Genomic DNA, 51,179 nt, shown 5'->3' with positions numbered 1-51,179 from the left:
AGCGCGGCCGGCAGGCCGGCTTCCACGACTATGTCGCCAAGTTTGATCGTCCCGGGCTGATCGCGGCGCTGAAAGAGCAGACCGCCGAACTGCGCCGGGCCGCTTAAGGGAAGCGAGCATGATCCGGAAAAGTGGGATCCGGTTTTCCGATCCGATCATGCTCAAACAAAAGGTTGATCGATGACCAGCAAGACCGAGACCAGTGAAGGCGCGATGGCCGAATACGTCACCGCCGTGATCGGTGGGCAGCTGTTCGGCCTGCCGATCTCGCGGGTGCAGGACGTGTTCATGCCGGAGCGGCTGACGCGGGTGCCGCTGGCCTCCAGCGAGATCGCCGGCGTGCTCAATCTGCGCGGCCGCATCGTCACCGTGGTCGACATGCGCGCCCGGCTCGGCCTGCCGAAGGCCGACGACGGCAAGCCGCCGATGGCGGTCGGCGTCGACCAGCGCGGCGAATCCTATGGCCTGCTGATCGACCAGATCGGCGAGGTGCTGCGGCTGCCCAACGACGGCCGCGAGGACAATCCGGTCAACCTCGACCCCCGCATGGCCAAGCTCGCCGGCGGCGTCCACCGCCTCGACGGCCAGCTCATGGTCGTCCTCGATATCGATCGCGTGCTCGAACTGGTGCCTGATGCCAAAGCGGCCTGAGACGGGCCGACAGAATTGAACTGAAACATCCCACCGGGGATGAGGAAGTAGAGGTCGCAGATGAGAACGTGTCTTGTTGTCGATGACTCAAGCGTCATTCGCAAGGTTGCCCGCCGTATCCTGGAAGGGCTCGATTTCCAGATCGTCGAGGCCGAGGACGGCGCCAAGGCGCTCGAGGCTTGCAAGCGCGCGATGCCCGAGGCTGTGCTGCTCGACTGGAACATGCCTGTGATGGACGGCTACGAGTTCCTCGGCAATCTCCGCCGCATGCCCGGCGGCGATCAGCCCAAGGTCGTGTTCTGCACCACCGAGAATGACGTCGCGCATATCGCGCGCGCGCTGCATGCCGGTGCCAACGAATACATCATGAAACCGTTCGACCGGGACATCGTCACCGCGAAGTTCCAGGAAGTCGGGCTCATTTAAGTCTACGTTCGATCCGGCGGCAGAAGCCTTCGGCTCAACGGTTGTTGTGCGTCGTGTTGCGTCGCTGGTGAAGTCATGAGTGTTGCGTTGACAAGTACTGCGGTCCCGACATCGTCCCGTTCCGACAAGGTGCGGGTGATGGTCGTCGACGATTCCGTGGTCATCCGAGGGATGATCTCGCGCTGGATCGGCGCCGAGCCCGACATGGAGGTCGTGGCCTCGCTGCGCACCGGCCTCGATGCCGTCAACCAGCTCGAGCGCTTCAACCCCGACGTTGCGGTGCTCGATATCGAGATGCCCGACCTCGACGGCATCTCGGCGCTGCCGCAGCTGCTGGCGAAGAAGCGCGACCTCGTCATCATCATGGCCTCGACGCTGACCCGCCGCAATGCGGAGATCAGCCTGAAGGCGTTGTCGCTCGGCGCGTCCGACTACATTCCGAAGCCGGAGAGCACGCGCGAGGCGACCGCCGCGGAGACTTTCCGTCACGACCTGATCCAGAAGATCCGTCATCTCGGCGCCAAGGCGCGGCGCAGCCCGGTGCATACGACGGCGAGCCCGCCGCTCGCGCCCGGGCACGACAAGCCGCGCACGGGGCTGGCCCCCGCCGCAGCACCCGCTCAGGTCGCGCGCCGTTCGTTCGGCTTGCTGCAGCCCAAGGTGCTGCTGATCGGCTCCTCCACCGGCGGCCCGCAGGCGCTGATGTCGCTGGTCGCAGAGATCGGCCCTGTGATCGATCGCGTCCCGGTGCTGATCACCCAGCACATGCCACCGACCTTCACCACCATTCTCGCCGAGCATCTGGCGCGCACCAGCAAGCGGCCGGCGCATGAGGGGGTCGACGGCGAGAGCATCAGGCCGGGTCAGATCTATCTGGCGCCGGGCGGACGCCATATGCGGATCGCCCGTCACGGCATCGATGCCACGATCGCGCTCGACGACGGGCCGCCGGTCAATTTCTGCAAGCCCGCGGTGGATCCGATGTTCACCTCCGCGATCGATGTCTGGCAGGGCAGCATCATGTCGGTGATCCTGACCGGCATGGGCTCCGACGGCATGCGCGGCGGCAAGGACATCGTCGCCGCCGGCGGCAGCGTGATCGCCCAGGACGAAGCGAGCAGCGTGGTGTGGGGCATGCCCGGTGCTGCGGTCAATGCTGGCATCTGCGCGGCCGTGCTGCCGCTCAATCAGATCGCATCGAAGCTTGTTCGCGTGTTTGCGGGAGACCGTTCGTGACGCCGCTGGACTATGAGTATCTGCGTAAGCTGCTGAAAGAACGTTCCGGCCTCGATCTGTCGGCCGACAAGCAATATCTCGTCGAGAGCCGCCTGCTGCCCTTGGCGCGCCGGTCCAACCTCGCCGGCATTCCGGAGCTCGTCCAGAAGATGAAGGGCGGCGCGGAGATGCTGACGTCGGAGGTGGTCGAGGCGATGACCACCAACGAGACCTTCTTCTTTCGTGACAAGCTTCCGTTCGATCATCTGAAGGACGCGGTGCTGCCGGCGCTGGCACAGGCCCGTGCCGCGCGCCGCAGCTTGCGCGTCTGGTGCGCGGCCTCGTCGACCGGGCAGGAGCCCTATTCGATCGCGATGCTGCTGAAGGAAATGACTGCGTTGTTCTCCGGCTGGCGCATCGAGATCATCGCCACCGATCTGTCGCAGGCGGTGCTGGAAAAGTCCAAGGCCGGCCTGTTCAGCCAGTTCGAGGTGCAGCGCGGCCTGCCGATCCAGCTGCTGGTCAAGCACTTCGTGCAGAAGGGCGAGCTCTGGCAGCTCAACGCCGATATCCGCGGCATGGTGCAGCACCGCCAGCTCAATCTGCTGCAGGACATTTCGCATCTCGGCACCTTCGACGTGATCTTCTGCCGCAACGTGCTGATCTATTTCGATCAGCAGACCAAGGCAGGCATCTTCGGCAAGATCTCCCGGATGCTCGAACCCGACGGCGTGCTGGCGCTTGGCGCGGCGGAATCCGTGGTCGGCATCACCAACCTGTTCAGGCCCTATCCCGACCGCCGCGGGCTCTATCAGCCCAGCAACGCTCCAGTCGCGCGCGCCGGCGCTCAGCATGTGCTGAAGGCGGTCGCGTCCGCTGCGCGTTGAGCAGAATGCACTGAAGCGGCCTCCGCTTTCTCCACGTCATTGCGAGCGAAGCGAAGCAATCCATCCCGCCGCGAGCGGAGAAATGGATTGCTTCGTCGCTATCGCTCCTCGCAATGACGGCGATGCAAAGTCGCATCCTCCCGGGATGACGGAGATGAAGACGCGCTTGCGTCGACGCCTTCACAAAATCGCGTGCGGCAGGAAGCGCGATGTGTTGCCGGTGATCGGGTTCTCGTCCTCGCGGATCGAGAGCCCGCAGGGCGTGTGGTCGACCAGCCAGCTGCCGAGCACGGGGTATTGCCCGGAGAAATTCGGCAGCGGCGCAAGGGCCTGCCGGATGAAGCCCTCGGCGCCGTAGGGGCCTTCCTCCGCGACCAGCGTGATGCCGGCGCTGACCAGTTCGACATTGGCGCCCTCACGCGAATAGATCGGCTTGCGCACGAACGAGGTGCCGAGCTGCGCAGCCTGCGGGTCGTCCTCGAAATAGGCCGGCAGCAGGTTGGGGTGATTTGGGAACATCTCCCACAACAGCGGCAGGATCCCCTTGTTGGACAGCATCGCCTTCCATGGCGGCTCGATCCATTGCGTCGGCGCCGAGCTGAGGTTCTTGCCGAACGCGTCGTGGAACATCCACTCCCATGGATAGAGCTTGAAGGCGAGCGCGATCGGGCGTTCGTCGAGGTCGACGAACTGGCCGTCATTGCGCAGCCCGATCTGTTCGATGTCGAGCAGCGTGGTCTTCAGCCCGGCCTGCGCCGCGGTGTCCTCGAGATAGGCGAGTGTGCCGGCGTCCTCGGCATTGCCGGTTAGCCCGGTGAGGTGCAGCGCGTGGGTCGCGCCGATCGTCTTCCAGGCCTCGATCAGCGCCTCGTGGATCGAGTTGAACTGGTCGGCGCGCTTCGGGATGATGTTGCGTTCGATCGCCTGTTCGAGCCAGGTCCATTGAAACACCGCGGCCTCGAAGATCGAAGTCGGCGTGTCGGCATTGTATTCGAGCAGCTTGGCCGGCCCGCTGCCGCTGAATTTGAGGTCGAGCCGGCCGTAGAGGCTCGGTTCCTTGCGGCGCCAGCTTGCCGCGATCAGGTCCCAGAACGCTTCCGGTATCTTCAGCCGGCGCAGATATTGTTCATCCTTGACCGCGCGCCCGGCGAGCTCGAGGCACATCGCGTCGATCTCGCCGGTCGGCGCCTCGATATCGCGCTCGATCTCGTCGAGCGTGAAGGCGTAATAGGCGCGCTCGTCCCAGTAGCGTTCGCCGTCGATGGTGTGGAAGGTGAAGCCGGCGCTTTCGGCGGTCGCCTGCCAATCCTCGCGCTCGGAACATGCGATGCGTTGCATGAAGGGGACCGTGATCTTCAGACGATGCGTGTCAGCTCGGTGTCAGCCGCCGCCATGCGCGGGACCGTTGTCGTAGCGGGCGATGGTTCGTGGCGCGTCGCCGAAGCCACCGGAGGGTGATATCTGCTCGGGCTTCCGTTTCGTCGTGTGCCCCGCATGGCGGTGGTGACTGCGGGCATGGCCTGGCGTCAGGCTCATCGAGGCTGCGCCGACCGCGATGCTTCCCATCAATTTCAGCCAGACACGTCGCGAGCGTTTCATGGACGCGATCCCCGCCTTTTGCCTTGCCTTCTGCCCTGCCAGACGCGGAGCCGCGCGAGTTTCCATCAGCTCCGATCGCCGGGCAAGCGAAAGCGCATGACGAGACGGCAAAGTGCTTGTCAGCCACCGCCGAAGCCGAACGCATGTGCGAACGAGCCGAAGCCGCCGCGGCTCACCGACGAGCTTGACGACGAACCCGACGAGGATGAAGAGCCGCCCGATGAGGAGCTGCCGCTGTAGAAGCTGCTGTGCGACGAGCCGCCGCTGCCGCCCGACCCGGACGACGAACTGCGAGGCGCGCAATCGGCGCCGGGTTGCAGGAGGCCCGGTGCGGTGACACCCGGTGGCGTCGGCTGGATGGGCTGGCAATTCTGCCGCGGCATCAGCGCGTAGGCGCCGCCGCCGACCGCGAGTGTGCCCATCATCAACAGCGCGACATGGTTGGAGCGCTTGGAAGGCGGATCCGTCCGCGGCGGCACCGCCGGCACGATTGGTCGCCGCTTGCCGAATTCCGGGTTGGGTTTGCGCGCCATGGTTTGGCTCAATGGCTCAGTAGATCATGCAGGCCGCGTTCAGCGCGCCTGCGGCCAGCGAGGACAGCCCGAGCCAGATCGCCGCCGCCATCTCGCCGGAGGCGATCCGCGCCGACAGGTTCGGCACCGGGATTTTCACGATGTAATAGACGATGATCTGCACGATCAGTGCGATGATGCTCCAGATCAGGCAGTCGATCACATTGGCGGAATGGGCGATGGCGCTGACAACAGGCAGCGCGAAGCCCAGCAGGCTTAAGCCAAGCGCGATCGCCGCCGCCGGATCGTTGTCGCGGATCAGCTGGAATTCGTCGTGCGGGGTGACGCGCGTGTAGACGAAGAGATAGGCGACCACGGCGATCAGCGCCGTGCAGAAATAGACCAGGAACGCCGGCAGGCCGGCGAGAGATTGCAGGATCATGTGATGCGCCCGGACAGCCCTAGATGGTCATCCTATAGCTGATTGGTCGCGGTTCGCGAAGCTTCGGTTCGATCTGACCTGTGGGCTCCGGTGGCCGCGGACCGCCGCCGGAAAATTGCGGCGCGGGGATGTGAGCCGCTTCACAGGCCCTCGCGATAGCCGTCTATACGATATACAACCAGAAGTGCATGTCGCGAATGGGCTCGGTGATCCCCATGACGACCAGTTTTGGCAACGACGTCCTGCCGATGTTTCGAGCGGGCGACATCGCCTGCATGACGGCGAAGGGCGTTCGGCTCGGCGACGCCGGCTGGATCTGCGACCTGGCCGGCAATGATGACTTTGCCGATCACGCCAACGCACGCCGCGTCTTCGCTGCGCTGTCATCCGGCTTCATGCCACCCGGTCACCGATGGTCGCGGGACTCGCTCGATATCTATGCGAGCTGGATGGGGACGGATTCCAACCTTGAACCGATGTGGAGCGCAAAATGCGAAGGTCGATCGACACGCTGCTCGTCTGTGGTCTGCTTGCGCTTCCCGCCCTTCCGGCCGCGGCGCAGTCGCCGCCGAATCCCGCGATGACCGCGCCGGATCAGGTCGCCTGGCAGCTCTTCATCCAGGCCAACACCCGCGCCGGCGGCAGCAATTCGACGTTCGAGACCTGGGCGAGCGATACCGATCTGTTCCAGCCCAATCCGCAGTTTCCGGCGGCCCCGACGCCGCCGTCGCTGCGCCCGCCGATCCTGCCGCAGGTGGCGCGCGAAGGCGTGCAGGAGAGCGGTGGATTGCTGCCGGCGCTGCCGCCGGGCGCCGCGCAGGGGCAGATGGAGGAAACGCGTCACAACAAGCCGACGTTCGACTTCATCGTCCAGAACAACCTCTACAAACTGTCGGGTGTGAAAGCCGCATTCGGCAAGGCGCTGTCGTTTCCGGTCGATTCCGTCGAAGTGAAGGGGAATTGGCTGGCGGTCAGCGACATTCCGCAATTCACGAATAACAAGGTGACGCTGGCGCAGGTGCCGCAACTCTATCACGTCAACAGCGCGGCCGGCGTGCAGTACGCCCTGGTTTCGATGCATGTGATCAGCAAGCAGGTGCCGAACTGGACTTGGGCGACATTCGAGCACCGGTTCAATCCGGGCCGCTGCGACATCATCGGCTGCCGCGACAATTTCGGCGCGCAGACCGCGTTCGTGCCGTCGAACCGGACCGCCGGCCAAGGCTATCCGGATTGCGTGAAGACGACCGCGCTGACGGCGATGCTGTCGAGCGCGGACATCGATCCGGTCTACAACAACTACTGCCTGAAGGGCTCCCAGGTGGATTTCGTCGACAATGTCGGGCTCGACATCAGGGTCGGCAATTCCGTCACCGAGGACGGCTTCGTCGCGACGTCATCCTGCATCACCTGCCACGGCCGCGCGGCCTTCAAGGCGGACGGCACGCCGTCGTCGCAGGCGGGATTCCTGTCGTTTGGTCCGAATGGCCCGGTCGCTCCGCTCGGGCCGCTGCTGCCGGAATGGTACTGGAAGTTCTCGGGCCAGCCGCCGATCTTCGAAGGCAAGCCCGGTCTCACCCGCATCGCGACCGCAGCGGACTTCGTGTGGTCGATCCCGTTCTGCGCCTACGACGATACGCAAACACCGGCGCAGCCAAGCCCATGCGCCGGAAAGTGAGACCGCACTGATGGCCGGCGCGCGCGAGAGCAGGATTCCGCTTGCCGGCAGCAACCGCGCCGCGCCTGTCGGTGCAACGCTGGTCGGCGATGTCGATCCCGACGAGCGGATCCCCATCGTGGTCTATGTGAAGCGACGCACCCCCGACAAGTTTCCGCCGGGCAGCGCCGGGGATCTCGCCCGGCTCGCCAGGCCGATCACGCGGCACCAGCTCGCGACGCAGCGCCATCGCAGCCATGCCCGCGCCATCGCCCGCGTGGTGCGGCTGGCGGCGAAGCGCGGCTTGACCGTCGGCCGCAGCGATCCTGTCGCGCGCACGGTCGAGCTGGAAGGCACCGCGCGGCAGATGGCCGAGATCTTCGGCGCGACGCTTCGCACTTACCGCGACGGCGAGCGCGCGTTTCGCGCGCGCGTCGGCGGCCTGACGGTGCCGGCCGAGATCGCGCCATGGACCCGCGCCATTCTCGGCTTCGATCAGCGGCCGCTACGGACCAGAACGCCGCTGGTGCAGGCCCAGGCCGACACGGGCGGCGGCAGCGGGCTGTGGCCGACCGACATTGCGGCCCTCTACGGCATTCCGCTGGATCGCGACGTGTCGTCGATCTGCGTCGGCATCATTGCTCTCGGCGGCGGCTATCTCGCCAGCGATCTCGCCATGGCCGTGGCCGGCATGAACCGGCCGCCGCCGGTTGTCGTCAATGTGCCGCCGACCGGCAATGATGGCAGCTTCGGCAGCAACGATGTCGCCGACCAGGAAATCGCGCTCGATCTCCAGGTGCTCGCCGGCCTGCTGCCGAAGAGCAAGATCGTGGTCTACTTTGCCGAGAACTCCGCCGCCGGTCTCACGGACGCGATCCATCAGGCGGTGTTCGATGAACAGCATGCGCCTCAGGTGGTCTCCGTCAGCTGGGGCAGTGCCGAGAAATACTGGACCGAGCCGGGGCGCGACGCGATGCAGGCGGTCCTGGCCGATGCCGCGCGGCTGCGCGTCAGCGTGCTGTTCGCCTCTGGCGATCAGCTCGCGACGAGCGGCCTGACCGACGGCAAGGTCCACGTCTGGTTTCCCGCCTCGAGCCCCTATGCGACGAGCTGCGGCGGCACGCAGCCCGTGCTTGCGGCAGGCAATGGGGCAGCCGCAGCGGAGGCGGTCTGGAACGCCGGCGCGGTCGGCACCGGCGGCGGCATCAGTGACGCGTTTCCCGTCCCCGATTATCAGTCGCATTTGACGCTGCCGAAATCCCAGAACGACGGCGCCATCAGGCGCGGCGTCCCTGATGTCGCCTGCGCGGCTGCGGCGAGCCCGGGCTACCGCATTATCGTCAACGGACAAGCGATGGCGATGAGCGGGACCAGCGCGGCGACACCGCTATGGGCCGCTCTGGTCGCAATAGCTGTCGCCGCGCGCGGCGAGCAGATCGGCTTTCTCAACGCTGCGCTTTATTCCAACCCCGGCGCATTCCGTGTGGTCGAGCAGGGCAACAACCGCGTCGGCGGCAAAGGCTACGATGCCGGCCCTGGCTGGAGCGCCTGCACCGGGCTTGGTGTTCCGAAGGGCGCGGATCTGCTCGCCGCTTTGACCGCGATCCCGGTGGCATAACCTCCCAAAAACAAAAACCCCGCCATTTGCGGCGGGGTCCAAGTCGAAAGCGAAGTCGGAACGCTGCGGGCCAGAAGGTCAGGCGGGAATGCGCTCGTCGGCCTCGTGCGGCTCGCGCAGCACATAGCCGCGGCCCCATACGGTCTCGATGAAATTGCGGCCCTCGGAGGCGTTGGCGAGCTTCTTGCGGAGCTTGCAGATGAAGACGTCGATGATCTTCAGCTCCGGCTCATCCATGCCGCCGTAGAGATGGTTGAGGAACATTTCCTTGGTGAGCGTGGTACCCTTGCGGAGCGAGAGCAGCTCCAGCATCTGGTATTCCTTGCCGGTGAGGTGCACGCGCTGACCGCCGACCTCGACCGTCTTGGTGTCCAGATTGACCACGAGATCGCCGGTCTGGATGACCGACTGGGCGTGACCCTTGGAGCGGCGCACGATCGCGTGGATGCGGGCGACCAGCTCGTCCTTGTGGAAGGGTTTGGTCATGTAGTCGTCGGCGCCGACGCCGAGACCCTTGACCTTGTCCTCGATGCCGGCGAGGCCGGAGAGGATCAGAATGGGAGTTTTGATCTTCGAAACCCGGAGCTGCTTGAGCACGTCGTAGCCGGACATGTCGGGCAGGTTGAGGTCGAGCAGGATGATGTCGTAGTCGTAAAGCTTGCCGAGATCGACGCCTTCTTCACCGAGATCCGTCGTGTAGACGTTGAAACTCTCGGATTTGAGCATCAATTCGATCGACTGCGCGACGGCGCTATCATCTTCAATCAGCAAAACGCGCATGCCAGTCCCCTATAGTCGCCGCTCCGGGCGTCAGGTCGGCCGCACTTGCGGCACTCACAAAACGCCTTTGAACAACTGATTCGGATCCTGACGAGATATGGTTAACAAAAACTGATTCCTCGACGCAAGCTCTAACCGTGCAATTTTTGTCGAATCGCCCTAAGATATTGCGTAGAAGAAGCTTTTCCTAACCGCGCTCGTTCAGTTTCCACATTAAGAGCCGGGCCTAACCGACTCTCGCGACTCGCCCTTCTTCTGATGGGCGAGCGACCTCAGTCACCAAAGACAGTGACGCAATGATTAATGATGCGGGTAAACACGAAGTTAAGCGGCCGGAGCAAAATTGCGGAAACTTAAGGTTTTCGCAATGAAGGCACTCGCGGAGCAGATCGGCGACATCGACGGCGTCAATATTTATGGCCGTGTGGTCGGCGTCCGCGGGCTCATGGTCGAGATCGCCGGCCCCATTCACGCGATGTCGGTCGGCGCCCGCATCGTGATCGACGTCGGTGCCGGCCGCTTCATCCCGGCCGAGGTGATCGGCTTCTCCGGCGACAACGCCGTGGTGATGCCGTTCGGCGGGCTCGAGGGCGTCAGGCGCGGTTGCCGCGCCGTGATCGCCAACGCGGCGAGCCAGGTGCGGCCGTCGCCGGCCTGGCTTGGCCGCGTCGTCAACGCGATGGGCGAACCGATTGACGGCAAGGGGCCACTGCTCCAGGGCGCTTCGCCGATGTCCTACCGCAACTCGCCGCCGCCGGCGCATTCGCGCAAGCGGGTCGGTGCGCCGCTCGACCTCGGTGTGCGCGGGCTCAATACTTTCCTGACCTGCTGCCGCGGCCAGCGGCTCGGTATCTTCGCGGGCTCCGGCGTCGGCAAGTCGGTGCTGCTGTCGATGCTGGCGCGCAATGTCGATGCCGCGATCTCGGTGATCGGGCTGATCGGCGAACGCGGCCGCGAGGTGCAGGAATTTCTCCAGGAGGATCTCGGCGAGGAGGGGCTGGCGCGCTCGGTCGTGGTGGTCGCCACATCGGACGAGCCGGCGCTGATGCGGCGCCAGGCGGCGTATCTGACGCTCGCCATCGCGGAGTATTTCCGGGACGAGGACCAGGACGTGCTGTGCCTGATGGACTCGGTGACGCGCTTTGCGATGGCCCAGCGCGAAATCGGCCTCTCGGCGGGTGAGCCGCCAACCGCCAAGGGCTACACGCCGACCGTGTTCACCGAATTGCCGAAGCTATTGGAGCGGGCAGGGCCGGGCACCGGCCTCGGCACCATCACCGCGATCTTCACCGTGCTGGTCGACGGCGACGATCACAATGAGCCGATCGCGGACGCGGTGCGCGGCATCCTCGACGGCCATATTGTGATGCAGCGGGCGATCGCCGAGCGCGGCCGCTATCCCGCGGTCAACATCCTCAAGTCGGTCTCGCGCACCATGCCGCGGTCCGCCGACCCCGACTTCCTGCCCTTCATCAACAAGGCGCGGCAGGTGATGGCGACCTATGCCGACATGGAGGAACTGATCCGGCTCGGCGCCTACCGGCCCGGTTCCAGCCCCGAGGTCGACGAGGCGATCCGGCTGCACGAGCCGCTGGAAAGCTTCCTGCGCCAGGCCAAGGACGAGGCCACCAGCCTTCCCGACGGCTACCGGCAACTCGCTCAAATCCTGTCGGGTTTGGAAACGGAACGCTAACTTTGTCAGGCCATCATCCCCGGCACACCATAGCTATGCCGGCGGGGCCCAGGGGGGAGCCGGTTCTGTCCCGCGTTCAGAATTGGGACTTCTGGGGAGTATGAGTCGATGAAGTCACGTGAAACGCTGATCCGCCTGAAGAAGTTTCAGGTCGATGAAAAGCGCCGTCGGGTTACCCAGATCGAAGGCATGATCGCCGACTTCCAGCGCATGTCCGTCGAGCTGGAGCGCGAGATCCAGACTGAGCAGGAGCGCGCCGGGATCAACGACCCCACGCACTTCGCCTATCCCACCTACGCCAAGGCCGCGATCCAGCGCCGCGAGAACCTGACCCGTTCGGCCGACGAACTGCGAGCCCAGCTCGACGACGCCAAGGCGCTGCTGTCGGAAGCGTTCGAGGAGCTGAAGAAGGTCGAGCTGCTCGACGAGCGCGACCAGGCGCGCGAACGCGCGGAGGAGAGCGCCCGCGAGCAAGCCGACATGGATTCGATCGGCCTGATGCGGGCCCGGCTCGGCGTCATCGCCTGAACCCTCGCTCCTTCCGCTGACCAGATTGAGAGCCCGGGCCGATCGCCCGGGCTTTTTGTTGGGCGCTGTCCACAAGCCGGCCTCTTGTCGGCCACTTGGCGGGTCGTGCTGTCCCAAACTATGCTACCACCTGTCCAGACCAGATGATGATCGGCAGCGCGGTGGCAATCGGGGCGATGGGGGATGCAGGCTTGGAGGGCGCTGAATGCTGACGCCGGCTGAGCTCGTCTGGCTGATCGCCGCCGTCGCGAAGGGGGATCAGGCCGCCTTTGAGCGGCTGTACGCCGCGACCCGCTCGAAACTCTTTGGCGTCGTGCTCCGTATCTTGCGGCGTCAGGACCTCGCGGAGGAGGTCATTCAGGAGGCTTACGTCAAGATCTGGAACAGCGCCGGGCAGTTCAATCCGGCCCTGTCGTCCCCGATCACGTGGATGGCGTCGATCGCGCGCAACCGCGCCATCGATGTCGTGCGTAAGCGAGGCGAGTCCTCGCTGGAAGATGAGCCTGCGGCGATGGAAGTCGCCGCCGACTCGCCCGATCCGCTGGCGCGACGGGAAATGACGGAAGAGTTGAAGCGGTTGCTGGAGTGCGTCGGTCGTCTGGAGCCCGATCGTCAGAAGCTCGTGCTGCTCGCCTATTACAACGGCTGGAGCCGCGAGCAGCTCGCCGCAAAGTTCGAGACACCGGTGAACACGGTGAAGACCTGGCTGCGCCGCAGCCTGATGGATATCCGGGAGTGTCTTGGACTCTGATTGATGGCCTATAGCGAAGACCATATCGCGCTCGCCGCGGAATATGCGCTCGGTACGCTCGATGCCGACGAGCGCACGCAGGTCGAGACCATGATGGCCGTCGACACCGAGTTCGCCGCGCTCGTGCAAGCCTGGGAGTTCAGGCTCGGGCCGCTGAACCAGATGGTCGGCCTGGTCGAGCCGCGCCCGGTGGTCTGGGAAAACATCAAGGCGGCGATCGGCCATGCCGGCGCGCCGCAGGCGCCGCTGGTGCTGCCCGAGACGCCAGCCGCGACCGTGACACCGCCGCCGCCGATAACCGACGATCCTCAATTCGGCTCGGCGTTCGATCCGGAGCCCCCGCAGTCACCCGAGATCCGGCGGCCGGCCGAAATCCGGCGGCCTCCGGTCCAACCACCGATTGGCGCCGGCGACAGCAACGTCGTTGCGCTCGTGAGCCGCGTGAAACGCTGGCGCGGCATCGCCTCAGTCGCGACGGCGATCGCAGCCGCGCTGCTCGTCACGCTCGGCTTGCAGATCTACCGGCCCGACGCCTTGCCGAATGCGATCCGTCCGAAGCCGCGCATCCAGACCGTCGAAGTGAAGACACCGGCGCCGGCGCTCGCGCCTTCGGCGCAATATGTCGCGCTGTTGCAGGGACAGAATGGCGGGCCGGCCTTCATCATGACCATCGACGGCGCGACCAAGAATTTCACCGTGCGCAAGGTCGGCGCCGCGTCGGAGCCCGGCAAGAGCTTTGAGCTCTGGCTGATCTCCGACAAGTTGCCACAGCCGCGCTCGCTCGGCGTGATCGGCGCCGATGATTTCACCGCGCGCCCGGTGTTGTCGGGCTACGATCCCGACGTGATCAACGGCGCCACCTACGCGGTGACCGTCGAGCAGGCCGGCGGTTCGCCGAATGGCCAGCCGACTTCGGCGCCGATCTTCACCGGCAAGCTGATCGAGACCGTGCCGCCTGCGTCGGGTTCGACGCGATAGGCGGTGTTTCCTCATTCTACTCTGCGCGAGGGCTGAAAATCGTTGGAGACCCGTCATTGCGAGGAGCGTTAGCGACGAAGCAATCCATCATTCCGCATGCTCAGTGACAATGGATTGCTTCGCTTCGCTCGCAATGACGTGGACACATCGATGTCGTCCACCATCCGCACAAAAAGAAAACGCCCGTGGGGAGCGGGCGTTTTCGATAGTCAACTTGGGGGTAGTTGGGGGTCTTAAATATCCACGCAGCGACTTTGGGGGGCTGTAAAGAACACTACGTGAATTCGTGAAACTCTCCTGTTAGCGGACCAGCGAGTTGCTCGAGCTCGTGATCGCGACCGGCTTGCCGGCCTTCATGACGCGCGCCGTCTGCGTGTAACCCTCGTCCGACGAATTGTGTGCCGCGATGCCGAAGCCCGCGACCAGGATACCGGCGAACAACGCCACAACCACAATCTTCAGGTGCGTCATACGATCGGCGCTGTAGATCGAGTGGTTCATGGAAGTCTCCTGCCGCCTTCCTGCTCTCAGTAAATCTGTCGGTTTGGTCTGCTGCCCGGTTCAACGTCTCGTGCCCCACCAACGTAGGATTTGCCGATTCCGTTCCCTAGGGGTCATCACAAGGGCGTGATAAGACGTGATCGGACGCGATCAAAAGCCGTCCATGGCTCCCGAAATGCACATTAACTGGATGTAATATCAGTAGCTTGCCTGGAGGCCGGATCATGTTACCCCAGATAGGGCCGTTCCGGACTGTTCCACATAAATCAGTTGCCTGTGGCGAGAAAGCACAGGCGAAAACGCAAGTGATTTGCGGTCGCTACACGCTGCCGACGGTCTTCAGCCGAGCCCGGGGATGGATCTCGGCCTGCGACAAAACGGTGGTTTGCGAGCGGAACCGTTCCACCAGCGAGCGAACGAACGGCCGGATCGCGGCCGACGTCACCAGCACCGGCGCCTCGCCTTCACGCGCCGCCTGCTCGAAGGCGTTGCGCACGGCGGTCATGAATTCCGACAGCTTGGAGGGCTGCATTGCCAGGCTGCGATCGTCGCCGGTGCCGACGATCGACTCGGCGAAGGCCTGCTCCCAGCGCGCCGACAGCGCGATCAGCGGCAGATAGCCGTTCGGCGAGGTGTTCTGGGCGCAGATCTGCCGTGCCAGCCGGGCGCGGACATGCTCGACCATGGTGGCCGGGTTGCGCGAGAACGCCAGCGCGTCGGCGATGCCCTCGAGGATGGTCGAGAGATCGCGGATCGAGATCCGCTCGGCGAGCAGCAATTGCAGCACGCGCTGGATGCCCGACACCGTGACCTGGCTCGGCACGATGTCCTTGATCAGCTCGCCCTGCTCCTTCGGCAGGTCCTTCAGCAGCTTCTGCACCTCGCCGTAGGACAGCAGGTCGGACATGTTGGTCTTGAGCAGCTCGGTCAGGTGCGTCGACAGCACGGTCGCGGCGTCGACCACGGTGTAACCCTTCAGCGCGGCCTCTTCCTTCAGGCCGGCATCGACCCAGGTCGCCGGCAGGCCGAAGGTCGGTTCGATGGTGTGGATGCCGGGCAGCTGCACCTGGTTGCCGCCGGGGTCCATGACCATGAACTGGCTCGGCCAGATCTTGCCGGTGCCGGCGTCGACTTCCTTGATCTTGATGACGTAGCTGTTGGCCTCAAGCTGCACATTGTCGAGGATGCGAACCGCCGGCATCACGAAGCCCATCTCGATCGCGAGCGAACGGCGCAGCGCCTTGATCTGCTCGGTGAGGCGGTCGGTACCGTCGGGGCCGTTGACCAGTGGCAGCAGCGCGTAGCCGAGCTCGATCTTGAGGTCGTCGATCTTCAGCGCAGCGGCGATCGGCTCCTCTGCGGCGGCAGCGGCGGCGGCCGCGGCTGCAGCGGGGGCGGCAGCTGCGGCGGCCTCGGCGGCGTTGGCGACCCGCTTCTTCTTGCGCGCGTTCCAGGCCAGCGCCGCGGCGCCGGAACCCAGTGCCAGGAACGGCAGCGTCGGAATGCCGGGCAGCAGCGCCAGCACCAGCATGACGCCGGCCGACATGCCGAGCGCCTGCGGATAGCCGGAGAGCTGGCGCATCAGCGCCTTGTCGGCGGCGCCGGTGATGCCGGCCTTGGAGACCAGGAGGCCGGCTGCGGTCGAGACGATCAGCGCCGGCACCTGGGTGACGAGGCCGTCGCCGACCGTCAGCACGGTGTAGGTGCGGGCGGCTTCACCGAAGGAGAGGCCCTGCTGGGCGACGCCGATGATGATGCCGCCGACGATGTTGATGCCGACGATCAACAGCCCGGCGATGGCATCGCCACGGACGAATTTCGAGGCACCGTCCATGGCGCCGAAGAAGCCGCTCTCGTCTTCCAGCGCCTTGCGGCGCTCCTTGGCGGCCTTCTCGTCGATCAGGCCGGCGGACAGGTCGGCGTCGATCGCCATCTGCTTGCCGGGCATCGAGTCCAGTTGGAAGCGCGCCGCGACTTCGGCGATGCGGCCCGAACCCTTGGTGATGACCACGAAGTTCACGATCACCAGGATCGCGAACACGATGATTCCGATCACGAAGTTGCCGCCCATCACGAAGTTGCCGAACGCCTCGATGACGTGGCCGGCGGCCGCCGTGCCCTCGTGGCCGTGGCTCAGGATCAGCCGGGTCGAGGCCATGTTCAGCGACAGCCGCATCATGGTCGAGATCAGCAGGATGGTCGGAAACGACGAGAATTCCAGCGGCGCCTGGATGAACAGCGAGGTCATCAGGATCAGGATCGAGATCGTGATCGAGACCGCCAGAAAGAGGTCGAGCACGATCGAGGGCAGCGGCAGGATCAGCACCACCAGGATGGTGAGGACGCCGAGCGCCAGCGCGAGGTCGCCGCGCTTGAGGATGTCGCCGATCTCGCCGAGGCTCGGCAATCCGCCCTTGCCTGCCGTGCCCTGACCCGCCGTGACGTCGACCATGGTAGCCGCTCTCCCCCGCGACTGGCGGCTACGTCCGCCAAGCGTCTGCGCGACGGCCGCAGGGCCGCCGTTCCGAAAGTGAGGCACCGCGCTGGCGTCCACGGGGATCTCCACCCGTCATACGCGTTCGACGACACTCGACTTCACTCGGCAATTCTTGCCGGGTGTATGGTTAGCAAAGGGTTAATAAGTGCCGTCTGGGGCCCGCACGGGACGTCGCAGGCACGGGGCATGCGGGATTCCCGACCGGGGGTGGGCGGCGACCGTCCGGCCGGTCCGGGGGGAAGGGGCGCGGCCTATCTCAGTGCGCCGAGCACGACGCCCGATGCGGCGATGAGGCCGAGCGTGATGACGCTGGCGCGCCACAGGAATTGCTGCCGGGCGGCGCGCTGGTCATGAAAAGCCAGCCAGTCGCGAACGAAGCCCGCGGGAATGTCGAACACCACGGCAAGTTCGTCGCGATGGTGCGTCTCATGCTCGCAGTACATCACGCGAACCGTGGGCACGCCCAGCCGCTCGAGCTCGCAATGCCACTCCCAGGCATGCTTGCCGTTGGTCCAGCGATTTTCGAAAGGGATCACGTGTGATTCCATGACGAGCCTCCTGGCCCACCCTCGAACCTCACGCGACAAGTCTAGCTGATTTTATGTGCTGGGGCGAGATGGCACCGCCTCGGGCTCGCGCCCCTGCGGCGCGATGGCGGCAACTCGTCCCGGACGCCATGGAGCGCCCCCGGCGGGTCCGCTCGGCGGCGCCGGCCGGCTCTAAGCGGGCTCAGTCCAACGGCGCCAATGCGTCGGTTGAACGTGGACGTGGTCATTTGAACCATCGACCCAGTCAGCGCCGTCCTTGTGACAAGGGAACACGAGCGCATGGACCAGTCCATCATAGTCCAGGACACAGACTTCGAGATCTCGGTCTGCTGGCGCAATTGAAACGGGTAGCCATTCTGCGGGCAAGGTATGCATGATGTACCCTCCGATGAAATGCCTGCGGTTTGCTCGGCGCGACGCCCGGGGCGTGAGGCATCAGGCTTGACGCCAGCACGCGAGCGTCTGTCGCTCGTCAGTTCCGTCACAAGCAGCGCTGCGGGCCTGCGACGCACAATCCACCGTCCGAACGATCTTGGCACGGATGACGAATGGCAAGTGTGAACCAGCTCGCACTGCTTTCAATCTTCTTCGACAGGATGATCGCCGTCGCGCGATCGATATTCCTGCACGTCCGGACACTTTCTCAAGTCGTATGCACGAGCACGATCAGTCCCGCCACAATCAACGCGGCGCCGGCGGAATAGCTGAGGCGGTGGCCGACCGGGAGCAGCTTCTCGCAGGCGACATAGAGGGTAATGCCGACGATCCAGAGCAGGTTCATCGCGCCGCCGACGAACAGCAGCGCCATCAGGAACCAGCAGCAGCCGAGGCAGTAAAGGCCGTGCCGCAGCCCCATGCGCAGCGCACCGGCCGTGCCCGGACGCCAATGCCGGCTCAGGAACAGCACCGGGCTCTGGCAGAAACGCAGGCAGGCGCGCTTGAGCGGCGTGAACTGGTAGAGTCCGGCCAGTAGCAGGACGCCGCCGGCGAGCGTCGTGCTGGTAGCAGCCATCGCCATCGACAAGAGGCCGGCGCGGTCGAGTTGCCATTGCGCCAGCGTCGCGGCGAGGCTGAAGCCGGCCCAGATCACGAGATAGCCGCACAGGAAGATCCAGGCCTCAGCGAGGGGAGAGGGCGTTGCCGATTGCTTGCGCTTCAGGGCGGCGAACAGCAACACCATCGGCGCCGCGCTCGAGATCATCATGGCGACCATCATCGTCAACCACATGACGAAGACCAGCACGGCGTAGGAAGGCGTCCATGGCATCGGATCCATAGGCATGTCAGCCATGCTCATGTCGATGCCGGCGCCGGCCAGGAGATAGGCCCAGGCCAGCGCCATCACCGCGGCGATGCCGCCTGCAAAGATCAGGCGGTCATGCCGCAGGACGTGCTCGAGCGCCGATGTCTCGCTCATGGTGGGATCCCAGAAGCCGAACGAGCGAACTGCGCTTGTCCGCAGTTACGCCGCGACCCCGTCCGGCGTCTGCACGACGTTGGCGAGCGAACTGTGTGAGCCCTTGGTCTCGTACTTGATCGCCCCGGTCGAGCGGATGTTGGCCGAGGCCACCTCCGCCGCCTTGTGCTCGAAGCCTTCCGGCATCACCACCTGGATGCGATGCGGCGCACCGGTCACCGGGTTCTTGATCGGCTCGACCTCCGTCTCCAGCACGCCCTTGGCGACGAGCTTGGCGACGCGCCCGTTTTTGTCGAAGGAGAACTCGAACGGCACGAACACCGGATCATGGATCTTGGTCACGATCAGGCTGAGGATGTGGAACAGCGTGCCTTCGGCTGAATTCTTGCCGGAGAAGATGTTGAACAGGGCTTCGCGCTGTTCCGCCGTGGCGCGTTCGTCGATGATCGGCTGCATCTGCCCGTTGCCCTCGTGGAGCGCGCCGGGAAAATCAACCGTTGCCGCGAACACCAGGCCGTCGAGCTTGGTGCTGCCGAAATGTCCCTTGGTGATCCGCATGCCGACCATGCCCTTGCAGGAGCCATGGGTCGGCAGTGCATTGAAATCGCACGGGCAGCCAAATGCACAATTGCAGTTCTTGATCCATTCGCCTTCGAGACGCCAGTCAGAAGCCATGGCAAACCTCCATATGACCGTCGGTGAACAATGCAGGCGCTTCAGAATGCCTTCTGCTTCAAAAAAAATTCCGGATCAATGCGAGCAGGCCGGGATCATAGCAGCGACCGGCCCGGCGGTACAGGAAGTGCTGACGCCCGATCGCCGAAACATGAGGCGCACGGAGGCGCCGATCGGGGAGGAAGGACGGACGGGGATTGAACGTCCAAGCCTCGACGTCAGACGAAATACAGAGCAAGTCGCTTCGTGTCGGGGGATTCCATGACAAGCCAAGGAGACCGTGCGGCGGCAACGACCGGCAAACCCTGGATTGGTGGTTTCGGTGCTGTCGCGGCTGTCACCCTTTCCCTCGCGACGGGCGCTGCCGCAAATCCTCCGGGCCAGGACGCCGCCATGATGCGCATGCTGGCGTGCGCCGGCGAAGGCGTCAGGATGGAAGTCTATTTGCCGCTGTCGGTCGCGTTCCCGCCGCACGGCCTGCGCGCCGGCCAGACGGTGATCGGCTACTACGCGCTCAATCTGACCGAGGCCAACAAGGGCAAGTCGCTTGAACCGGTTCGCGTCACGATGAGCGCGGACAAGAAGACGGTGACCGTCGACCAGTACACAAGGGGACTGCCGCCGACACAGATTCCGGTCGGCGGGGGCACGGTCGATTTCGACCAGCGGTTTGCAAAACGCGCCAAATGCGGCCCGTTTCAGTCGCAGGATCCGAATTTCGGGAATTGATCCGACACCGGCTGCGCCGAAATCCGGCGCCGACGCCTGCCGTTTCAAGAGCGGCGTCCCCTTGCATCTGCATGCCTAATCTCTCGGCAATGTGGCTTGACCCGAAGGCAAATGCCGACGAAGTTCCGCGTGCCGTGGTAATTTCTTCTGAATTTTCCCCTGAAGCCGCAATGTTCATTCCCGACTCGCGCCGGGCATGGCTGCGTCTTGCCATAGCCGTGGTGATCGGCTCGCTCGGCAGCGTCGGCATGTGGTCGGTCGTGGTGGCGTTGCCGGCGGTGCAGACCGACTTCGGCGCGACCCGCGGAACCGCGTCGCTTGCCTTCACGATGGTGATGCTCGGCTTTGGCCTCGGCCAGGTCGTGACCGGCAAGATCAGCGACCGCTATGGCATCGTCGCGGCGATCGGTGCCGGGATCGGCATTCTCGGCCTCGGCTATATCTGCGCCGGCTACGCACCGTCGATCTGGGCTTTCATCCTGCTGCATTTCGCCATCGGCCTGTCGTCGGCCGCGACCTTCGGTCCCCTGATGGCGGAGGCCTCGCACTGGTTCGAGCGCTACCGCGGCCTCGCGGTCGCGATCGCCGCCAGCGGCAACTATGTCGGCGGCACGGTGTGGCCGCCGCTGGTCAATTTCGGGATGCAGGGCGTCGGCTGGCGCACCACCCATATCGCGATCGGCATCTTCACCGCGATCGCGATGGCGCTTGCGCTTGTGGTGCTGCGCTTGCTGATGGGGGCGGCGACCCGGCGCAGCCATGTCAACGCCGCGCCGCCGCGGGTCGACATGCGGCTCTCCACCAACGCGCTGACCGCGATCCTGTCGCTCGCGTCGATCTCCTGCTGCGTGGCGATGTCGATGCCGCAGGTTCACATCGTCGCCTATTGCGGCGATCTCGGTTACGGCGTGGCGCGCGGCGCCGAGATGCTCTCGCTGATGCTGGGCTTCGGCATCATCAGCCGGATCGGCTCCGGCTTCCTCGCCGACAGGATCGGCGGCATCCGCACCCTCTTGATCGGCGCGATCGCGCAGGGAGCGGCGCTGCTGTTCTACCTATTCTTCGACAGCCTGACCTCGCTCTACATCATCTCGGCGATGTTCGGCCTGTTCCAGGGCGGCATCGTGCCGAGCTACGCCATCATCGTGCGCGAGGCGATGCCGGCCTCCGAGGCCGCGACCCGAATCGGCATCGTGATCTTCGCCTCGGTGTTCGGCATGTCCTTTGGCGGCTGGATCTCGGGCGTGATCTTCGACGCCACCGGTTCTTATGCCGCGGCCTTCGCCAATGGCCTGGCCTGGAACCTGCTCAATGTCAGCATCATCTTGCTGCTCATGATGCGGTCGCAGCAGCGGCTGGCAATCGCATGATCCGGACCGGAACGGCCGCGTAAGCGCAAAGTGCGAAGCGGTTTTCCACGCGACAAACGCGAAGAGCGTTTGCGCTGGGATCATGCGCGGGTAGGCGCCTGATCCGGACTGCGGGTTCAGCGACTTGCTAAAGATCGACCGAGATCTTCGCGATCGCCTTTTCCAGGCGGCTCTTGATGGAATCCATCTTGCCGGTCAGTTGCTGCATCTCCCGCAGATCGATGTCGGCATAGACGAACTCGTTGAGCTCTTTGCGTTGCGCGGACAGGTTCGCCATCTGCTTCTTGGCGTGCTCGGTCAGCGACAGGTTCACGACCCGGGCATCCTCGGTCGAACTCTTGCGGCGCACGAGGTTCTTCTTTTCGAGCAGCTTCGACTGCGTCACGACAAACGACTGATCGACGCGCAGGGCCCGCGAAACCGCGCCGACGGGCAGGCCGACGCTGCGGTCCTCGGCATTCGCCAGCACCGTCATGATCATCCATTGCGGACCGGTGATTCCGATCATCTTGGCCCAGATGCTGCGCAACTCGTCCAAGCGAACGCTGGTCGATACGATCTCCCACGCCAATCGCTCAGCGGCGTCCTGTAGTTTGTCGGTCGATTTGCGCTCAGTCATGACGTACCTTAACAAAAATTCATCTTCACGGATATCGACCAATTTTTGAAGCGGGCGTCCTGACGAAAATGTTCGTCGCTGCGTTGCCTGAATGACACATGGCTGCGCAAACATAGAATGACTAACTAATATAAGTTGAATATGTGACTACCCAATTGCATTGTTCCCCCGTCGTAGATGGGGGGCATCCACCATCTCACGCCTGCAGTGGCCGAGTTGACCACGAGCATCTTGAAAATGGCTGCGCCGCAGCGGTTTTCGGGAGGGGAACGTTTGTCGCTTTGCCAGCAGTGCAAGGCATCATTTGGAGGATAGCATGAAGATCGTAAAGGGCCTCTTGTTGGGCTCGGTGGCAACTCTCGCCGCGAGCAGTGGCGCTATGGCGGCCGACCTTCCGGTCAAGGCCAAGGCGGTCGAGTACGTCAAAGTCTGCTCGCTGTATGGTCCGGGCTTCTACTTTATTCCGGGCACCGACACCTGCATCAAGCTGGGCGGCTACCTGCGTGTCGACGTTCTGGCGAACACCAACTCGGACCACACCGGCAACTACGCCGGCGCGGGCGGCGCACAGAACCGCTTCACCAACGGCTACACCTGGCGCTCGCGCGAAGACCTGAACGTCGACACCCGCACCGCGACCGAATACGGCGTGGTTCGTACCTTCTTCGATGCGACCTTCAGCTGGACTTCGGACAGCTATGGGGGGGGCGCCGCGGCAGGCTCGACGGTCTACTCGCCGATCGGAACGTCTGCCGCCCCGAACAACGCAAGTTCGGGCGGTGTCGCCGCCGGCACGGTCGGCGTCTACTACGCCTTCATCCAGTTCGCCGGCTTCACCATGGGTAAGGCGGTCTCGCAGTTCTCGGCGCCGTGGGCCAACTATCCGGGCAACAACTTCGACGGTCTCGTCGGCGGCGGCGGCACGATCACCGGTGTGAACCAGTTCACCTACACCGCGCAGTTCGGCAACGGCGTGTCGCTGGCCCTGTCGGCCCAGGATCAGTCGGCCTACTATCAGGCCGGTGTGCAGAATCTCGGTGTGGTCGGTACCGGCGCTCTCGGTCCCTACGGCGCGAGCGACTATGCCGGCACGATTGCTCCGGATCTGGTCGCGTCACTCCGCGTCGACCAGGCCTGGGGTCTGTTCCAGGCGTCGTTCGCGGCGCATGACAATCACGCGGCCTACTACGGCGCCACCGAGTTGACCGGTCATCCCGACGACAAGTGGGGCTGGGCGGGTCAGTTGGCCCTGTCGATCAAGAACATCCCGACCGGACCTGGCGATACCATCAACGTCCAGGGCGTCTATACCAACGGCGCAACGCGCTACAACATCCAGGATCTCTCGGGTGCTGGTGCCTTCACTTCCTTCGGCAACACCAGCGTTCCCGGTGCTTACCAGAGCATCGGCTTCGGCATTGCGCCGGACAGCGTGTTCGTCAGCGGCGGCTCGCAGCAGCTGATCACGACCTACGGCGTGCGCGGTGCATACGTCCACAACTGGAATCCCTATTGGAACACCAGTGTCTACGGTGCGTGGGCCCAGGTTAACTACAACAGCACCGCCAAAGGCTACATCTGCGGCCCGGGCGGGACTGGCGTGGGCGGATCGTTCGGCGTCCTGATCGGCGCCACGTCGAATCTGACCTCGTGCAACCCCGATTACAGCGTTGCCCAGATCGGTACGCAGACCCAGTGGACTCCGGTGAAGAACCTGACCTTCTCGGCTGACTTCACCTACACCCATCTGGATCAGAACTACGCTGGCACGATCACCTACCCGGGTAGCGCTGCGATCGGCAAGCCGGCCGCTGTCTACTCTCTCAGCAACCAGGACACCTACATGTTGCTGCTGCGCGCGCAGCGCAACTGGTAAAGCCCGGTTGATCCGGAACTTGATCGCTACCCAAAGCCTCGACGGGAAACTGTCGAGGCTTTGATTTTGAAAGAAGAGTCTGTTGTATGATTTACTAACATTAGTCTATCATGTACAAACTTGATGTCGGTTGCTCTGCCGACCATGACGAGGAGATATCAGACTTCTTCATGAACTAACCTCCAGAACCTCCGGCAATGCCCTGCCGGAGGTTTTTCATTTGAAGCGGTGACGGCGCATCTGCTTAGCGGTACCGCGATATGCCTGCGCGCGCTCAAGCGGTCTCTCCTCACGAAGTCACGGCCGAGTGAGTAGCTGCATGCGGGTTCTCGCGATTCCGTGAGTGCGCTGGCGGCAAGTTCGCCAAGCGAGACAAGCAAGTTGGCGGCATCCAGAACATTTCCGAGCATTTGCTCGGCAACGATTGCTGCAGCAACATTCGGCCCTCAGGCATAAGCGCAACGCATTCCTGCGCCGCCATATCAACATTTGCCGCCGCCGAATTACTTCAATTATATGAAGCCGAATTGGAATATTTTCTTGGGAGAGCCGCGTGATTGGCGTTTGCGATTTCGGCGCCAATTTTTTCGCGGCGACCGAAGCGGCGGCTCGGCGACCCCAACGGGCGGACTCGTACCTTTCACGCGCACCGGCAACGGAGCCGGCTGCGAACGAGTTGACGAAACATGCATGAGCACTGTGGGGCGCGTGGAGCCTCGTCAAGCAGCGTCGAGTTCGATGACAAGGGCTGGCCTGCCTGGCCGGATCGCGAGGATCTGTCGGCGGAGTTCATCAAGCTTCTGGCCGCCGCACAGGAAGGCGGTTCGACGGTTTCCGAATGCTGGCTGACTTTGAGCAAGATAAACCTCGCATCGGAGAGCTCGTGGTCGGAAGAGTGGATCAAGACCGCGGAACTGAACGAGGCGAGAGCTGAGCTTTCGTTGCTGAACAACAATCTGGTAACCGCCCGTCGCAACTGGCTTCGGGCCACCACCTACTTTCACGCCGCCGTAAGGCCTCCCGGATACGCCAACGATTTGCTGAACTATGCCGTCGCCGGCATGCGGCGATGCGCGACCAGCTTTTTGAAGACCCGCCTTCCGGCCGGCCAGGTGTTCTCGATTCCCTGGACGGAGGACCTGTCGCTGCAGGCCTACTACCTGCCGTCAGCCTTCCGCGACGATGGACCCGTCATCGTGTGCATTGGCGAGCCAGGTTCCTACAAGGAAGAATTGATCACCAAATACGCGGGTCATGCCAACGAGCGCGGATTCTCGCTTCTCGCCGTGGACCTGCTGGGGACTCAGACGGCCTTGTCGCCGGAACGGCTCGAGGGCCACAAGTTCGAAGCGGCTATGAGCCGCGTCCTCGACTTTCTTTCGGGGATGCCCGGTGTCGACAGCACGCGGATCGCCATCGTGGCGGACGCCTGCAACTCGTCCCTGGTCGCCCGGGCAGCCGCAAGTGATGCCCGGTTTGCCGCGGCCGTTTGCGACGCCGGAATCTGGGACTCGCACGAGAAGAGTTTCTTCTATCGGCAGGCCGGCGAGGGTGAGCAGGCCGGATGGCTTGAAGAAGCCAATGCGATCTCGCGGAGCATCGATTGTCCGCTCCTCGTCACCGCGGGCGAGGGCGGCTGGCTTCTTCCAGGCGCCTTGATTGAATTTGGCAACCAATTGAGCAGCATTCATCGCGACGCCAGCCTGATCCTGTTCCGGCGTGCCGAAACCGCCGCCATGCAGGGGCATATCGACAACCCTACATTGGCGAATGAAGTCATATTCGACTGGCTTGAGGACAGGCTCCGGCTGAGAAAGGGCTTGTCCTGAAGCGACTGTCTTCAGGTGACCGTTGCGGATCCGATCCGCGCGATCACACCGATTGACCGGCCTTCAGCAATGAACAGCCGGTGATCTTCAAACTGCCGTCGGACTGCCGCTCCAGCGTATAGAGCGCCTCCCACGCCTCGCCATTGGCGTCGATGATCTGAACGCGTTGCGCGATCCGGTCGCCTGCGGTCTGCGCCGCGCCGAACTCGAAGCTCCTGTGGCGATAGACCGGCGCATATTGGTTCTGCACCATCGACATGAAGATATCGGCCTGCGGAAAGATCTGCCGGATCGCGGGCGCGGCATAGGAATAGGCCGCCGTGGCGTCATCGCGGCCGAACGCCTGCTCCTGGGCGCGGATCACGCCTTGCGCCGTGGCGACGTCGTCGGCCATGGCCGGCGAGGCGATGGCGAACAGAATGGCGGCAATGAGGGCGATCGCGCGCATTGGAAGGCTCCCTGGTCGATCCTTGAGCTTACGCGGCAAATCCGGCGTGGTTTCACGCGCGATCGATTCCCGTCGAAAAATTGATCTGCCGCAAGGCTTCCTCCGGCCGGCGCACTAACCTTGTTTTGCCAATCTTGGAGGACCGTCATGACCCTAGATACCATTCTCGTCGTCATCGCCGCGACCATGATGTTCGCGACGGTTGCGTTTGTGATCGCCTATGGCGACCACCAGACCCGCAACTTGTGATGGCGCAGCCGGCCGGCCGCGCAGCTATCTGATCGAGCCCTTGAAATTGTCGATGTCGGGCGAGGGGCGGGCGGGAAACAGCCGCGCGGTCGAGGAGTTGTCGAGCCGGCGCTTGCATTTTGCCTCGTCGGCGCTGTCTTCGGTGCCGTCCTTCCCGGCGCGCTTTTTAGCGAAGACATCGTCCCGTCGGTTGACGATCAGCATCGCGTGGTCGCGCTCGAGCGTATCCGGATTCTTGCGCTGCGCATCGGAGCGGAACGCGCCGCCGACCACCTTGCCCGTCATCTCGTAGTCGCAGCCGGCCTTCCAGTCGCCCTGCTCCCACTTCCATCCGACAGCCTTCAGCGTGCCGTCCTTCTCGGCGGTGACCTTGATGATGGCGTCATAGGCCAGCCAGGTGCCGGCAAGTCCACTGCGTTTGTCGTCAAAGCCCTCGAGCAGCGCCAGGCGTTCGCGCTGCAAGCCGTTGACGTGATCGCGCGCATCGACGGTGAAGTGGACCTGCGAGCTCTGCTTGTTCCACGCAGGGTGCAGGAATTCGGGGAATTGTTCGGTCTGGCTTTTCACCCAGTTGCGCTGGTCGTCGATCAGCGCGCGCCGCGTCGCCTCGTCGAGCCGCGGCTGTAGCGCCTTCCAGGCCCGGTTGAGCCGCTGGTCGTTGTCGGCGAGATCGGGATCGGCGCAGATTTCCTCGTCGGTCGCGGTCTCGGGCCTGGTGCAGTCGAAGGTCGGCGCGACGAACGCGGTGTCGGCCTTATCGGATGCCGCATCCTTGCCGGCGGCAAAGTAGCTGCCGGTGACCTGCCACATCGACGAGCAGTCGTTGAGCCCGTCCCACTCTTCGTCATCGATGGTGCCGACGATCCGCAACGTCTCGCCCTGGCGGCGGAGTTTGATTGACGGTGGCTTGCTTGGGGCGGCCCTGGCTTCGGTCTTGGGCTTGTCGGTGGATGCGTCCATCTCGATCACCACCGGGCCGGAGAACCAGCCAGTCCTGGAAGGCTTCAAATCGGCGCTCAGCTTGCAGGTTCGCCGGCGGTCGCCGCCATAGTCGCCGCGCAGATCGGCGGCGAGGTGGTAGGCGCCGCCCTCGGTCGGCGTCAGCGTGATACTGCCGAAGGCATTGACCCAGTTGCCTGATATGCCCGGGCGGCCGGATGCCAGCCCGCCAAGCGCCGCCGTGCGGCGGCGCAGGGCCGCGGCAAAACCAGCTTTCAGCTCGTCCTCGTCGGTATCGGCGAGCACGTCCGCGGCGTCGATGATCATCTCGTTGAACCAGGCCTGGTCGCGCTTCAACAGCGGCCTGACGTTCGCCGGCAGCTTGGGAAGCGCCGCGTCGAACGCCTTGTCGATCTGCGCCACTAGCTTGTCGGTGCCGGCCTTCTTGCAGTCGGCGGTCTTGATCCGGTTATCGCCGCCATCGCCGCACAGGCTGATCGCGGTCGGCGCGCTGCTCGATGCGCGCAGGAAATCGTCCATCGCAGCCGACGCGCCGGGCGCAAGGACCGCGATGGCCGCGACGGCGGCTGCAAGCCGTGGGGAGCAATGCATGGACGTCACCCCGCAAGGCCGCGACATGCGGCCCTTGCGGCTTGGGTCGCGCAGCGCCTGCGCCGGGTTCAAAATGTCGGCGGCGTGCAGGCCGAAATCACCTCGCACGGCTTGGCGCCGATGCAGCGGAAGCGGTGCGGGCGGCGGCTTTCGAAGTAATAGGCGTCGCCGGCGTTGAGCACCCGCCGCTCGTCGTCGACCGTGACCTCGAGCCGGCCCGAGACCACGATGCCGCCTTCCTCGCCTTCGTGCACCAGCGGCACCCGGCCGGTGTCGCTGCCGGGTTCGTAGCGCTCCTTCAGGATCTGCAACGCACGTCCGAACAGGCTGTCGCCGATCTGGAGGTAGGAGATCGGCTTCTTGCCGATCTCGGTCAGCTCGTCGGCGCGGTAGAACGCCTTGCGCGGCCGCTCCGGCTCGATCGCGAAGAATTCCGCAAGCCCCATCGGAATGCCGTCGAGAATCCGCTTCAGCGCGCCGACCGATGGGTTCATCTGGTTGGATTCGATCAGCGAAATCGTCGAATTGGTGACGCCGGAGCGCTTGGCGAGTTCGCGCTGCGACAGCTTGTGCCGCGCGCGGATGAATCGAAGCCGACCGCCGATGTCGACGCTCATGACAGATCCCTGTTGCAGGTGTTGCGGATCGAACAAATCTTGGCAGACCGCCCCAGCAAGATCAATGGCTTGCGCTGCGACAGAAAAGGACTTGTTGAGTGCCCCGAAGAGTGGTCCGACTACGCATCCCCAGCCATGGAGTGCGCCGTGACCGTTCATCAGATTCCGAACACCATCAAGACCGATTCGTTCTGGATGCCCTTCACGGCCAACCGGCAGTTCAAGAAAGCGCCGCGGCTGTTCTCCTCTGCCAAGGGCATGTACTACACCTCGGTCGACGGCCGTCAGGTGATCGACGGCTCCGCCGGTCTCTGGTGCGTCAACGCCGGCCACGGCCGCCCGCAGATCGCGGCCGCCGTCGAGCGCCAGCTGTCCACGCTGGACTTCGCACCCTCCTTCAACATGGGCCATCCGCTGGCGTTCGATTTCGCCGAGCGCCTCGCCGAGATCGCCCCGAAGGGGCTGGACCGGATCTTCTTCACCAATTCGGGCTCTGAATCGGTCGACACCGCGCTGAAGATCGCGCTGGCCTATCATCGCGCCGCCGGCCAGCCGACCCGCACCCGTCTGATCGGCCGCGAGCGCGGCTATCACGGCGTCGGCTTCGGCGGCATGTCGGTCGGCGGCATGGTCGCCAACCGCCGCCAGTTTGCGACCCATCTGCCGGGTGTCGACCACATCCGTCATACACATGATCTCGCCCGCAACGCCTTCGCCAAGGACCAGCCGGATCATGGCGCCGAGCTCGCCGACGACGTCGAGCGGATGGTCGCGCTGCACGGCGCGGACACCATCGCAGCCGTGATCGTTGAGCCGGTGCCCGGTTCGACCGCGGTGCTGCCGGCGCCGAAGGGCTATCTGCAGCGCCTGCGCGAGCTCTGCACCAAGCACGGCATCCTGTTGATCTTCGACGAGGTCATCACTGGCTTTGGCCGCCTCGGCGCGCCGTTCGCCGCCAACTTCTACGGCGTGACGCCGGACATGATGACGACCGCCAAGGGCATCACCAACGGCACCGTGCCGTGCGGCGCGGTGTTCGCCAGCCGCCAGGTCCATGACGGGCTGATGGTCGGCCCAGACAACGCCATGGAGCTGTTCCACGGCTACACCTATTCGGCGCATCCGGTGGCTTGCGCCGCAGGTCTTGCGACGCTCGACATCTACAAGGACGAGGGTCTCTTGACCCGCGGCGCGTCGCTCTCCGATTACTGGCGCGATGGCCTGCATTCGCTGAAGGGGCTGCCGAACGTCGTCGACATCCGCAATCAGGGTCTGATGGGCGCGGTCGAACTCGCGCCGCGCGATGGTGTCGTCGGTGCGCGCGGCTACGACGTCATGGTCGATTGCTTCAATCGCGGCCTCTACTTCCGCATGAGCGGCGACTCGCTCGCGCTGTCCCCGCCTTTGATCGTCGAGAAGTCGCATATCGACGATATCGTCTCGATCCTCGGCGACGCCATCAAGCGCGTGGCCTGATAATTGCTAGCTAAATTGTAGCTAGCTCTACAAATTGCTGTCGCCGTTGCGAAGCAGAGTGGTTTCGCAGCGGCGATTGCGTTTTCGCTGCAGGATGTGAGGAAAAGTGAAGGTCCTTGTTCTCGGCAGTGGCGTGATTGGCGTCACCTCGGCCTATTATCTTGCGCGCGCCGGCCATGAGGTGACGGTAATCGACCGTCAGCCCAAGCCTGCGCTCGAAACCTCGTTTGCCAATGCCGGTGAAGTGTCGCCGGGCTATTCGTCGCCCTGGGCCGGCCCCGGCGTGCCTGTCAAGGCGGTGAAGTGGCTCTTGATGAAGCACGGTCCGCTGGTGATTCGCCCGAAGCTCGATCCCGTGATGTGGCTCTGGCTTCTGAAGATGCTGCGCAATTGCACCACGTCGCGCTACGCGGTGAACAAGAGCCGGATGATCCCGATCGCGGAATACAGCCGCGATTGCCTGCAGGCGCTGCGCAACGAGATCGGCATCCGCTACGACGAGCGCGCCCGCGGCACGCTGCAGCTGTTTCGCGAGCAGGCCCAGCTCGATCACACCGGCGACGACATCGCCGTGCTCAAGCAATACGGCGTCCCGTTCGAGGTGCTCGGCCGCGAGGGCTGCATCAAAGCCGAGCCGGCGCTGGCCGGCGTGAAGCAGAAATTCGCCGGCGGGCTGCGGCTGCCGCATGACGAGACCGGCGACTGCCACATGTTCACGCAGGCGCTCGCGCTAGAGGCCGAGAAGATCGGCGTGCGCTTCAACTTCAATGTCGGCATCGACGGCCTGAATGCGGATGCCACTCGCATCACCGGCGTTGCGACCAGCGCCGGCCTGATGACCGCGGATGCCTATGTGCTGGCGCTGGGCAGTTACTCGCCGCATCTGGTGCGGCCGCTCGGCATCTCGCTGCCGGTCTATCCGGTCAAGGGCTATTCGATCACGGTGCCGATCAAGGACGCCGCCGGCGCGCCGGAATCCACCGTGATGGACGAGAGCTACAAGGTCGCGATCACCCGGCTCGGCGACCGCATCCGGGTCGGCGGCACTGCCGAGATCTCGGGCTATTCGACCAAGCTCTACGACGCGCGGCGCGCGACGCTGGACCATTCGCTGACCGATCTGTTTCCGCGCGGCGGCGACCTTGCCAAGGCGACCTTCTGGTGCGGCCTGCGCCCGATGACGCCGGACGGCCCGCCGGTGATCGGCGCGACGCGGTTTGCCAATCTGCACCTCAACACCGGCCACGGCACGCTCGGCTGGACCATGGCCTGCGGCTCGGGCCGGGTGCTGGCCGACATGCTCTCCGGCAAGAAGCCCGAGATCGATACCAAGGAGCTGTCGATCAATCGCTACGATCATCGCTTCGGGTGACGATTCAAGCAGGCGCGTTGTCATAGCCCGCGCGCTTGATCAGCGGCGGTAGTGCGAACAGGCCGAACGCGACCATGCCGACTGCGACGGCTATGAAATTCCAGGTGACGTCGGCCTTCAACGCGATCACTGCGTAGCCGCCGGCGACCGCGATCGCGGCTCTGAGCAATGCGGCGATCACCGATGCCTCCATTCGCCGGGTCGCCTGGCCGGCACAGTAGAGGACATAGCCGAGCCCGAAGAATCCGAAGAACGGTCCGACGCGGTGCAGATACTCCGCGCCGATCTGCAACACGGCCGGGTCTTGGCTGAACAGTCCGATCCAGGTTTCGGGGAAGGCCGCAGCAGCCAGTCCGATCGCTTCGGTCAGCGTGCAGGCCATCGCGATCCCGATCCATGACGTCTTCACCGCGCGGTCGATCCGGCCGGCGCCGAGATTGGCGCTGATGATGATGCCGACCGGTCCGCCGATGCCGTAGGCGAGCGGCACCAGCAGAAACTCGAGCCGCGAGCCCGCGCCGTAGCCGGCGAGCGCCTCGACGCCGCCGATCGCGACATAGGCGGTGACGATGGCAAGCGTCAGATTGGTGGTGGCTGACACGATGGCCGACATGCCTCCGACGCGAAGGATCGCCAGCATTGGCGCAAGCGAGAGCGCCGGGATGCGAAACGATGGCTTGAGCGCGCCGAACCGACCCCAGAGATAGACGGCGTAGGCCAGCGTTCCGAAGGTGTAGTACACCAGCATCGCGACAGCGCCGCCCGCGGGGCCGAGGCCCTGATGGCCGAACGCGCCAAAGATCAGCGCCGGCGACAGGGGCAGCAGGATCACGGCGCCGCTGCACACCACGATGACAGGGACCAGCAAATTGCCGGTGCCGCGCACCACGGCCAGCAGCAGGTTGAACAGCCAGATCGGGATCGCGCCGGCAAAGATGATGCCGGAATAGGACAACGCGATCGCGAGCGCGTTGCCCGAGATGCCCATCGCGCCGTAGAGCTGCGAGCCCAAGGTTAGCATCACGACCGATGTCGCAAGGCCGAGCAAAACGCCGAGCGCCACGGCGTACCACGCATAGTCGCTGGCGTCGCCGATCTGGCCGGTGCCGAGCGCGCGTGCGACCGTCGTGACGAAGCCGCCGCCGATCGCGCCCTGCGCGATCGCCACCACGAGCGACACCAGCGGAAACACCGGCGCCACGCCGGCCAGCGCATCGACGCCGGTGCGCGAGACGAAATAGACCTCCAGCAAGCCGATCAGGATCTGCACGGTCATGACGGTGGCGTTGGGCAGCGCAAGCCGCAGGATTAACGGGGCGATCGGCTGTTCCAGCAGCATGCGGGTGCGCGGGTCGAGCTTGGTGGCTACGGCGCGGGACGGCGGGTGCGTGCTACGGTGCGGGCAACGCGCGTTGGCCGGTGCTTCGGTTCGGCGCAAGAGGGCAGCGGAAGAGGACATCGCAGGTGCTCCAGGGTGCTCGGTCTCGGCACCTGCTCAACTAGTCCCGGTCCGGCAATGGGGCGAACGATATGATTTGACAGCACTTGTTAGCGTTCCTAACAATTGCCGGATGGCCCCATTACCGCCGTTGGAGACCCTGCGGGTGTTCGAGGTGGCTTGCCGTCACGGCAGCTACTCGGAAGCGGCGCGCGAGCTGCATGTGACGCACAGCGCGGTGAGCCAGCGCATCCGGCAGCTCGAGGAGGAGCTCGGCCTCACGCTGTTCGAGCGGCAGGGCAACCGGATGGCGCCGACGCCGGCCGGGCTTCGGCTGCAGGCCGGTGTCAAAGGCGCCTTCTCGGAATTGAACGCCGCGCTCGGCAGCCTTCATACGCGTCGCGCCGACGCCGAGCTGACCGTGAGCCTCTTGCCGGTGATGGCGGCGCGCTGGCTGGTCCCGCGGCTGTCGCGCTTCACGGCCCGCTATCCGTACATCAACCTGCACATCAAGACCGGTCAGTCGCTGGCCAATTTCACATCCGATGGCGTCGACATCGCGATCCGGTTCGGGACCGGCGACTGGAGGGGGCTTCGCGCCATCAAGCTTTTCGGTGAAGAGTTTTTCCCGGTGTGCAGCCCGAGCCTCAACGGCGGCCGGCTGCCGAAGGACCCTGTTGCGATGCTCTCGGAGCCGCTGCTGATCGACCGCAATCTGTCATGGCGGGCCTGGTTCAAATCGGCGGGCCTGAAGCTCGATCGCGACATCGTCGGTACGTCTTTCACCGATACCAACGCGCTGATGGAGGCTGCCGTGACCGGGCAGGGCATTGCGCTCGGGCGTCTCTCGATCACGCGATCGGACATGCTGGCGGGGAAACTGGTGCGCCTGTCCGACCACGGTCTGCGCGTGGCCTATTGCCACTATGCGGTCTATCCGACTTCCTCGGAGTCCAACCCCGCGCTGGTCGCCTTCCGGGACTGGCTGGTGGCGGAGGCGCAACGCGGCTGAGCTGCGCTATTCGGCGGCATCCCGGTCCACGGACGGTTCGGCATCGTCGTGCCGCTTAGTCGCCGTCCAGTTCGAAAGCGCGTTCGAGAATCTGTCGAGATAGAGATACACGACCGGCGTCGTGAACAGCGTCAGCGCCTGGCTCACGATCAGTCCGCCGACCATCGCATAGCCGAGCGGCTGACGGATTTCCGACCCCGTTCCGGTGCCCAGCATCAGCGGCACGCCGCCGAGCAAGGCTGCCATCGTCGTCATCATGATCGGGCGGAAACGCAGGAGCGCCGCTTTCCGGATCGATTCACGCGGCGACAGATGCTCCTCGCGTTCCGCGGCGATCGCGAAGTCGACCATCATGATGCCGTTCTTCTTCACGATCCCGATCAGGAGGATGATGCCGATCAGTGCGATCAGGCTGAAATCAAACCCGAACGCCATCAGGATCGCCAGCGCACCGACGCCGGCCGACGGCAGGGTGGAAAGGATCGTGAGCGGATGGATGTAGCTTTCGTAGAGCATGCCGAGGATCAGATAGACCACGACCAGCGCAGCCAGGATCAGCAGCGGCACCGAGCTCAGTGATTGCTGGAAGGCCTGCGCGGTGCCCTGGAAGCTCGAGCTGAGCGTGGCCGGAGCCCCCAGATTGGCGACCGCGTCCTGGATCGCATCGGTGGCTTGGCCGAGCGCCACGCCCTGCGCCAGGTTGAAGCTGATCGTGGTCGCGGGAAACTGCCCCTGGTGCGCGATCGCGAGCGGACGCACCGGAACCGTCGTCCACTTGCAGAACACCGAGAGCGGGACTTCGTCGCCCGTCGTCGGCGACTTGATGTAGAGCTTGTTGAGCGTGTCGAGCTTGCCCTGCAATTCCGGGAGGATCTCCAGGATGACGTGATAGCTGTTGAGCTGGGTGAAGTACTGGGTCACCTGGCGCTGGCCGAACGCGTCGTACAGCGTATCGTCGATCAACTGTGGTTGGATGCCGTAGCGCGACGCGGTGTCGCGGTCGATGGTCATCGTCAGCGTCGTTCCCTCGGTCTGCTGGTCGGTGGCGACGTCGCGCAGTTGGGGCAGGGTCTTCATGCTGGCCAGGATCTTCGGCGCCCATTGGTTCAGCTCGGCGAGGTTGGCATCCTGCAGCGTGTATTCGAATTGCGTGCGCGTGGCGCGGCCGCCGAGCCGGACGTCCTGGGAGGCTTGCATGTAGAGGCGTGCTCCCTCGACCGCCTCGAGCTTCGGCCGCAGCCGCGCGATGATCTGCTGGGCGTCGGCGTCGCGCTCTTCATGCGGCTTCAGCGTGATGTACATGCGGCCGGAATTCAGCGCGGTACCGCCGCCGCCGATGAACTCGGCCATGCTGTCGACCGCGGGATCGGCGCGAACGATCCTGCTGAGCTCTTCCTGATGCCGCTTCATGTCGGCAAACGAGATGTCCTGGGCCATCTCCGACACGGCGTTCAGGAAGCCGTTGTCCTGTTGCGGAAAGAATCCCTTGGGAATGATCACGAACAAATAAACCGACAGCGCCAGCGTCGCGAAGAAGATGCACAGCGTGGTCCGGCTCCAGCCGAGCGCCAGATCGAGGCCGCGCTCATAGCCATGCAGCATCCGGTCGAATGCCGCCTCGCTCCATTGGTAGAGCCGTCCATGCTTGGTCTCGCCATGCGCCCGCAGGAAGCGCGATGCCATCATCGGCGTCAGCGTCAGCGACACCACCAGCGAGACGAAGATCGCCATCGCCAGGGTCACCGCGAACTCGCGGAACAGCCGGCCGATGACGCCCCCCATCAGCAGCAGCGGGATCAGCACCGCGACCAGCGAAATGCTGATCGACAGGATCGTGAATCCGATTTCGCCGGCACCCCGCAGCGCCGCGGCAAGCGGCCGCTCGCCCTGCTCGACGTAGCGCGTGATGTTCTCGAGCATGACGATGGCGTCGTCGACCACGAAGCCGACCGCAATCGTCAGTGCCATCAGCGACAGATTGTCGAGCGTATAGCCGAACACCCACATCAGCGCGCAGGCGCCGAGCAGCGCGAGCGGCACGGTGACGGCAGGAATCACCGTGGCCCAGAAGCTGCGCAGGAAGACGAAGATCACCATGACGACCAGAACGATGGTGATCAGCAGCGTGATCTGCACGTCCTCGACAGCGGCGCGGATGGTCAATGTCCGGTCGCTGATGATCTTGATCTGGATGGCGGGCGGAATCGCGGCAATCAGCCTCGGAAGCTGCGCCTTGATCCTGTCGACCGTGCCGATGACATTGGCGCCGGGTTGCTTGAAGATGACAAGGAACACGCCGCGCTTGCCGTCCGCCCAGGCGGCCTGCTTCATGTCTTCCGGCCCGGCGATAGCCCGGCCGATGTCGCGAATCCGCAACGGGCCGCCGTTGCGGTAGGCGACGATGACGTCATTCCAGTCGTTGGCATCCGGGAGCTGATCGTTGGCGTAGATCGTGTAGGCGCGGCTTGCGCCGTCGATGTTACCCTTCGGGCTGTCGACCGTCGTGATGGCAATCTGGCTGCGGATGTCTTCCAGCGAGAGCCCCTTGGCGACCAGCTTGGCGGGATCGATCTGCACGCGGATCGCGGGCTTCTGCTGTCCGCCGATGAACACCTGGGCGACGCCGGAAATCTGGCTGATCTGCTGCCCGAGCTGGGCGTCGACCGCATCGCTCACCCGGATCAGCGGCAGGGTGTCCGAGGTCGCCGACAGCAGCAGGATCGGCGAGTCCGCCGGGTTGACCTTGCGATAGGTCGGCGGCGAGGGCAGGTTCTTGGGCAGCTGGCCGCCTGCGGCGTTGATCGCGGCCTGGATGTCGTTGGCGGCGCCGTCGATGTTGCGGTTCAGGTCGAACTGGATGGTGACCGCGGTCGACCCGAGCGAACTCGTCGAGGTCATCTGCGCGATGCCGGGAATCTGCGCGAACTGCCGCTCCAGCGGCTGCGCCACCGAGGAGGCCATGGTTTCGGGACTGGCGCCGGGCAGGCTCGCCGAGATCTGGATGGTCGGAAAGTCGACCTGAGGCAGTGGCGCGACCGGAAGCAGTGGATAGGCGACGATGCCGACGAACAGAATGCCGGCCATCAGCAGCGAGGTGCCAATAGGGTAGCGGATAAACGGAGATGAGATGCTCTCGTTCATTTCTGCAATCCAAATGAACGGCAGGCGCATCTTTTCCCGGATGCCGGGAGTCGTCCTCGAAAAGCTCGAGCGCGAACGCGCGTTTCCTCGCCATGGCCAATCAGCAGATCGCGGAGTTCGCGTCTACCTGTTTTTTGCCAGCATACTCACTCCCGGGGACGCCGTGCGAATGGAAACACCGGATGGCCCATTCGACCTTCGTTCAATGGCCGGAATCCACGCGCCCAAACGGGTCCTCCGCGCGAAGTATATCTGATCACGATATATTTATGGCAGCTACGGCGAGCGCGGCCGGCCGGCCTTCTTCTTCGCTGGCTTTGCCGCGGATGCCGCTGCACCCGTCGGCCGCAGCCGCAAGCCGTCCACGAACACATCCAGGAGCCGGAGCGCCGTGGTCTGCCAGCCCGGCTGGTCGTGCATGTAGCACATCCCGATCAGCGCGCGCAGCACGTCCTCGGCGCTGATGTCGTCGCGGATGGCGCCGGCCGCGACGGCGCGCGCGAGCAGGGTGCCGATCGCCTTGGTGAGGCGGTCGAACGAATAGGCGTGCAGCTCGGTCGAGCCGTGCGCGACCAGCGCGAGCGCGGCGACCATGCCCTTCTTGGTGGCAACGAATTCCACATTGGCGCGCAGCCAGCGCCGCAGCGCCTCGACCGGCTCGGGCGCGCATTGCAATTGCTCGGCAAGGTCGCCGAGCTGCTCGACCTCGCGGCGATAGACCGCCTCATACAGCGCCTCGCGGGTCGGGAAGTGGCGATACAGCGTGCCGATGCCGACGCCGGCCTGGCGCGCGACGGCCTCGAGGCTCGCCTCGCTGCCGCCGGCCGAGAACACGGCCTTGGCCGCTTCCAGCACGCGCTCGCGATTGCGCACGGCGTCGGCGCGCGGCTTGCGGACAATTTCTGGTGATGAACCGGCCATTCCTTTTTCTGTTTACCCTCCCTTGTAAACGGAGGATGCCTCCGTATATGGCGACCAGCACCGGGCCTGACAAGGCGCGCCGATCATGCATCGGCGGCCACGGGTTCGCGTTGCCTCGATTCAACCCGACCATACACGGATCGGAGCGCCTTGCATGAATCTCCCCATCAGTCTCACCATCAACGGTGTCCGCCGCGACATTGCCCTCGACGACCCCCGCGTCACCCTGCTCGACCTGTTGCGCGAGCGGCTCGACCTCACCGGAACCAAGAAGGGATGCGACCGCGGCCAGTGCGGCGCCTGCACCATCCTGGTCGACGGCCGCCGCATCAATTCCTGCCTCGCGCTCGCCGTCAGCCATGACGGCGCCGAGATCACCACGATCGAAGGCGTCGGGCGCGGCGGCGAGCTGCATCCGGTGCAGGCCGCCTTCATCGCCCATGACGGCTTCCAGTGCGGCTTCTGCACCCCGGGCCAGATCATGAGCGGCATCGGCCTGATCCAGGAAGGGCAGGCCGGCGACGATCCGGAGCGGGTACGCGAATGCATGAGCGGCAATCTGTGTCGCTGCGGCGCCTATCAGGGAATCACCGAAGCCGTGCTCGAGGCACAATCCAACATGACCGCCAGCAAGCAGAGGCGCTCCGCATGATGAATTTCGATTATGTCAGGCCGGCCAGCGTCGCGGATGCGATCGCGGCCGCGTCCGAAAAGGGTGCGAGCTATCTTGCGTCCGGCACCAATCTGCTCGATTTGATGAAGGGCGGCGTGAGCCGGCCGAGCCGCCTCGTCGACGTCACGCGCCTGCCTGGGCTCGATCGCATCGAGCATCTCGCCGACGGTAGCCTGCGCATCGGCGCGCTGGTGCGCAACGCCGATCTCGCGCATGACGCGGAGTTCGCGCGCAGCTATCCCGCGGTCGCCGAGGCGTTGCTGTCGGGCGCTTCCGCGCAGCTGCGCAATGCTGCGACCGTCGGCGGCAATCTGATGCAGCGGACGCGCTGCGCCTATTTCTACGACGCCGGCAGCGCCTGCAACCGGCGCTGGCCGGGCGCCGGCTGCGACGCGCTAAAGGGCGAGAACCGCCTGCACGCGGTGCTCGGCTGGAGCGAGGGCTGCATCGCGACCCATCCGTCGGATTTCTGCGTGCCGCTGGTCGCGCATGACGCCGTCGTCGAGATCGAGGGCAAGGGCGGCCGGCGCGAGCTGCCGCTCGAGGCGTTGCATCGTTTGCCCGGTGAGACGCCGGAGCGCGAGACCGCGCTGGAGCGGGGCGATTTGATCGTCGCGCTGCGGCTGCCGGCCGAGGCGCGGGGGTTCGCCAGCCATGCCCGCTACATCAAGGTGCGCGAACGCACGTCCTATGCCTTCGCCGTGGTCTCGGCCGCAGCGTCCTTGCGCATCGCGGACGGCAAGATCCGTGCGGCACGGCTTGCGCTCGGCGGCGTCGCGGCAAAGCCGTGGCGGGCGCGCGAGGCCGAGCAGGTGCTCGCAGGCGCCTCGCCGGATGCGGCGGTCTATCGCGAGGCGGCGCGCGCCGCGCTCGCCGGCGCAAGGCCGTCCGGCGACAACGCTTTCAAGATCGAGCTCGCGCAACGCATCGTCGTGCGCGCGCTCACCCTTGCCGCCGCAGGCACGCCGGATCGCACTCCCGCGCTGCCCGGCTCTCCCTTCTCGTCCGTTGCAGGAGCGTAACGCATGACGGTTGAACTCAGTCTGACCCGCGACCCCGCCCATATCAGGCATGGCTCGAACATCGGCCAGCCGATGACCCGCACCGACGGCGTGCTGAAGGTCACCGGCAAGGCCCGCTATGCTGCCGACAATCATCCGCCCGGCATGGTCTATGCCGTGATCGCGACGAGCTGCATCGCGCGTGGCCGCGTCACCGCGCTCGACGTTGCCGCCGCCAAGCGCCATCCCGGCGTCATCGACGTAATGACGCCGGCGCACAAGCCTGAGCTTGCCGAAGACCCCGACGCCAAGGGCAACCCATTCGCCTTCCGCATGGAGCTGTTGCAGAGCGACGAGGTGCGCTACGCCAACCAGGCGATCGCGGTCGTGATCGCGGAGACGCTGGAAGCCGCGACCGAAGGCGCAGCGCTGCTGTCGCCACGCTATAAGGTCGAGATCGCGCGCGTCGGCCTCGACGCCGGCGAGGCCTACGCGCCGCCGGTGGTCGGCATCGGCAATCCCGCCGAAGTCCGCCACGGCGATATCGATGCCGGCATGGCCGCGGCCGCGAAGCTGACCGATTCGACCTACGAGACGCCGGCGCAGTATCACAACGCGATGGAGCCGCATGCGATCGTCGCGGTGTGGGACGGCGACCGCCTGTTCATCGACACGCCGAGCCAGGGCATGGGGTTCGCACAGATGCGGATCGCGGGCCTGTTCGGCATCCCGCCGGCGAATATCCACATCAACAGCCCATTCCTCGGCGGCGGCTTCGGCTCCAAGGGGCTGATCTCCGGACCGCAGGTGCTCGGCATCATGGCCGCTAAAATGATCGGCCGTCCGGTCAAGCTCGTGCTGCGCAGGAGCCAGATGTATGGCCCGGTCGGCCATCGTCCCCCGACCCGCCAGCGCATCCGGATCGGAACCGACGAGGCAGGCGCGCTGACCGCGATCAATCACGAGGCGCGGATCACGACGTCGAGCTTCGACGATTTCTACGAGCCTGCGGCCGACGCCTCGCACACGCTGTATGCCAGCCCCGCGATCCGCACCGCGCATGAAGCGGTGCGCGTCGACACCGGCACGCCGCTGTTCATGCGCGCGCCGGGTGAGGCCACCGGATCGATCGTGCTGGAAAGCGCGATCGACGAGGCGGCGTTCGCCTGCGGCATCGATCCCTTGGAGTTTCGGCTGAAGAACTACGCCGAGGTCGAGCCGACCACCGGCAAGCCGTTTTCCTCCAAGGCGCTGCGCCAGTGCTACGCAAGGGCCGCCGAACGCTTCGGCTGGGCGGGTCGCCCGCTGCAGCCGAAGCAGATGCGCGACGAGAACGGCTTTCTGGTCGGCTGGGGCGTCGGCACCGCGACTTTCCCGGCGATCATGTTCCAGGGCAATGCGCGCGCGGTGATCCGCGCCGACGGCAAGGGTGTGATGGAGACCGGCGCGCACGACATGGGGCAGGGCGCCTGGACCGCGCTTGCGCAGATCTCGGCCGACTCGCTCGGTCTGGATTTCGATCAGCTGACGTTCCGCTCCGGCAGCTCCGATCTGCCCGATGCCGGCATTGCCGGTGGTTCGGGGCACACCGCAACCGTCGGCGCCGCGATCCACAACGCCGGTGCAGCCGTGATCGCGAGGCTCGCCGAGCTCGCGACCTCGGACCAGCGTTCGCCGTTGTTCGGCGCCGGCAATGCCGGCGTCGTGGCGCGGGGCGGACGGCTGCATCGCCGCGACGATGATGCGCGCAGCGAAAGCTACGCCGACATTCTGGCGCGCGCCGGCCTCGCAGAGGTCGACGCCACCGGCAGCGGCGCAGCCGATGCGGCGGCGCAGTCGCAATATGCGATGCACGCGCATGGCGCTGTGTTTGCCGAGGTCAAGGTCGATCCGGAGCTCGGCCAGATCCGCGCCACGCGGCTGGTCGGCGCGTTCGCTGCGGGGCGCATCATCAATCCGTTGATGGTGCAGAGCCAGCTCTACGGCGGCATGATCTGGGGCCTCTCGTTCGCGCTGCACGAGGAGGCGGTGATGGACCATCGTTCGGGCCGCATCTTGAATGCGAACCTCGCCGAATACCATGTGCCCGTGAATGCCGACGTGCCGCCGATGGATGTCATCACGGTCGACGAGCACGATCCGCATGTGAATGCGCTCGGCATCAAGGGCGTCGGCGAGATCGGCATCACCGGCAGCGCCGGCGCAGTCGCCAACGCCGTCTTCCACGCCACCGGCATCCGCGTGCGGAATTTCCCGATCAAGATCGAGGAGATCGTGATGGGGTTGGCGGGATAGGTGCTTCACCCTCCCCTGGAGGGGGAGGGTCGATAAGCATCGCGCGAAGCAAGATGCTTAGCGGGGTGGGGTGACGGTCCCTCCACGCGTGTGCTGCCCGTGGGGAGAGATCACCCCACCCCGGCTCGCATTTCGCTGCGCTCAACGCGATCCGACCCTCCCCCTCCAGGGGAGGGTGGCAGCGGGGCCTCACCCCGCCGCCGTCACGCAATTCACCCACAGCACTACCGCGTTGGCATCGCGTGCTGGATTGGAAAACCGATGCGGCCTGCGGCTGGCGAAGCGGAAGCTGTCGCCTTGTTTCAGCGTCCAGGTCTCGGTGTCGACTGTCAGGATCATCTCGCCTGATAGCACGAGGCCGGCCTCTTCGCCGTCATGGGTATAGAACTCGTCGCCGGTGTTGCCGCCGGGTTCGAGATGCACCAGGAACAGGTTGAGCCGGCTCTCGCTGCCGGCGGGGCTCAGCAGCTGCTTTGAAATGCCGGTGCGCCACAGTTTCAGCTCGGCGCGCTGCACCTCGCGGGTCACGACGCCGCCGGCGCTGTCGTCCCTGGGCGGCGCGCCGAACAGCGCGGCGATGCCGACGCCGAGCACGTCGGCCAGCGTCGCCAGCACACGCAGCGAGGGCGACGACAGGCCGCGCTCGATCTGGCTGATGAAGCCGATCGACAGGTCGGTACGCGCGGCAACGGTCTCCAGCGACATCTGCTTGGCCCGGCGCAGGTCGCGGATGCGGCGTCCGACCGCGAGATCCATCGCCGGTTCGGCCGGTTTCCTGACCGGCTTTTTGGCGGCGCGGCGTGGCGTCACGGGCCGCGCTGCCGCACCTTTGCGCATTCTCTTGCCGCCGCTCACGTCAGTCCGCTTCCTTCATGTGCATGAAAACCGCTTGCATTGGCTGCGGTTTCGTGACCACAATTTCATATTGGTGAAAATAGGCCGGAACGGCGTCGCCCGCAACCAAAAGCGCTGACACAGCGGGCGAGATGGCACCGGCGCCAGTTTGGGAGGTTTGCGATGTCGTTTCAGCGTCTCGTCCAGGCCGCGGTCGCGGCGCTTGCCCTTGCCGTGAGCGCGCCGTCAGGGGCGCAGCAGGTGCTCAAGGTCGGCTCGACGCCGACCGGCATCCCCTTCACCTTCCTCGACACCAAGACCAATTCGATCCAGGGCATCATGGTCGATCTCGCCACCGAGATCGGCAAGGACGCCGGCTTCTCCGTGCAGATCGAGCCGATGCAGTTCTCGGCGCTGATCCCCTCGCTGACCGCAAACAAAATCGACATCATCGCGGCCGCGATGTTCGCCACCGCCGCGCGCAAGGAGGTGATCGACTTCTCGGAGCCGGTCTACACCTATGGCGAAGGCCTCGTGGTGCCGAAGGCCGACACCAAGGCTTACACCTCGCAGGAGGACCTGAAGGGCACCGTGGTCGGCGCCCAGGTCGGCACCGCGTTCGTCGATGCGCTGAAGAAGACCGGGCTGTTCAGCGAGGTCAAGGTCTACGACACCATTCCCGACATCCTGCGCGACGTGAATGCCGGCCGCCTCAAGGCCGGCTTCGCCGATTATCCGATCCTCGCCTACAATCTGCAGCAGGGCAATTTCGCCGACGTGCGTCTGGTCGACGGCTACAAGCCCGTCACCGTCGGCACGGTCGCGATCGGCATCCGCAAGAGCGACACCGAGCTGCTGGCAAAGATCAACGCCTCGCTGGCGAAGCTGAAGGCCAACGGCACGATCGCCAAGATCCTGGAAAAATGGGGCCAAAAGGCCAGCGCGTCGTGACGCGTGCGCTCTTATGGGATTTGCATGAGGGGCGTGGCACTTTCCTCGTCATTGCGAGCGAAGCGAAGCAATCCATTGGTCGGCATACGCGGAGAGATGGATTGCTTCGTCGCTTGCGCTCCTCGCAATGACGGTTGCGTGATGTAAGCCGATGCAAAAATTCTTCCATGACGCCGTCGAGTTCGTGCCGATCCTGTTGCAGGGGGTCTGGCTGACCATCGTCGTCACGATCGGCTCGCTCTTGCTCTCGACCGTGCTCGGGCTGGTGTGGGCCTTGATGCGGGTGTCCGGAGTTCGCATCCTCACCGGACTCAGCGCTGCGCTGATCAATGTGATCCGCGGCATCCCGATCATCGTGCTGCTGTTCTACATCTATTTCGTGATGCCCGATTTCGGCATTGCGCTGTCGGCGCTGCAGGCCGCGATTATCGGGCTCGGCATCGCGTACTCGGCCTATCAGGCGGAAAATTTCCGTGCCGGCATCGAGGCGATCGACAAGGGGCAGATCGAGGCGGCGCAGACCATCGGGATGGGCTGGTGGCTCACCATGCGCCGCGTGGTGCTGCCGCAGGCGGTCAGGATCATCCTGCCGCCCTACGGCAACATCATGATCATGATGCTGAAGGATTCCTCGCAGGCCTCGACCATCACGGTCGCCGAGCTTGCATTGCAAGGCAAGCTGATCGCCTCGTCGACCTTCAAGAACACCAGCGTGTTCACGCTGGTGGCGCTGATGTACCTCACCATGAGCATCCCGCTCATCCTGCTGGTTCGGCACTTCGAGAACAAGGCGAACCGCAAATGATCGAGCTCAACGACGTCCACAAGAGTTTTGGCAAGGTCGAGGTGCTGAAGGGCATCACGGCGTCGGTCGCCAAGAGCGAGGTGGTCTGCATCATCGGCCCATCCGGCTCCGGCAAGTCGACCATCCTGCGCTGCATCAACGGGCTCGAGAGCTACGATCGCGGCGAGATCAGCGTCGAGGGCGCGCGCGTCGATCAGGGCAATCGCTCGATCGTCGCGATCCGCACCCAGGTCTCGATGGTGTTCCAGCGCTTCAACCTGTTTCCGCATCGCACCGCGCTGGAGAACGTCATCGAGGGGCCGCTCTATGTGAAGAAGGAGCCGCGCGAGCAGGCGATTGCCCGCGGCCGCGCGCTGCTCGCGCAGGTCGGCCTTGCCGACAAGGCCGAGGTGCATCCGCCAAAGCTCTCCGGCGGCCAGCAGCAGCGCGTCGCGATCGCGCGGGCGCTGGCGATGCAGCCGAAGGCGATCCTGTTCGACGAGCCGACCTCGGCGCTCGATCCCGAACTGGTCGGCGAGGTACTCTCGGTGATGCGCAAGCTCGCCGATGACGGCATGACCATGGTCGTCGTCACCCACGAGATGGGCTTTGCCCGCGACGTCGCCGACCGCGTGCTGTTCATCGACGGCGGCGTCATCGTTGAGCAGGGCGCCGCCAAATCCGTCCTCAACCAACCGCAGCACCCGCGCACCCAGGATTTCCTGCGCCGCGTGCTGCACCCGCTGTGATGACGATGACGTTTGCTCATACTGTCGCCTCGTCGGAAGTGCGCTCCCTCTCCCGCTTGCGGGGGAGGGTTGGGGTGGGGGTCTCGCCACGAGTCAGAGCCTTCGAGTGGAGAGAGCCCCCACCCGGATTGCATCTCCGATGCAATCCGACCTCCCCCGCAAGCGGGAGAGGTGAGTGAATCCGCGGACGCACCGTTCGGTACAACACCCTTTCTGGTTCGGTATCCTTCAATGACCTCTTCTACCCGCCTGCCGCTGCCACCGAGTCTTTACGCCGACACCGCGGTGGACGCGACGCCGACACCGCCGCTGACGTCAGACAAGAGCGTGCCGGTCGCGATCATCGGCGGTGGCTTCACCGGCCTTTCGACCGCGCTGCATCTCGCCGAGCAGGGCGTGCTTGCGACCGTGCTGGAGGCGCAGGAGCCGGGCTGGGGCGCCTCCGGCAACAATGGCGGCCAGACCAATCCCGGGCTGAAGCACGACCCGGATCAAATCGAGCAGGATTTCGGCGCCGATCTCGGTCGCCGCATGATCGAATTCTCCTACGGCACCACCAACTTCACGCACGATCTGATCCGCCGCTACCAGATTCCCTGCGAGGCGCGGCAGAACGGCACGCTGCGCGCCGCCTACAATGAGGCCAGCGCGACCGCGATCGAGACCACGGCGAAGCAATGCATCCGGCGCGGTATGCCGGTCAAGCTGCTCAACGCCGCGGAGATGCGCGAGATGACCGGCAGCGACCGTTACCTCTGCGCGATGCTGGATGCGCGCGGCGGCGACCTGCATCCGCTGAGTTACGCGCGCGGCCTGGCGCGCGCCGCGATCGGCGCCGGCGCCGCCGTCCATGGCGAGACGCCGGCGCTGTCTCTGCGCCGTGACGGCAACCGTTGGCGGATCGAGACGCCGCGCGCGGTCGTGCATGCCGACAAGGTGCTGCTCGCAACCAATGGCTTTACCGATGATCTCTGGCCCGCGCTCCGCCGCACCATCGTGCCGGTGTTCTCGTCGATCGCGGCGACCGCGCCGCTGTCCGATGCCGTCGCGCGCGCCATCATGCCGGGCCGGCCGGTGCTCTACGAGAGCGGCCACATCACGGTCTATTACCGCATCGACCAGCACAACCGGCTGCTGATGGGCGGCCGCGGCCCGATGCGCTGGATCAGCAAGCCGACCGACGTCGCCTATCTGATCCGCTACGCCGAGCGGCTGTGGCCGCAGCTCAAAGGCGTCAGCTGGACCCATGGCTGGAACAGCCGCCTTGCCATCACCGCCGATCACTATCCGCATGTCCACGCGCCCGCGGAGAATTTGCTGATCTCGCTCGGCTGCAACGGCCGCGGCGTCGCGCTCTCGACCGCGATGGGCGCGCAACTCGCCCGCCGCCTGATCGGCGGTGCCAAGGCCGAGATCGACATGCCCGTGACGGGCATCAAGCCGATCCCGATGCACGCCTTCTGGCGCGTCGGCGTCACCACGGCGGTGCTGACCGGGCGGGTAAGGGACAAGCTCGGGGTGTAGCGGCCGTTATCGCGTCCCGGCCTCGCCAAGGTGCGTCCTGAAGAACGCGACGGCCGCGGCGTGGAAACGCTGGTGAAAGGCGACGCGATCGAAGCCCGGTGCGTCGGTGCAGATGGCAGCCATCTTGGCTGTCTCCTCCGGCGTACAGGTCGCGAGGAAGGAGAAGTGCTTCGCATCCTTCACCAGGTGAAATTCCGGCTTGGACGGAAGCCTGTCGTTGATGGCGGCAGCACAGCACCCGGAGAGACCGTCGCCATTCTGCGCGGGGTCCGAGCTCCACATTTGAATCGGGATCGTCACGGCTTTCAGGTTATCGGCCGCAAAGAACAGCACCGGAAAGGGGTCGACGATGATCGCGGCCTTGATCCGCGGATCGTGGACGACCGGTCCGCTCGGCTTTTCTCCGGCTTCGAGCTCCTTGCAGGCCCGCAAGCTCGATGTCTGGCAGTTCGGCAGGCCCTTGCGGAGATCGGGCTCACCGCCGATCGCCGCGAGGCCCGTATAACCGCCCCAGGAGAAACCATAGAGACCGATGCGTCCGGCATCGATGTAAGCGGCATCAGGCCAGCCACCGAGCGCATAGTCGATCGCGCGTTTGATGTCGGCGGGCCGCTCGACCGTGACGGCAAGACTGTCGGTGGCGCTGGTGTCGCGTTCGGTATCGGTCGGATGATTGATCGTCAGAACCATGAAGCCGGCATCCGCCAGCGCAGCGGCGGTGTCGTGATGTCCGCCGAGCCATCCGCGCCGTCCATGCGAGATGACGATGAGGGGAAGCTTTGCCCCCACGATCGGGCAGTCGTTCACACCAAAGAACGTCCTGCCGCCGCGGGCATCGATCTCGTGCGGCGTCTCCGCACAAGGACTCCACACCACCCCTCTGATCGCGGGCCCGTCACGGCCAGCGGGAACGTCGAAGGCCCTTAGCCCGGCCGCCTGGGCAGCAGAGAGCCCAAGCAACAACAGCGCGGACAATGCGAGGGGAAAACGGCGCATGGTTATCGCTTGTCAGGCCGCCTTCGGAAACAACGGTCGGAAAAACGAGCGTTCATAGCGCGTGATGCAGCCCGTCTCTTTTGCGAAAGCTATCGCTTTCTGAACGTCCGGATCGGCGGCGGAATCCTTCCGATATTGCTCGTAAGCGGCAAGGCTAGGAAAACTGAACATCGCCAGCGCGACGTCGCTCGCTCCTTCCGATGGCAGAAAATAGCCGTGATGGATACCGCCAAACCGCGGCAGCAGGTCAAGCCACATTGCAGCGTAAGCTTCGAACTCGGCGAGCTTGCCCAGTCTGACCTCATAGCGCAGGTAACACGTAATCATCCCGCAGTGCTCCAAGCCGTCGTTGTACAACCTGTCTTCACTATATCCCGGCGGTGGATTCGCGCCACATTGCCACGTGTGCTCGATCGTGTGTTGCCGATCGAACACGACGGGCAACCCTCTTCAAGAGAAGGGTGAAAACGAAGGGCAGAGCCCGGACAATCATGTCGCGAGAACGCGAAGCTGCGTCCCTACCACAACTGTCATCGCCCGGCTCGACCGGGCGATCCAGTACGCCGCGGCCTCTCGGCTCAAGCACAGGCGTCTCTGGAATACTGGATCGCCCGGTCGAGCCGGGCGCTGACACCGGACGAGCTGTTTCGCCGTTGAATCAGAAATCTGTCACGTCATTGCGAGGAGCGAAGCGACGAAGCAATCCATCTTTCCGCTTGCGTGGAACGATGGATTGCTTCGCTCCGCTCGCAATGACGATTAGGACCAACCCGCCGTCATCCCTCCGCGATTGCATCGCTCCACGGATGAAACGGCTCGGTGGCGCCGCTGTTTGTGGTGCCGTCGCGCAGCACGATGCTGGGGCAGGCGAACTTCTTTGGCTGGGTCTGGATGCGCGCCTCCGCATAGTCGAAGCTGCCGCGCAGCACCTCACGCACGGCTTGCGGCAGGCGGACATCGCCGATCACCACATTGCCTTCGCTGGCGTCGATGCGTGGCTGATGGATCGCGGCGTCGAGGTCCATGCCGAAATCCATCACGAAGGAGAGCAGCTGCGACACCGCGGGCAGGATACGGCGGCCGCCGGATGCGCCGGCGGCAAGACGGCGGCCGTCGGCCGCCTCAGCCACCACGGGCGTGTAATTGGTCAGGCAGCGCTTGCCAGGCGCGAGCGAGTTCGGATTGCCTTGCGTCGGATCGAACCACATGATGCCGTTGTTCATGGTGAGGCCCGTGCTCGGCGTCACGAATTTGGAGCCGAAGGTCGACAGCAGCGTCTGCGTCACCGCGGCCATGTTGCCGTCGCGGTCGACTGCCGAGAAATGCGTGGTGCAGGATGGCGCGATCGCTTCGGCGCCGAGGGCGCGGCGGCCGTCGACATCGCCCATGTCCTTCAGCCGCTCGCGATAGGCGGCCTGCAGCGCCTCGGCGTACGCGGCATAGGCCGCCGTATCCGGGCCGCCTTGCGCGGGCGCCAACGCCTTCTGGAGCAGGCCGAGCGTGCGCGCCATGGTCGGACCTGCGGTCAATTCCGGCGTCGCGTAGACCGTGCCGCCGCGATAGGGAATCTTGAGCGGCTCACGCAGATGGGCGCGGAAAGCGGCGAGGTCGCGCACCGACAGCGCGCCGCCGGCGGCTTGGATATCGTCGGCGATGCTGCGGGCCAGATCGCCCTCGTAGAAATCGCGCGGGCCGGCTGCGGCAAGCTGCGCCATCGTTGCCTGCAGCCTGTCCTGCGGCATGCGGACCACCGACTTGATGCCCCATTGTGCATTGGGCGGCAGGCCATCCAGCAGATACGCCGCGGCGCTGGCCGGATAGCGCCGCAGATCCGCGGCCGAGCTTGCGATCATGTCGGTGGTCCACCAATCCACCAGCAGGCCTTCGCCGGCAAGCTTGACGCTCGGCGCCAGCAGGTCCTTCCATGGCATTTTGGCGTGGCGGCGATGTGCCTCTTCCATGCCGGCGACGACACCGGGCACCGCGATCGAGCCCGGGCCGTGCAGGTTGCGGTCGTCCTTGACCCGCGCCCAGGGGAACAGGTCGGAGGCCGCGCCGCCGGTCAGCGGATAATCCTCCAGGCGCAGGCCGTCGGGCGCGCGCATGCCGTAGTCGATCACCTCGACGCGGTTCTCCTTGGCGCGGTACAGCACCATGGCGCCGCCGCCGCCGGCGCCGCTCATCCACGGCTCCACCACGCCAAGGGCGAAGGTGGTTGCAATCACGGCGTCGACGCAATCGCCGCCCGCTGCCAATACCTCCGCGCCGACTTCGGCCGCCTTGCGCGACTGCGCGGCGACGATGCCGCCCTTGGCGCTGACGGCCGGCTTGCGGATCACTTGCGAGTTGGAGAACTGATCGGACATGGCGTTGCTTTCGCTGTTCTTGTTGCGGGCGGGTCACGTTGGCGTAGCATGCCAAGCATGGCACTGTCAGTGCAACAAGAACCAATTTCAGGGAGCGGAAAATGAGCAGTGTGAAGCGCGAACGGGACGGCAAGGTCGGTATTCTGACGCTCAACGATCCCGCCAGCCTGAACGCCATGACGCCGGAACTGCTCGGCGATCTCGCACGAGCGGTCGGCGAGATGGGCGTCGATCCCGGCATTCGCGCGCTGGTCCTGACCGGGGAGGGCCGCGGCTTCTGCTCCGGACAGAATCTCAAGGCGTTCAACTCGCTCGGCGACAATATCTACACCGGCGTGATGAAGCATTACTGGCCGGCGATGCAGGCCTTGCGCGAGTGCCGGATGCCGGTGGTGGTCGCGGTTAACGGCGTCGCAGCCGGCGGCGGCTTCAGCCTCGCGATGTCCGGCGACATCATCCTGGCCGCGCGCTCGGCGAGCTTCATCCAGGTGTTCAGCCGGATCGGCCTGGTGCCCGACCTCGGCTCGACCTGGCTCTTGCCGCGCTTGATCGGGCGCCAGCGCGCGCTTGAGCTGATGTTGCTGAACGAGCCACTGTCGGCCGAGCGGGCGAAAGAGTGGGGATTGGTGCGCGATGTCGTCGATGACGCAAGGCTGCTCGACGAAGCGAAAGCGCTCGCCGGCCGCCTCGCCGACGGCCCGACGCGCGCGCTGGTCGCGACGCGGCAGCTGCTCGAGGAGAGCGAGCACGCAAGCTACGCCGATCAGTTCCGCCGCGAAATCGAACTGCAGCAGGTGATCCGCGAAAGCGCTGACGCGAAGGAAGGCCGTCAGGCCTTCGTCGAGAAGCGCAAGGCCCAGTTCACGGGGCGCTAGGCCTTGGTCCTCCGGGTGCTAACCGATCGCAATCGCGACCTTGCCGAAATGCGCGCCGCTCGCCATGTGGGCGAACGCGTCCTTGACCTGGTCGAACGCGAACACCTT

Annotated in this window: 48 protein-coding genes (1 of these 48 only partly in view); 26 read left to right on the top strand and 22 right to left on the bottom strand. The window is 65.0% G+C overall.

The annotated features are described in order from the left end of the window. The first annotated feature begins 180 nt into the window (after window positions 1-180). The 4 genes from Q0030_RS31765 to Q0030_RS31750 all read left to right on the top strand — a co-directional run bounded on the left by Q0030_RS31765 (window position 181) and on the right by Q0030_RS31750 (window position 3,179). A complete protein-coding gene (locus Q0030_RS31765) occupies window positions 181-651 on the top strand; it encodes a chemotaxis protein CheW (protein ID WP_298376297.1) in 471 nt (156 codons plus the stop codon). A 60-nt stretch (window positions 652-711) separates the two neighbouring features. Beyond that, window positions 712-1,077 carry a response regulator gene (locus Q0030_RS31760; RefSeq protein WP_018273268.1) on the top strand — a complete coding sequence of 122 codons (366 nt, stop codon included), beginning with the start codon at window positions 712-714 and terminating at the stop codon, window positions 1,075-1,077. Window positions 1,078-1,152: 75 nt separating this feature from the next. After that, complete coding sequence (locus Q0030_RS31755; RefSeq protein ID WP_298376291.1) at window positions 1,153-2,313, top strand: chemotaxis response regulator protein-glutamate methylesterase; 1,161 nt, start codon at window positions 1,153-1,155, stop codon at window positions 2,311-2,313. Then, window positions 2,310-3,179 carry a protein-glutamate O-methyltransferase CheR gene (locus Q0030_RS31750; protein WP_298376288.1) on the top strand — a complete coding sequence of 290 codons (870 nt, stop codon included), beginning with the start codon at window positions 2,310-2,312 and terminating at the stop codon, window positions 3,177-3,179. The genes Q0030_RS31755 and Q0030_RS31750 overlap by 4 nt, the downstream gene beginning before the upstream one ends. 180 nt (window positions 3,180-3,359) lie before the next feature. On the opposite strand, the gene Q0030_RS31745 is transcribed toward Q0030_RS31750, so the two are convergent. The 4 genes from Q0030_RS31745 to Q0030_RS31730 form a co-directional block, all read right to left on the bottom strand. Beyond that, the gene (locus Q0030_RS31745) at window positions 3,360-4,517 is read right to left on the bottom strand and encodes a glutathionylspermidine synthase family protein (RefSeq protein WP_298376285.1); all 1,158 of its coding nucleotides are present in this window, start codon (window positions 4,515-4,517) and stop codon (window positions 3,360-3,362) included. A gap of 42 nt (window positions 4,518-4,559) precedes the next feature. After that, on the bottom strand, window positions 4,560-4,778 hold the full coding sequence (locus tag Q0030_RS31740; protein WP_298376282.1) for a hypothetical protein: 219 nt from the start codon (window positions 4,776-4,778) through the stop codon (window positions 4,560-4,562). Between the two features lie 119 nt (window positions 4,779-4,897). Beyond that, on the bottom strand, window positions 4,898-5,311 hold the full coding sequence (locus Q0030_RS31735) for a hypothetical protein (RefSeq protein ID WP_298376280.1): 414 nt from the start codon (window positions 5,309-5,311) through the stop codon (window positions 4,898-4,900). Between the two features lie 16 nt (window positions 5,312-5,327). Beyond that, entirely contained in the window at window positions 5,328-5,732 is a 405-nt protein-coding gene (locus Q0030_RS31730) for a DUF350 domain-containing protein (protein ID WP_298376277.1), read from the bottom strand. A 490-nt stretch (window positions 5,733-6,222) separates the two neighbouring features. Between Q0030_RS31730 and Q0030_RS31725 the strand changes: the two genes are divergently transcribed. Together Q0030_RS31725 and Q0030_RS31720 are read left to right on the top strand one after the other, a co-directional pair. Then, window positions 6,223-7,410, top strand: coding sequence for a hypothetical protein (locus tag Q0030_RS31725; RefSeq protein ID WP_298376276.1), 1,188 nt, complete (start codon window positions 6,223-6,225; stop codon window positions 7,408-7,410). A 10-nt stretch (window positions 7,411-7,420) separates the two neighbouring features. Next, complete coding sequence (locus tag Q0030_RS31720; protein ID WP_298376274.1) at window positions 7,421-9,007, top strand: S53 family peptidase; 1,587 nt, start codon at window positions 7,421-7,423, stop codon at window positions 9,005-9,007. A gap of 78 nt (window positions 9,008-9,085) precedes the next feature. Here the strand turns inward: Q0030_RS31720 and ctrA are convergent, their stop codons facing one another. Then, window positions 9,086-9,787, bottom strand: a complete 702-nt coding sequence (ctrA, locus tag Q0030_RS31715; protein WP_016848562.1) for a response regulator transcription factor CtrA — start codon at window positions 9,785-9,787, stop codon at window positions 9,086-9,088. A 367-nt stretch (window positions 9,788-10,154) separates the two neighbouring features. Here ctrA and fliI point away from each other — a divergent pair, with 367 nt between their 5' ends. The 4 genes from fliI (at window position 10,155) to Q0030_RS31695 (ending at window position 13,737) form a co-directional block, all read left to right on the top strand. Next, window positions 10,155-11,480: a flagellar protein export ATPase FliI gene (gene fliI, locus Q0030_RS31710; protein ID WP_298376271.1), complete on the top strand. Its 1,326-nt coding sequence runs from the start codon at window positions 10,155-10,157 to the stop codon at window positions 11,478-11,480. Between the two features lie 108 nt (window positions 11,481-11,588). Beyond that, window positions 11,589-12,008: a flagellar export protein FliJ gene (fliJ, locus tag Q0030_RS31705; RefSeq protein ID WP_016848565.1), complete on the top strand. Its 420-nt coding sequence runs from the start codon at window positions 11,589-11,591 to the stop codon at window positions 12,006-12,008. Between the two features lie 205 nt (window positions 12,009-12,213). Then, the gene (locus Q0030_RS31700; RefSeq protein WP_097676823.1) at window positions 12,214-12,759 is read left to right on the top strand and encodes a sigma-70 family RNA polymerase sigma factor; all 546 of its coding nucleotides are present in this window, start codon (window positions 12,214-12,216) and stop codon (window positions 12,757-12,759) included. 3 nt (window positions 12,760-12,762) lie between these two features. Continuing rightward, complete coding sequence (locus Q0030_RS31695) at window positions 12,763-13,737, top strand: anti-sigma factor (RefSeq protein WP_298376266.1); 975 nt, start codon at window positions 12,763-12,765, stop codon at window positions 13,735-13,737. Between the two features lie 300 nt (window positions 13,738-14,037). Here the strand turns inward: Q0030_RS31695 and Q0030_RS31690 are convergent, their stop codons facing one another. The 5 genes from Q0030_RS31690 to Q0030_RS31665 form a co-directional block, all read right to left on the bottom strand. Further along, window positions 14,038-14,238, bottom strand: coding sequence for a hypothetical protein (locus tag Q0030_RS31690; protein ID WP_016848568.1), 201 nt, complete (start codon window positions 14,236-14,238; stop codon window positions 14,038-14,040). Window positions 14,239-14,557: 319 nt separating this feature from the next. Next, window positions 14,558-16,690 carry a flagellar biosynthesis protein FlhA gene (gene flhA, locus Q0030_RS31685; RefSeq protein ID WP_298376263.1) on the bottom strand — a complete coding sequence of 711 codons (2,133 nt, stop codon included), beginning with the start codon at window positions 16,688-16,690 and terminating at the stop codon, window positions 14,558-14,560. A 296-nt stretch (window positions 16,691-16,986) separates the two neighbouring features. After that, window positions 16,987-17,283 (bottom strand): hypothetical protein, encoded by a 297-nt coding sequence (locus Q0030_RS31680; protein WP_298376259.1) that lies wholly within the window; start codon window positions 17,281-17,283, stop codon window positions 16,987-16,989. 643 nt (window positions 17,284-17,926) lie between these two features. Further along, the gene (locus Q0030_RS31670) at window positions 17,927-18,700 is read right to left on the bottom strand and encodes a DUF2182 domain-containing protein (protein WP_298376254.1); all 774 of its coding nucleotides are present in this window, start codon (window positions 18,698-18,700) and stop codon (window positions 17,927-17,929) included. A gap of 45 nt (window positions 18,701-18,745) precedes the next feature. Then, the gene (locus Q0030_RS31665) at window positions 18,746-19,375 is read right to left on the bottom strand and encodes a DUF1326 domain-containing protein (protein ID WP_298376252.1); all 630 of its coding nucleotides are present in this window, start codon (window positions 19,373-19,375) and stop codon (window positions 18,746-18,748) included. A gap of 393 nt (window positions 19,376-19,768) precedes the next feature. Between Q0030_RS31665 and Q0030_RS31660 the strand changes: the two genes are divergently transcribed. Further along, a complete protein-coding gene (locus Q0030_RS31660) occupies window positions 19,769-20,104 on the top strand; it encodes a hypothetical protein (RefSeq protein WP_298376249.1) in 336 nt (111 codons plus the stop codon). A 170-nt stretch (window positions 20,105-20,274) separates the two neighbouring features. Continuing rightward, the gene (locus tag Q0030_RS31655) at window positions 20,275-21,474 is read left to right on the top strand and encodes an MFS transporter (RefSeq protein WP_298376246.1); all 1,200 of its coding nucleotides are present in this window, start codon (window positions 20,275-20,277) and stop codon (window positions 21,472-21,474) included. Between the two features lie 127 nt (window positions 21,475-21,601). On the opposite strand, the gene Q0030_RS31650 is transcribed toward Q0030_RS31655, so the two are convergent. Continuing rightward, a complete protein-coding gene (locus tag Q0030_RS31650) occupies window positions 21,602-22,093 on the bottom strand; it encodes a MarR family transcriptional regulator (protein ID WP_298376244.1) in 492 nt (163 codons plus the stop codon). Window positions 22,094-22,409: 316 nt separating this feature from the next. On the opposite strand from Q0030_RS31650, the gene Q0030_RS31645 reads away from it, so the two are divergent. Continuing rightward, window positions 22,410-23,969, top strand: coding sequence for a porin (locus Q0030_RS31645; protein WP_298376241.1), 1,560 nt, complete (start codon window positions 22,410-22,412; stop codon window positions 23,967-23,969). A 686-nt stretch (window positions 23,970-24,655) separates the two neighbouring features. Further along, window positions 24,656-25,798 (top strand): dienelactone hydrolase, encoded by a 1,143-nt coding sequence (locus Q0030_RS31640; RefSeq protein WP_298376239.1) that lies wholly within the window; start codon window positions 24,656-24,658, stop codon window positions 25,796-25,798. Window positions 25,799-25,841: 43 nt separating this feature from the next. Here Q0030_RS31640 and Q0030_RS31635 read toward each other — a convergent pair whose 3' ends face one another. The 3 genes from Q0030_RS31635 to Q0030_RS31625 form a co-directional block, all read right to left on the bottom strand. Then, complete coding sequence (locus Q0030_RS31635; protein WP_298376236.1) at window positions 25,842-26,246, bottom strand: DUF4864 domain-containing protein; 405 nt, start codon at window positions 26,244-26,246, stop codon at window positions 25,842-25,844. A gap of 273 nt (window positions 26,247-26,519) precedes the next feature. After that, a complete protein-coding gene (locus Q0030_RS31630; RefSeq protein WP_298376234.1) occupies window positions 26,520-28,046 on the bottom strand; it encodes a lysozyme inhibitor LprI family protein in 1,527 nt (508 codons plus the stop codon). 68 nt (window positions 28,047-28,114) lie between these two features. Beyond that, window positions 28,115-28,663 (bottom strand): cupin domain-containing protein, encoded by a 549-nt coding sequence (locus tag Q0030_RS31625; RefSeq protein WP_018273259.1) that lies wholly within the window; start codon window positions 28,661-28,663, stop codon window positions 28,115-28,117. A 135-nt stretch (window positions 28,664-28,798) separates the two neighbouring features. Here Q0030_RS31625 and Q0030_RS31620 point away from each other — a divergent pair, with 135 nt between their 5' ends. Then, the gene (locus Q0030_RS31620; protein WP_298376224.1) at window positions 28,799-30,139 is read left to right on the top strand and encodes an aspartate aminotransferase family protein; all 1,341 of its coding nucleotides are present in this window, start codon (window positions 28,799-28,801) and stop codon (window positions 30,137-30,139) included. Window positions 30,140-30,245: 106 nt separating this feature from the next. Beyond that, a complete protein-coding gene (locus Q0030_RS31615) occupies window positions 30,246-31,511 on the top strand; it encodes a D-amino acid dehydrogenase (RefSeq protein WP_298376221.1) in 1,266 nt (421 codons plus the stop codon). 4 nt (window positions 31,512-31,515) lie between these two features. On the opposite strand, the gene Q0030_RS31610 is transcribed toward Q0030_RS31615, so the two are convergent. Continuing rightward, the gene (locus tag Q0030_RS31610) at window positions 31,516-32,970 is read right to left on the bottom strand and encodes an MATE family efflux transporter (protein WP_298376218.1); all 1,455 of its coding nucleotides are present in this window, start codon (window positions 32,968-32,970) and stop codon (window positions 31,516-31,518) included. A 112-nt stretch (window positions 32,971-33,082) separates the two neighbouring features. On the opposite strand from Q0030_RS31610, the gene gcvA reads away from it, so the two are divergent. After that, window positions 33,083-33,961 carry a transcriptional regulator GcvA gene (gene gcvA / locus Q0030_RS31605; RefSeq protein WP_298376215.1) on the top strand — a complete coding sequence of 293 codons (879 nt, stop codon included), beginning with the start codon at window positions 33,083-33,085 and terminating at the stop codon, window positions 33,959-33,961. 6 nt (window positions 33,962-33,967) lie between these two features. Here gcvA and Q0030_RS31600 read toward each other — a convergent pair whose 3' ends face one another. Next, on the bottom strand, window positions 33,968-37,102 hold the full coding sequence (locus Q0030_RS31600; protein WP_298376213.1) for a multidrug efflux RND transporter permease subunit: 3,135 nt from the start codon (window positions 37,100-37,102) through the stop codon (window positions 33,968-33,970). Here Q0030_RS31600 and Q0030_RS31595 point away from each other — a divergent pair. Further along, complete coding sequence (locus Q0030_RS31595; RefSeq protein WP_298376211.1) at window positions 37,089-37,358, top strand: hypothetical protein; 270 nt, start codon at window positions 37,089-37,091, stop codon at window positions 37,356-37,358. The genes Q0030_RS31600 and Q0030_RS31595 overlap by 14 nt on opposite strands. A 20-nt stretch (window positions 37,359-37,378) precedes the next feature. Here Q0030_RS31595 and Q0030_RS31590 read toward each other — a convergent pair whose 3' ends face one another. Beyond that, window positions 37,379-38,023, bottom strand: a complete 645-nt coding sequence (locus tag Q0030_RS31590) for a TetR/AcrR family transcriptional regulator (RefSeq protein WP_298376209.1) — start codon at window positions 38,021-38,023, stop codon at window positions 37,379-37,381. A gap of 154 nt (window positions 38,024-38,177) precedes the next feature. Here Q0030_RS31590 and Q0030_RS31585 point away from each other — a divergent pair, with 154 nt between their 5' ends. Genes Q0030_RS31585 through Q0030_RS31575 form a run of 3 tightly spaced genes read left to right on the top strand, consistent with a single transcriptional unit; the run spans window position 38,178 to window position 41,992 of the window. Next, window positions 38,178-38,675, top strand: coding sequence for a (2Fe-2S)-binding protein (locus Q0030_RS31585; protein WP_092116377.1), 498 nt, complete (start codon window positions 38,178-38,180; stop codon window positions 38,673-38,675). Further along, the gene (locus Q0030_RS31580) at window positions 38,672-39,718 is read left to right on the top strand and encodes a xanthine dehydrogenase family protein subunit M (protein ID WP_298376200.1); all 1,047 of its coding nucleotides are present in this window, start codon (window positions 38,672-38,674) and stop codon (window positions 39,716-39,718) included. The genes Q0030_RS31585 and Q0030_RS31580 overlap by 4 nt, the downstream gene beginning before the upstream one ends. A gap of 3 nt (window positions 39,719-39,721) precedes the next feature. Next, window positions 39,722-41,992 carry a xanthine dehydrogenase family protein molybdopterin-binding subunit gene (locus tag Q0030_RS31575; RefSeq protein WP_298376198.1) on the top strand — a complete coding sequence of 757 codons (2,271 nt, stop codon included), beginning with the start codon at window positions 39,722-39,724 and terminating at the stop codon, window positions 41,990-41,992. A 189-nt stretch (window positions 41,993-42,181) separates the two neighbouring features. Here Q0030_RS31575 and Q0030_RS31570 read toward each other — a convergent pair whose 3' ends face one another. Next, window positions 42,182-42,829: a cupin domain-containing protein gene (locus tag Q0030_RS31570; RefSeq protein ID WP_298376195.1), complete on the bottom strand. Its 648-nt coding sequence runs from the start codon at window positions 42,827-42,829 to the stop codon at window positions 42,182-42,184. Window positions 42,830-43,009: 180 nt separating this feature from the next. Here Q0030_RS31570 and Q0030_RS31565 point away from each other — a divergent pair, with 180 nt between their 5' ends. The 4 genes from Q0030_RS31565 (at window position 43,010) to Q0030_RS31550 (ending at window position 46,834) form a co-directional block, all read left to right on the top strand. Further along, a complete protein-coding gene (locus tag Q0030_RS31565; protein ID WP_298376193.1) occupies window positions 43,010-43,777 on the top strand; it encodes an ABC transporter substrate-binding protein in 768 nt (255 codons plus the stop codon). 151 nt (window positions 43,778-43,928) lie between these two features. Then, entirely contained in the window at window positions 43,929-44,582 is a 654-nt protein-coding gene (locus tag Q0030_RS31560) for an amino acid ABC transporter permease (protein ID WP_298376192.1), read from the top strand. Then, window positions 44,579-45,310 carry an amino acid ABC transporter ATP-binding protein gene (locus Q0030_RS31555; protein WP_298376190.1) on the top strand — a complete coding sequence of 244 codons (732 nt, stop codon included), beginning with the start codon at window positions 44,579-44,581 and terminating at the stop codon, window positions 45,308-45,310. The genes Q0030_RS31560 and Q0030_RS31555 overlap by 4 nt, the downstream gene beginning before the upstream one ends. 231 nt (window positions 45,311-45,541) lie before the next feature. Further along, entirely contained in the window at window positions 45,542-46,834 is a 1,293-nt protein-coding gene (locus Q0030_RS31550) for an FAD-binding oxidoreductase (protein ID WP_298376188.1), read from the top strand. Between the two features lie 6 nt (window positions 46,835-46,840). Here the strand turns inward: Q0030_RS31550 and Q0030_RS31545 are convergent, their stop codons facing one another. The 3 genes from Q0030_RS31545 to Q0030_RS31535 form a co-directional block, all read right to left on the bottom strand. Next, window positions 46,841-47,830 (bottom strand): dienelactone hydrolase, encoded by a 990-nt coding sequence (locus Q0030_RS31545; protein ID WP_298376185.1) that lies wholly within the window; start codon window positions 47,828-47,830, stop codon window positions 46,841-46,843. Window positions 47,831-47,842: 12 nt separating this feature from the next. Then, the gene (locus Q0030_RS31540; RefSeq protein ID WP_298376310.1) at window positions 47,843-48,157 is read right to left on the bottom strand and encodes an NIPSNAP family protein; all 315 of its coding nucleotides are present in this window, start codon (window positions 48,155-48,157) and stop codon (window positions 47,843-47,845) included. Window positions 48,158-48,606: 449 nt separating this feature from the next. Further along, window positions 48,607-50,196 (bottom strand): gamma-glutamyltransferase, encoded by a 1,590-nt coding sequence (locus Q0030_RS31535; protein ID WP_298376182.1) that lies wholly within the window; start codon window positions 50,194-50,196, stop codon window positions 48,607-48,609. Window positions 50,197-50,297: 101 nt separating this feature from the next. On the opposite strand from Q0030_RS31535, the gene Q0030_RS31530 reads away from it, so the two are divergent. Next, complete coding sequence (locus tag Q0030_RS31530; protein WP_298376180.1) at window positions 50,298-51,071, top strand: enoyl-CoA hydratase-related protein; 774 nt, start codon at window positions 50,298-50,300, stop codon at window positions 51,069-51,071. A gap of 18 nt (window positions 51,072-51,089) precedes the next feature. On the opposite strand, the gene Q0030_RS31525 is transcribed toward Q0030_RS31530, so the two are convergent. Then, on the bottom strand, window positions 51,090-51,179 hold the final stretch of the coding sequence (locus Q0030_RS31525; protein ID WP_298376177.1) for an NAD(P)-dependent alcohol dehydrogenase. It continues 924 nt past the right edge of the window; 90 of the gene's 1,014 nt are visible here — the last part of the coding sequence; its start codon lies off the right edge, out of view; the stop codon is at window positions 51,090-51,092.

Source organism: uncultured Bradyrhizobium sp. (assembly GCF_947648125.1).
In the GTDB taxonomy this organism is placed as follows: domain Bacteria; phylum Pseudomonadota; class Alphaproteobacteria; order Rhizobiales; family Xanthobacteraceae; genus Bradyrhizobium.
Note: the sequence above shows the minus strand (reverse complement) of the source record. Positions and strands in the feature narration are given on the sequence as shown.

What these genes read in the sequence shown, in the direction of transcription:
- gcvA (WP_298376215.1), top strand. Translation starts at nt 33,083, where the DNA reads ATGGCCCCATTACCGCCGTTGGAGACCCTGCGGGTGTTCGAGGTGGCT.
- Q0030_RS31630 (WP_298376234.1), bottom strand. Translation starts at nt 28,046, where the DNA reads ATGCATTGCTCCCCACGGCTTGCAGCCGCCGTCGCGGCCATCGCGGTC.
- Q0030_RS31725 (WP_298376276.1), top strand. Translation starts at nt 6,223, where the DNA reads ATGCGAAGGTCGATCGACACGCTGCTCGTCTGTGGTCTGCTTGCGCTT.
- Q0030_RS31695 (WP_298376266.1), top strand. Translation starts at nt 12,763, where the DNA reads ATGGCCTATAGCGAAGACCATATCGCGCTCGCCGCGGAATATGCGCTC.
- Q0030_RS31575 (WP_298376198.1), top strand. Translation starts at nt 39,722, where the DNA reads ATGACGGTTGAACTCAGTCTGACCCGCGACCCCGCCCATATCAGGCAT.
- ctrA (WP_016848562.1), bottom strand. Translation starts at nt 9,787, where the DNA reads ATGCGCGTTTTGCTGATTGAAGATGATAGCGCCGTCGCGCAGTCGATC.
- Q0030_RS31650 (WP_298376244.1), bottom strand. Translation starts at nt 22,093, where the DNA reads ATGACTGAGCGCAAATCGACCGACAAACTACAGGACGCCGCTGAGCGA.
- Q0030_RS31540 (WP_298376310.1), bottom strand. Translation starts at nt 48,157, where the DNA reads ATGATTACGTGTTACCTGCGCTATGAGGTCAGACTGGGCAAGCTCGCC.
- Q0030_RS31760 (WP_018273268.1), top strand. Translation starts at nt 712, where the DNA reads ATGAGAACGTGTCTTGTTGTCGATGACTCAAGCGTCATTCGCAAGGTT.
- Q0030_RS31730 (WP_298376277.1), bottom strand. Translation starts at nt 5,732, where the DNA reads ATGATCCTGCAATCTCTCGCCGGCCTGCCGGCGTTCCTGGTCTATTTC.
- Q0030_RS31530 (WP_298376180.1), top strand. Translation starts at nt 50,298, where the DNA reads ATGAGCAGTGTGAAGCGCGAACGGGACGGCAAGGTCGGTATTCTGACG.
- Q0030_RS31555 (WP_298376190.1), top strand. Translation starts at nt 44,579, where the DNA reads ATGATCGAGCTCAACGACGTCCACAAGAGTTTTGGCAAGGTCGAGGTG.
- Q0030_RS31690 (WP_016848568.1), bottom strand. Translation starts at nt 14,238, where the DNA reads ATGAACCACTCGATCTACAGCGCCGATCGTATGACGCACCTGAAGATT.
- Q0030_RS31735 (WP_298376280.1), bottom strand. Translation starts at nt 5,311, where the DNA reads ATGGCGCGCAAACCCAACCCGGAATTCGGCAAGCGGCGACCAATCGTG.
- Q0030_RS31610 (WP_298376218.1), bottom strand. Translation starts at nt 32,970, where the DNA reads ATGTCCTCTTCCGCTGCCCTCTTGCGCCGAACCGAAGCACCGGCCAAC.
- Q0030_RS31585 (WP_092116377.1), top strand. Translation starts at nt 38,178, where the DNA reads ATGAATCTCCCCATCAGTCTCACCATCAACGGTGTCCGCCGCGACATT.
- Q0030_RS31680 (WP_298376259.1), bottom strand. Translation starts at nt 17,283, where the DNA reads ATGGAATCACACGTGATCCCTTTCGAAAATCGCTGGACCAACGGCAAG.
- Q0030_RS31665 (WP_298376252.1), bottom strand. Translation starts at nt 19,375, where the DNA reads ATGGCTTCTGACTGGCGTCTCGAAGGCGAATGGATCAAGAACTGCAAT.
- Q0030_RS31545 (WP_298376185.1), bottom strand. Translation starts at nt 47,830, where the DNA reads ATGCGCCGTTTTCCCCTCGCATTGTCCGCGCTGTTGTTGCTTGGGCTC.
- Q0030_RS31590 (WP_298376209.1), bottom strand. Translation starts at nt 38,023, where the DNA reads ATGGCCGGTTCATCACCAGAAATTGTCCGCAAGCCGCGCGCCGACGCC.
- Q0030_RS31700 (WP_097676823.1), top strand. Translation starts at nt 12,214, where the DNA reads ATGCTGACGCCGGCTGAGCTCGTCTGGCTGATCGCCGCCGTCGCGAAG.
- Q0030_RS31660 (WP_298376249.1), top strand. Translation starts at nt 19,769, where the DNA reads ATGATGCGCATGCTGGCGTGCGCCGGCGAAGGCGTCAGGATGGAAGTC.
- Q0030_RS31640 (WP_298376239.1), top strand. Translation starts at nt 24,656, where the DNA reads ATGCATGAGCACTGTGGGGCGCGTGGAGCCTCGTCAAGCAGCGTCGAG.
- Q0030_RS31600 (WP_298376213.1), bottom strand. Translation starts at nt 37,102, where the DNA reads ATGAACGAGAGCATCTCATCTCCGTTTATCCGCTACCCTATTGGCACC.
- Q0030_RS31625 (WP_018273259.1), bottom strand. Translation starts at nt 28,663, where the DNA reads ATGAGCGTCGACATCGGCGGTCGGCTTCGATTCATCCGCGCGCGGCAC.
- Q0030_RS31565 (WP_298376193.1), top strand. Translation starts at nt 43,010, where the DNA reads ATGTCGTTTCAGCGTCTCGTCCAGGCCGCGGTCGCGGCGCTTGCCCTT.
- Q0030_RS31560 (WP_298376192.1), top strand. Translation starts at nt 43,929, where the DNA reads ATGCAAAAATTCTTCCATGACGCCGTCGAGTTCGTGCCGATCCTGTTG.
- Q0030_RS31550 (WP_298376188.1), top strand. Translation starts at nt 45,542, where the DNA reads ATGACCTCTTCTACCCGCCTGCCGCTGCCACCGAGTCTTTACGCCGAC.
- Q0030_RS31740 (WP_298376282.1), bottom strand. Translation starts at nt 4,778, where the DNA reads ATGAAACGCTCGCGACGTGTCTGGCTGAAATTGATGGGAAGCATCGCG.
- fliJ (WP_016848565.1), top strand. Translation starts at nt 11,589, where the DNA reads ATGAAGTCACGTGAAACGCTGATCCGCCTGAAGAAGTTTCAGGTCGAT.
- Q0030_RS31765 (WP_298376297.1), top strand. Translation starts at nt 181, where the DNA reads ATGACCAGCAAGACCGAGACCAGTGAAGGCGCGATGGCCGAATACGTC.
- Q0030_RS31570 (WP_298376195.1), bottom strand. Translation starts at nt 42,829, where the DNA reads ATGCGCAAAGGTGCGGCAGCGCGGCCCGTGACGCCACGCCGCGCCGCC.
- Q0030_RS31755 (WP_298376291.1), top strand. Translation starts at nt 1,153, where the DNA reads ATGAGTGTTGCGTTGACAAGTACTGCGGTCCCGACATCGTCCCGTTCC.
- Q0030_RS31670 (WP_298376254.1), bottom strand. Translation starts at nt 18,700, where the DNA reads ATGAGCGAGACATCGGCGCTCGAGCACGTCCTGCGGCATGACCGCCTG.
- fliI (WP_298376271.1), top strand. Translation starts at nt 10,155, where the DNA reads ATGAAGGCACTCGCGGAGCAGATCGGCGACATCGACGGCGTCAATATT.
- Q0030_RS31720 (WP_298376274.1), top strand. Translation starts at nt 7,421, where the DNA reads ATGGCCGGCGCGCGCGAGAGCAGGATTCCGCTTGCCGGCAGCAACCGC.
- Q0030_RS31535 (WP_298376182.1), bottom strand. Translation starts at nt 50,196, where the DNA reads ATGTCCGATCAGTTCTCCAACTCGCAAGTGATCCGCAAGCCGGCCGTC.
- Q0030_RS31635 (WP_298376236.1), bottom strand. Translation starts at nt 26,246, where the DNA reads ATGCGCGCGATCGCCCTCATTGCCGCCATTCTGTTCGCCATCGCCTCG.
- flhA (WP_298376263.1), bottom strand. Translation starts at nt 16,690, where the DNA reads ATGGTCGACGTCACGGCGGGTCAGGGCACGGCAGGCAAGGGCGGATTG.
- Q0030_RS31745 (WP_298376285.1), bottom strand. Translation starts at nt 4,517, where the DNA reads ATGCAACGCATCGCATGTTCCGAGCGCGAGGATTGGCAGGCGACCGCC.
- Q0030_RS31645 (WP_298376241.1), top strand. Translation starts at nt 22,410, where the DNA reads ATGAAGATCGTAAAGGGCCTCTTGTTGGGCTCGGTGGCAACTCTCGCC.
- Q0030_RS31595 (WP_298376211.1), top strand. Translation starts at nt 37,089, where the DNA reads ATGCTCTCGTTCATTTCTGCAATCCAAATGAACGGCAGGCGCATCTTT.
- Q0030_RS31655 (WP_298376246.1), top strand. Translation starts at nt 20,275, where the DNA reads ATGTTCATTCCCGACTCGCGCCGGGCATGGCTGCGTCTTGCCATAGCC.
- Q0030_RS31620 (WP_298376224.1), top strand. Translation starts at nt 28,799, where the DNA reads ATGGAGTGCGCCGTGACCGTTCATCAGATTCCGAACACCATCAAGACC.
- Q0030_RS31580 (WP_298376200.1), top strand. Translation starts at nt 38,672, where the DNA reads ATGATGAATTTCGATTATGTCAGGCCGGCCAGCGTCGCGGATGCGATC.